49 protein-coding genes are annotated in these 51,298 nt (G+C 62.8%); 17 read left to right on the top strand and 32 right to left on the bottom strand.

All coding sequences use genetic code 11. The features are described 5' to 3' along the window. Positions 1-199: 199 nt before the first annotated feature. Positions 200-1,834, top strand: coding sequence for an NAD(P)/FAD-dependent oxidoreductase (locus AWB77_RS32585; RefSeq protein WP_061138572.1), 1,635 nt, complete (start codon positions 200-202; stop codon positions 1,832-1,834). 350 nt (positions 1,835-2,184) lie between these two features. On the opposite strand, the gene AWB77_RS32580 is transcribed toward AWB77_RS32585, so the two are convergent. The 3 genes from AWB77_RS32580 to AWB77_RS32570 all read right to left on the bottom strand — a co-directional run bounded on the left by AWB77_RS32580 (position 2,185) and on the right by AWB77_RS32570 (position 6,245). Next, positions 2,185-3,726, bottom strand: coding sequence for a D-arabinonate dehydratase (locus tag AWB77_RS32580; RefSeq protein ID WP_061138571.1), 1,542 nt, complete (start codon positions 3,724-3,726; stop codon positions 2,185-2,187). A gap of 10 nt (positions 3,727-3,736) precedes the next feature. Next, a complete protein-coding gene (locus AWB77_RS32575; protein ID WP_061138570.1) occupies positions 3,737-5,026 on the bottom strand; it encodes an MFS transporter in 1,290 nt (429 codons plus the stop codon). A gap of 94 nt (positions 5,027-5,120) precedes the next feature. Then, the gene (locus tag AWB77_RS32570) at positions 5,121-6,245 is read right to left on the bottom strand and encodes a mannitol dehydrogenase family protein (protein WP_061138569.1); all 1,125 of its coding nucleotides are present in this window, start codon (positions 6,243-6,245) and stop codon (positions 5,121-5,123) included. Positions 6,246-6,467: 222 nt separating this feature from the next. Between AWB77_RS32570 and AWB77_RS32565 the strand changes: the two genes are divergently transcribed. Then, positions 6,468-7,166 (top strand): FadR/GntR family transcriptional regulator, encoded by a 699-nt coding sequence (locus tag AWB77_RS32565; protein WP_061138568.1) that lies wholly within the window; start codon positions 6,468-6,470, stop codon positions 7,164-7,166. 48 nt (positions 7,167-7,214) lie between these two features. On the opposite strand, the gene AWB77_RS32560 is transcribed toward AWB77_RS32565, so the two are convergent. Further along, entirely contained in the window at positions 7,215-7,535 is a 321-nt protein-coding gene (locus AWB77_RS32560) for a hypothetical protein (RefSeq protein WP_061125643.1), read from the bottom strand. A gap of 377 nt (positions 7,536-7,912) precedes the next feature. Here AWB77_RS32560 and AWB77_RS32555 point away from each other — a divergent pair, with 377 nt between their 5' ends. Further along, positions 7,913-8,788 (top strand): class I SAM-dependent methyltransferase, encoded by an 876-nt coding sequence (locus tag AWB77_RS32555; protein WP_061138567.1) that lies wholly within the window; start codon positions 7,913-7,915, stop codon positions 8,786-8,788. Here AWB77_RS32555 and AWB77_RS32550 read toward each other — a convergent pair whose 3' ends face one another. Continuing rightward, positions 8,789-9,346: a DUF1415 domain-containing protein gene (locus AWB77_RS32550; RefSeq protein WP_061138566.1), complete on the bottom strand. Its 558-nt coding sequence runs from the start codon at positions 9,344-9,346 to the stop codon at positions 8,789-8,791. It abuts the gene before it with no gap. Continuing rightward, positions 9,343-10,005: a TetR/AcrR family transcriptional regulator gene (locus AWB77_RS32545; RefSeq protein ID WP_061138565.1), complete on the bottom strand. Its 663-nt coding sequence runs from the start codon at positions 10,003-10,005 to the stop codon at positions 9,343-9,345. The genes AWB77_RS32550 and AWB77_RS32545 overlap by 4 nt, the downstream gene beginning before the upstream one ends. 107 nt (positions 10,006-10,112) lie before the next feature. Between AWB77_RS32545 and AWB77_RS32540 the strand changes: the two genes are divergently transcribed. Both AWB77_RS32540 and AWB77_RS32535 read left to right on the top strand, forming a co-directional pair. Next, entirely contained in the window at positions 10,113-11,396 is a 1,284-nt protein-coding gene (locus AWB77_RS32540; protein WP_061138564.1) for an MFS transporter, read from the top strand. Between the two features lie 109 nt (positions 11,397-11,505). Next, on the top strand, positions 11,506-12,102 hold the full coding sequence (locus AWB77_RS32535) for a nitroreductase family protein (protein WP_061138563.1): 597 nt from the start codon (positions 11,506-11,508) through the stop codon (positions 12,100-12,102). Positions 12,103-12,108: 6 nt separating this feature from the next. On the opposite strand, the gene AWB77_RS32530 is transcribed toward AWB77_RS32535, so the two are convergent. After that, positions 12,109-13,596 (bottom strand): MFS transporter, encoded by a 1,488-nt coding sequence (locus AWB77_RS32530; protein ID WP_061138562.1) that lies wholly within the window; start codon positions 13,594-13,596, stop codon positions 12,109-12,111. 199 nt (positions 13,597-13,795) lie between these two features. On the opposite strand from AWB77_RS32530, the gene AWB77_RS32525 reads away from it, so the two are divergent. Beyond that, positions 13,796-15,046 carry an Hsp70 family protein gene (locus AWB77_RS32525; RefSeq protein WP_061138575.1) on the top strand — a complete coding sequence of 417 codons (1,251 nt, stop codon included), beginning with the start codon at positions 13,796-13,798 and terminating at the stop codon, positions 15,044-15,046. An 85-nt stretch (positions 15,047-15,131) separates the two neighbouring features. Here the strand turns inward: AWB77_RS32525 and AWB77_RS32520 are convergent, their stop codons facing one another. Then, a complete protein-coding gene (locus tag AWB77_RS32520) occupies positions 15,132-15,335 on the bottom strand; it encodes a cold-shock protein (protein WP_007000074.1) in 204 nt (67 codons plus the stop codon). Positions 15,336-15,788: 453 nt separating this feature from the next. Here AWB77_RS32520 and AWB77_RS32515 point away from each other — a divergent pair, with 453 nt between their 5' ends. Next, the gene (locus tag AWB77_RS32515) at positions 15,789-17,381 is read left to right on the top strand and encodes an APC family permease (protein WP_096031221.1); all 1,593 of its coding nucleotides are present in this window, start codon (positions 15,789-15,791) and stop codon (positions 17,379-17,381) included. A gap of 57 nt (positions 17,382-17,438) precedes the next feature. On the opposite strand, the gene AWB77_RS32510 is transcribed toward AWB77_RS32515, so the two are convergent. From AWB77_RS32510 to AWB77_RS32480, 7 genes are all read right to left on the bottom strand, one after another. Then, a complete protein-coding gene (locus AWB77_RS32510) occupies positions 17,439-18,224 on the bottom strand; it encodes a DODA-type extradiol aromatic ring-opening family dioxygenase (protein ID WP_061138560.1) in 786 nt (261 codons plus the stop codon). Positions 18,225-18,319: 95 nt separating this feature from the next. Then, positions 18,320-18,919: a UbiX family flavin prenyltransferase gene (locus tag AWB77_RS32505; protein ID WP_061138559.1), complete on the bottom strand. Its 600-nt coding sequence runs from the start codon at positions 18,917-18,919 to the stop codon at positions 18,320-18,322. An 11-nt stretch (positions 18,920-18,930) separates the two neighbouring features. Next, positions 18,931-19,242 (bottom strand): Grx4 family monothiol glutaredoxin, encoded by a 312-nt coding sequence (grxD, locus tag AWB77_RS32500; RefSeq protein ID WP_014192384.1) that lies wholly within the window; start codon positions 19,240-19,242, stop codon positions 18,931-18,933. 56 nt (positions 19,243-19,298) lie between these two features. After that, positions 19,299-20,141, bottom strand: coding sequence for a peptide chain release factor N(5)-glutamine methyltransferase (gene prmC, locus AWB77_RS32495; RefSeq protein WP_061138558.1), 843 nt, complete (start codon positions 20,139-20,141; stop codon positions 19,299-19,301). Continuing rightward, on the bottom strand, positions 20,138-21,220 hold the full coding sequence (gene prfA / locus AWB77_RS32490) for a peptide chain release factor 1 (RefSeq protein ID WP_061138557.1): 1,083 nt from the start codon (positions 21,218-21,220) through the stop codon (positions 20,138-20,140). Before prfA ends, prmC begins: the two co-directional genes overlap by 4 nt. A gap of 99 nt (positions 21,221-21,319) precedes the next feature. Continuing rightward, positions 21,320-22,624, bottom strand: a complete 1,305-nt coding sequence (gene hemA, locus AWB77_RS32485; RefSeq protein WP_061138556.1) for a glutamyl-tRNA reductase — start codon at positions 22,622-22,624, stop codon at positions 21,320-21,322. 186 nt (positions 22,625-22,810) lie between these two features. Continuing rightward, entirely contained in the window at positions 22,811-23,524 is a 714-nt protein-coding gene (locus AWB77_RS32480; protein ID WP_244158727.1) for a galactosyltransferase-related protein, read from the bottom strand. A gap of 462 nt (positions 23,525-23,986) precedes the next feature. On the opposite strand from AWB77_RS32480, the gene AWB77_RS32475 reads away from it, so the two are divergent. The 3 genes from AWB77_RS32475 (at position 23,987) to AWB77_RS32465 (ending at position 26,813) form a co-directional block, all read left to right on the top strand. Continuing rightward, positions 23,987-24,259, top strand: a complete 273-nt coding sequence (locus AWB77_RS32475; protein ID WP_061138554.1) for a hypothetical protein — start codon at positions 23,987-23,989, stop codon at positions 24,257-24,259. A 124-nt stretch (positions 24,260-24,383) separates the two neighbouring features. Further along, positions 24,384-26,171 carry an aminopeptidase P family protein gene (locus AWB77_RS32470; RefSeq protein WP_244158729.1) on the top strand — a complete coding sequence of 596 codons (1,788 nt, stop codon included), beginning with the start codon at positions 24,384-24,386 and terminating at the stop codon, positions 26,169-26,171. A gap of 18 nt (positions 26,172-26,189) precedes the next feature. After that, complete coding sequence (locus AWB77_RS32465) at positions 26,190-26,813, top strand: HAD family hydrolase (protein ID WP_061138552.1); 624 nt, start codon at positions 26,190-26,192, stop codon at positions 26,811-26,813. 24 nt (positions 26,814-26,837) lie between these two features. Here the strand turns inward: AWB77_RS32465 and AWB77_RS32460 are convergent, their stop codons facing one another. From AWB77_RS32460 to ychF, 4 genes are all read right to left on the bottom strand, one after another. Then, positions 26,838-27,962: a DUF748 domain-containing protein gene (locus AWB77_RS32460; RefSeq protein ID WP_061138551.1), complete on the bottom strand. Its 1,125-nt coding sequence runs from the start codon at positions 27,960-27,962 to the stop codon at positions 26,838-26,840. A gap of 132 nt (positions 27,963-28,094) precedes the next feature. Then, positions 28,095-29,762, bottom strand: coding sequence for an energy-dependent translational throttle protein EttA (ettA, locus tag AWB77_RS32455; RefSeq protein WP_061138550.1), 1,668 nt, complete (start codon positions 29,760-29,762; stop codon positions 28,095-28,097). Between the two features lie 138 nt (positions 29,763-29,900). Further along, entirely contained in the window at positions 29,901-30,209 is a 309-nt protein-coding gene (locus AWB77_RS32450) for a DUF3761 domain-containing protein (protein WP_061138549.1), read from the bottom strand. 136 nt (positions 30,210-30,345) lie between these two features. Beyond that, positions 30,346-31,440: a redox-regulated ATPase YchF gene (gene ychF / locus AWB77_RS32445; RefSeq protein WP_061138548.1), complete on the bottom strand. Its 1,095-nt coding sequence runs from the start codon at positions 31,438-31,440 to the stop codon at positions 30,346-30,348. A 200-nt stretch (positions 31,441-31,640) separates the two neighbouring features. Here ychF and AWB77_RS32440 point away from each other — a divergent pair, with 200 nt between their 5' ends. The 4 genes from AWB77_RS32440 (at position 31,641) to AWB77_RS32425 (ending at position 36,305) form a co-directional block, all read left to right on the top strand. Continuing rightward, complete coding sequence (locus tag AWB77_RS32440; RefSeq protein WP_061138547.1) at positions 31,641-32,813, top strand: UbiH/UbiF family hydroxylase; 1,173 nt, start codon at positions 31,641-31,643, stop codon at positions 32,811-32,813. Positions 32,814-32,862: 49 nt separating this feature from the next. Continuing rightward, on the top strand, positions 32,863-33,594 hold the full coding sequence (locus tag AWB77_RS32435; RefSeq protein WP_061138546.1) for a DsbC family protein: 732 nt from the start codon (positions 32,863-32,865) through the stop codon (positions 33,592-33,594). Positions 33,595-33,765: 171 nt separating this feature from the next. Then, entirely contained in the window at positions 33,766-35,565 is a 1,800-nt protein-coding gene (locus AWB77_RS32430; RefSeq protein WP_061138574.1) for a M61 family metallopeptidase, read from the top strand. Between the two features lie 143 nt (positions 35,566-35,708). Beyond that, positions 35,709-36,305: an FMN-dependent NADH-azoreductase gene (locus AWB77_RS32425; protein WP_061138545.1), complete on the top strand. Its 597-nt coding sequence runs from the start codon at positions 35,709-35,711 to the stop codon at positions 36,303-36,305. A gap of 50 nt (positions 36,306-36,355) precedes the next feature. On the opposite strand, the gene AWB77_RS32420 is transcribed toward AWB77_RS32425, so the two are convergent. The 8 genes from AWB77_RS32420 to rpe all read right to left on the bottom strand — a co-directional run bounded on the left by AWB77_RS32420 (position 36,356) and on the right by rpe (position 43,529). Then, on the bottom strand, positions 36,356-37,138 hold the full coding sequence (locus AWB77_RS32420) for a uracil-DNA glycosylase (protein WP_061138544.1): 783 nt from the start codon (positions 37,136-37,138) through the stop codon (positions 36,356-36,358). Further along, positions 37,135-37,782, bottom strand: a complete 648-nt coding sequence (locus AWB77_RS32415) for a CYTH domain-containing protein (protein WP_061138543.1) — start codon at positions 37,780-37,782, stop codon at positions 37,135-37,137. The genes AWB77_RS32420 and AWB77_RS32415 overlap by 4 nt, the downstream gene beginning before the upstream one ends. 19 nt (positions 37,783-37,801) lie before the next feature. Then, entirely contained in the window at positions 37,802-38,587 is a 786-nt protein-coding gene (gene trpC / locus AWB77_RS32410) for an indole-3-glycerol phosphate synthase TrpC (protein WP_061138542.1), read from the bottom strand. A 12-nt stretch (positions 38,588-38,599) separates the two neighbouring features. Then, positions 38,600-39,634: an anthranilate phosphoribosyltransferase gene (trpD, locus tag AWB77_RS32405; RefSeq protein WP_061138541.1), complete on the bottom strand. Its 1,035-nt coding sequence runs from the start codon at positions 39,632-39,634 to the stop codon at positions 38,600-38,602. A gap of 4 nt (positions 39,635-39,638) precedes the next feature. Beyond that, a complete protein-coding gene (locus tag AWB77_RS32400; RefSeq protein WP_061138540.1) occupies positions 39,639-40,223 on the bottom strand; it encodes an aminodeoxychorismate/anthranilate synthase component II in 585 nt (194 codons plus the stop codon). 12 nt (positions 40,224-40,235) lie between these two features. After that, entirely contained in the window at positions 40,236-41,732 is a 1,497-nt protein-coding gene (trpE, locus tag AWB77_RS32395) for an anthranilate synthase component I (protein WP_061138573.1), read from the bottom strand. 364 nt (positions 41,733-42,096) lie between these two features. After that, positions 42,097-42,837 (bottom strand): phosphoglycolate phosphatase, encoded by a 741-nt coding sequence (locus AWB77_RS32390; RefSeq protein ID WP_061138539.1) that lies wholly within the window; start codon positions 42,835-42,837, stop codon positions 42,097-42,099. Then, positions 42,834-43,529 (bottom strand): ribulose-phosphate 3-epimerase, encoded by a 696-nt coding sequence (rpe, locus tag AWB77_RS32385; protein ID WP_061138538.1) that lies wholly within the window; start codon positions 43,527-43,529, stop codon positions 42,834-42,836. The genes AWB77_RS32390 and rpe overlap by 4 nt, the downstream gene beginning before the upstream one ends. 220 nt (positions 43,530-43,749) lie before the next feature. On the opposite strand from rpe, the gene apaG reads away from it, so the two are divergent. After that, positions 43,750-44,124, top strand: a complete 375-nt coding sequence (gene apaG, locus AWB77_RS32380; protein WP_061138537.1) for a Co2+/Mg2+ efflux facilitator ApaG/CorD — start codon at positions 43,750-43,752, stop codon at positions 44,122-44,124. 27 nt (positions 44,125-44,151) lie between these two features. Here apaG and AWB77_RS37610 read toward each other — a convergent pair whose 3' ends face one another. After that, positions 44,152-44,301, bottom strand: a complete 150-nt coding sequence (locus AWB77_RS37610) for a hypothetical protein (RefSeq protein WP_167354195.1) — start codon at positions 44,299-44,301, stop codon at positions 44,152-44,154. On the opposite strand from AWB77_RS37610, the gene mltA reads away from it, so the two are divergent. Continuing rightward, positions 44,300-45,463: an MltA domain-containing protein gene (mltA, locus tag AWB77_RS32375; protein ID WP_061138536.1), complete on the top strand. Its 1,164-nt coding sequence runs from the start codon at positions 44,300-44,302 to the stop codon at positions 45,461-45,463. The two genes, AWB77_RS37610 and mltA, sit on opposite strands and share 2 nt — an antisense overlap. A 66-nt stretch (positions 45,464-45,529) precedes the next feature. Here the strand turns inward: mltA and paaK are convergent, their stop codons facing one another. The 4 genes from paaK to paaN form a co-directional block, all read right to left on the bottom strand. Beyond that, positions 45,530-46,834, bottom strand: coding sequence for a phenylacetate--CoA ligase PaaK (gene paaK, locus AWB77_RS32370; RefSeq protein ID WP_061138535.1), 1,305 nt, complete (start codon positions 46,832-46,834; stop codon positions 45,530-45,532). Positions 46,835-46,902: 68 nt separating this feature from the next. Beyond that, entirely contained in the window at positions 46,903-47,289 is a 387-nt protein-coding gene (gene paaI / locus AWB77_RS32365; protein WP_244158728.1) for a hydroxyphenylacetyl-CoA thioesterase PaaI, read from the bottom strand. 61 nt (positions 47,290-47,350) lie between these two features. After that, positions 47,351-48,142, bottom strand: coding sequence for a 2-(1,2-epoxy-1,2-dihydrophenyl)acetyl-CoA isomerase PaaG (gene paaG / locus AWB77_RS32360; protein WP_061138533.1), 792 nt, complete (start codon positions 48,140-48,142; stop codon positions 47,351-47,353). Between the two features lie 158 nt (positions 48,143-48,300). Continuing rightward, entirely contained in the window at positions 48,301-50,010 is a 1,710-nt protein-coding gene (gene paaN / locus AWB77_RS32355; protein WP_061138532.1) for a phenylacetic acid degradation protein PaaN, read from the bottom strand. 135 nt (positions 50,011-50,145) lie between these two features. On the opposite strand from paaN, the gene AWB77_RS32350 reads away from it, so the two are divergent. Beyond that, positions 50,146-50,922, top strand: a complete 777-nt coding sequence (locus AWB77_RS32350; RefSeq protein ID WP_061138531.1) for an enoyl-CoA hydratase — start codon at positions 50,146-50,148, stop codon at positions 50,920-50,922. Positions 50,923-51,298: the final 376 nt, after the last annotated feature.

Here is a 51,298-nt window from a genome sequence, read left to right as displayed (position 1 = left end):
GCCGATGATAGTGCGGATTCCCGTGTGAAAGTAGGTAATCGTCAGGCTCCTCATGCTCCAAACAAAAACCCCACCCCGCAAAGGTGGGGTTTTTGCGTTGGAGCGGCGCAGTAGCGATGCAGCGAAGCATCCGCCGCTCAAGCGTTAGAATCCTCTCTACGTATTTTAAAAAAACGCGGCCCGCGCCGTCGATGTCCTCATGCTACGTCTAAGCGAACTCAAGCTCTCGCTCGATCATCCCGAATCGGCCATTGAAATTGCAGTGCTCGCGCGTCTTGCGGAAATTGGCGTTGCCGCGAACGAACTCGTGAGTTTCCACGTCTTTCGTCGCGCACACGATGCCCGCAAGCGCGCCGACATCAAACTCACATACATCATCGATGTCGAGTTGCAAGACGAAGCGTCGGTACTGAAGCGCCTCGAAGCACGTCCACATCCGCATTGCGGCGTGACGCCGGACATGGCGTATCGTTTTGTCGCGAAAGCACCAGCGTCGTCGACGATGCTGCGTCCGGTCGTCATCGGCATGGGACCGTGCGGGCTTTTTGCCGGCTTGATCCTCGCGCAAATGGGCTTTCGGCCGATCATCCTCGAGCGCGGCAAAGCCGTGCGCGAGCGGACGAAAGACACGTGGGGCCTCTGGCGACGCAACGAGCTCAATCCGGAGTCGAACGTGCAGTTCGGCGAAGGCGGCGCCGGCACGTTCTCCGACGGCAAGCTCTACAGTCAGATCAAGGATCCGAAACACTACGGCCGCAAAGTGCTCGACGAGTTCGTCAAGGCCGGCGCGCCGGAAGACATTCTCTATCTGAGCCGCCCGCATATCGGTACGTTCCGGCTCGTGAGCATGGTCGAAAAGATGCGCGCGCAGATCCATCAGCTCGGCGGCGAAGTGCGGTTTCAGCAGCGCGTCGAAGATATCGACATCGATAACGGCAAGGTGCGCGGGCTCAAACTCTCGACCGGCGAAACGCTGCGCTGCGATCACGTCGTGCTGGCCGTCGGTCACAGCGCGCGCGATACGTTCGAGATGCTGCACGACCGTGGCGTCTATATGGAAGCCAAGCCGTTCTCGCTCGGCTTTCGCATCGAGCATCCACAAGGGGTGATCGACAGAAGCCGCTTCGGTAAATTCGCGGGACACGAAAAGCTCGGCGCGGCCGACTACAAAGTGGTCCATCACTGCAGCAACGGGCGCGCGGTCTATAGCTTCTGCATGTGCCCGGGCGGCACGGTCGTCGCGGCGACATCGGAGCCGGGACGCGTCGTGACGAACGGCATGAGCCAGTATTCCCGCGCCGAGCGCAATGCGAATGCAGGCATCGTCGTCGGCATTACGCCCGAAGACTATCCGGGCGGTCCGCTGGCCGGCATCGCGTTTCAGCGAAAGTGGGAAGAGCGCGCGTTCGAACTGGGCGGCGGCGACTACTCCGCGCCGGGGCAGCTCGTCGGGGATTTCATCGCGGGTCGCGCGTCGACATCGCTTGGTTCCGTGACGCCGTCGTACAAACCGGGCGTGAAGCCGACCGATCTGAGCACCGCACTGCCCGATTACGTGATCGAAGCGATCCGCGAGGCGTTGCCCGAGCTCGACAAGAAGATCAAGGGATTCGCGATGCACGACGCCGTGCTGACCGGCGTCGAGACGCGCACGTCGTCACCGATTCGCGTGCGTCGCAAGGACGACTATCAGAGCATGAACGTTGAAGGCCTGTACCCGGCAGGCGAGGGCGCGGGCTACGCTGGCGGAATCTATTCCGCGGCGATCGACGGCATCGAAGTGGCGGAAGCCGTCGCGATGCAGATGATGGCGCAGCACGCCGCCACGGTCTGATCCACCGCATTAACGACGAAGTCGCGCATAAGTCATCCGATGCGCTGCTGATCGCAATCGAGTTATTGCCGTCGTACTGCCGAAGCAGCCGTTCGTCGGCTGGATCAATCGCGCCGATCCTGTTCGGAGACGCAGCATTCGATTGTTTTCGATGACGCGCGACGACGCCAGCAAGTTTGCCGCGAAAGCAATCGCTCAAGCCATTTTGCGAATGATGCAAAGTGCGGGTTCATGGCACGGTGTTCGACTGTCCCGAAAAGTCGATCGAAATCGACCTCGGACCTGCCTGACGCAAAAAAGGCGCATCGGCAAAACCGGTGCGCCTTTCGAAGACCACTCGAACAACAAACTCAAGTCACAACACCCACCTGCCACGGCACGAACTCACTCTGCCCGTATCCATGCAGTTCGCTCTTCGACGCCACGCCTGACGCGCAGTCGAGCATCATCTGGAAGATCGCATCGCCGAGCTGTTCGATGGTCGCGGAGCCGTCGATCACGCCGCCGCAATTGATATCCATGTCCTCTTCCTGCCGCTCCCACAGCGCGGTGTTCGTCGCGAGCTTGAGGGACGGCGACGGCGCGCAGCCATAAGCGGAGCCGCGGCCGGTCGTGAAGCAGATCAGGTTCGCGCCCGACGCAACCTGGCCCGTCGCCGACATCGGATCGTAGCCGGGCGAATCCATGAACACGAAGCCCTTCGCATCGATGTGCTGCGCGTACTCGTACACTTCGACGAGATTCGTCGTCCCACCCTTGGCGACCGCGCCGAGCGATTTTTCGAGGATCGTCGTCAATCCGCCGACCTTGTTGCCCGCCGACGGATTGTTGTCCATCGCCGCGCCATTGCGCGCACAGTACTCTTCCCACCACTTGATGCGCGCGAGCAACTTTTCGCCGACTTCGCGGCTCACGGCGCGGCGCGTCAGCAAATGCTCCGCGCCATAGACCTCCGGCGTCTCGGAAAGAATCGCCGTGCCGCCATGCGCGACGAGCTTGTCGACAGCGGCGCCGAGCGCGGGATTTGCCGAAATGCCCGAGTAGCCGTCCGATCCGCCGCACTGCAGTCCGACGATCAGATGCGACGCCGGTAACGGTTCGCGCTGCACACGATTCGCATCGGCGAGCATTTCCTTCACCGTTGCGATGCCCCGCTCGATCGTCTTGCGTGTGCCGCCGCTGTCCTGAATCGTGAAGCTCTTGAGATGCGAGCCGTCCTTCAGTCCGCTCGATTCGAGCACGCCCGAAATCTGATTCGTCTCGCATCCCAGGCCGACGAACAGCACCGAATGAAAGTTTGGATGCACCGCGTAACCCGATAGCGTGCGCCGCAAGATGCCGAGCCCTTCGCCTTGCATGTCGATGCCGCATCCGAGACCGTGTGTCAGCGCGATCACGCCATCGACGTTCGGATAGTCCGCAAGCGCCTCCGGATGCACGTCGCGCCGGAAATGATCGGCGATCGCGCGCGCGACCGTCGCCGAGCAATTCACGCTCGTCAGCACGCCGACGAAGTTGCGCGTCGCCACGCGGCCGTCCTCGCGGCGAATGCCCATGAACGTCGCGGGTTCGTCGACGAACGGCGTCGGATGCTGATCGACACCGAATTCGTGCTCGCGTGCGAAATCGGCCATCGACAGATTGTGCGTGTGCACGTGCTGTCCGCGCGCGATCGCGTCCTTCGCCACGCCGATGATCTGGTTGTAGCGCTTCACGGGCGCGCCCGCGGCGATATCGCGCGTGGCGATCTTGTGCCCCGGCGGAATCAGCCCCGCGACGACGAGATCCTCCGACGCGATCCGCGCGCCGGAGAGCAACTGACGCGTCGCGATCACGACATCGTCGTTGGGATGCAGACGGATGACCGCATGGTCGGTGGATGTGGTGGACATGGTTTTAGTCTCAGACCGTGGAAGGTGCGCGGCTGTCGTCGCGCCGGGCTCGCTCTTCTTCGGCGCGATTGAGCGGTTCGATCTTGCCGACAATAACAAGATAGCTGAACGCGCCGAGGAAGCAGAAGCCGCCCGCGACGCACAGCGGAATCACGAACGAGCCCTTGGTGATCGCGAGCATCACGCCGGTGAACGTCGTGATGACGATGCCCGCCAGATTCGATGCAAAGTTCTGAATGCCGCCGATCGACGCGACGTGATCCGGCGTCGGCGCGACGTCGCTCGGCAGCGACCAGATCGACGCAGCCGCGAACGCGAGGCTCGCGTAAGCGATGCCGAAGAACGCGAGCATCAGATAGATGTTTTCGACGAACGCGCACAGCGTGATGACCGACGACATCAACATGCCGCCGACCATGCAGGTCTTGCGCGCGGCGGTGAGGCTCCAGCCGCGCTTGAAGAGCGAATCGGAGATGAAGCCGCCGAGCCAGCCGCCCGGAATCGACATCAGGGCGGGAATCGTGCCGAGCGTGCCGAGCGATTTGAGCGAGAAGCCGTGCGCCTGGACGAGATAACTCGGGAACCACGTGATGAAGAAATAGATAACGAAGTTCAGGCAGAAGAAGCCGAGCATCATGCCCCACAGCGTGCGGTACTTGAACAGCGACGCCCACGACACCTTGTTCTTCGGCGCGACCGGTTGGACCGGCGCGGCGTCGGCTTCACCCGTCAGATCGCCCTTCGACTTGTTACGGTAGATCAGGAACCAGCCGAGAATCCACACGAAGCCGATCACGCCCGTGATGATGAACGACGCTTCCCAGCCGAACGAGCTGATGATGAACGCGACGACCGGAATCGACAGCGCGGAACCCACGCGCGAGCCCGAATCGAAAATGCTGGTGGCGAATGCGCGCTGCGCTTTCGTGAACCATTGCGACACGAGCTTCGCGCAAGACGGATAAGCGCCCGCTTCGCCGATACCCAGCATCAGGCGGCAGCCGAACATGCCGCCGACGCTCGTCGCGACCGCCGTGAGCGCGGTGAATACCGACCACCAGCCGACCGCGAGCGGCAACGCGATGCGCGCGCCGACGCGATCGACGAACCAGCCGAACGGCATCTGCATGAGCGCGTAGCTCCAGAAGAAGCCGCTCAGGATAAAGCCCATTTCAGCCGGGCCGATGTTGAGCGCCTTTTCGATTTGCGGCGCGGCGACCGCTAGATTCGCGCGATCGATGTAATTGATCGCGATAGCCAGAAAAGCCAGAAAAATCACTACCCAACGCATTTTGCGCATCGTTTTGTCTCCTCAATGGGGCGGCACTTCATCTTTATGGACGTCGCCGCGATGCCGGCGCGGCGCGTCGTGATTCGAAATTGGTGCTGCTCTTTCAGGCGGCTGCGAGTGCGTCGGAGAGACGCTTCTGTTCGATATCGAGGTGCAGTTCGCGCGCGAGATCGATGACGGGCTGAAAGCGTCGGACTTTCTTCTCGTCGTGATTGCGCGCGATGTCCGCGAGCCGATGCACGAGAAACGGATTCTCGAAGCGGTCGCGCACGTTCGCGAGATATTCGGTTGCGACGTCGCCCTTGCCGAGCGCCGCGAACACCGGCAGCACTTCGTCGCGCCACGTCGCTTCGAGCGGCTCGCGGTAGGCCGGATCGCGCATCGCGTCGAGCACGGTCATCTCGGGCGCGCCGCCGCGCGTGCGCCAGATCTGCGCGAGCATTGTGTGGCCAAGATTCAGCAGCAAGAGCTTGAGGCGCTCGTAATGGGCGAGATCGTCGGTGACGACGATGTCCTCGTGCTCGCACGGCAGCACCATGCCTTCCTGACGCTCGATCGCCCAGAGCGCGTAAGGCTCGGCAATGGCGCCAACGGGCTGGATCGGCTCCGACACGATGCGGTCGACGAGCGAATTCACCCACACGCAGCCATTATTCAGATAGTCGATGAAGGCTTCGTCGACGTTCCAGCCGCGCGCCACGCCGATCACCAGATCGCGCAGCGTGTCGCCATTGCGCGAAACGAGCTCGCAAGGCAATAGCGTGATCGGCTGCGCGCCGGCCTGAAACCGCGCGTGCAGCAGCACGGCGAGCTTCGCCGCGAAACCGCGCGGCGTGCGCGCACCGTCGAGCAGACCGGCGGTGTCTTCATCGAAAAGCGCGTAGCCGGCGTCCGCCGTATTCGACACGATCACTTTCACGTCACGCTTCACGCGTTCGATCAGCAGCGGCCAATCCTCGTTCGCATGCAGCGCTTCGGTGATGGAGTCGCACTCGACGGTGGTATCGATGGTTTCGTCGCGCTGACGGCCGCGAATACGCACCGGATAGTGTCCGGCCGCGCGCAGGGCGTCGACGCGCGCGCGACTGTCGGCGCTCGACGTCGTCTGAACGACGGTAATCTTGCCGAGCGCTTTCGCCGGATCGTGGCGCGCCGCGACGGTCACGAAAAAATCGACGTGCGCCTGCAGGAAACGGCTCGTGCCGAATTGAAGAATCGGATTGCTCATCGTCGGGCGCGCTTGTGAAGAAGATCGTGGGAACGGTTCCAGATCGCCGCAAAAAAAATTGGCCCACCTGGCCTTACCGGATTGCATACTAGTGTCTCGAAATGGAATTGGTCAAGCCACTTGTAAGCAGTCTGGGAACGGCAAATACCCGTCGCACGGCGCGTCAACCCTTCCACTGATTACAATCCACGTTTTCCCCGAGACGAAAGCAGGAGCCAGCACGTGAACGTGAAACCAGCCGAAACGCGCCGCCTCTATCTACAGATCGCCGACAAGCTGCGCGGGCTGATCGAACAACAGGGTTTCGCGCCGAACGGACGGTTGCCGTCGGAGCGCGAACTGGCCCAGACGCTCGGTGTATCGCGGCCGTCGGTGCGCGAGGCATTGGTTGCGCTGGAACTGGAAGGGCGCGTCGAAATCCGCATGGGTTCGGGCGTGTATATCGTCGCGGCGCCGGCCGCCAAGCCGCCCGCGACGGAAGCGGAACTGGGCGAAAGTCCGATCGAGATCATGAACGCGCGCAGCGTGATCGAAGGCGCGATCGCGGCGAGCGTCGCGCCTTTCGCGAAACCGAAAGAGTTGAAGGCGCTGCGCGCAGTGTACGAGACGATGGCGCGCGAAGTAGAAAACGGCCAGGTGCCGATGGCCGCCGATCGCGCGTTTCACATCGCAATCGCGCAAATGACAGGCAACGACGTGCTGGTGCGCACCGTCGGCAGCCTGTATGACGAGCGGCACAGTCCGCTGTCATCGACGCTGCGTGGGCACTTCGAAGGGGAAGAAACGTGGGCGGCCGCGCTAGGCGAGCATCGCGAGATTCTCGAGGCGCTGGAGGCGCGCGATGCGGTAAGAGCACACGCCGCAATGCAGCGGCACATGCGTCATTCCGCAGCGCGCCTCATGTCGAGACGCAAAAGCTGACGCCGGCGCGCGCTCGGAACGCGCACCGGCTTCGAGAACGTAGTCGTCTCAGCCCGGATAGGCTTCATCGACCTTCAGACCAGCCAGCTTGAAGATGACGCGCAGCGTTTGCGGCGCGATATCCCGGCGTGAGGCGAGCGTCGTCAGGACGAAATCCATCACCTTGGCGTACTTCAGCATCGTCAGGCATGTTTCGATATCGGTGGAGCCGTCGCGCATCGACTCGGCGAGGCGCAGCATCTCCACGGAAATCTCTCGGGCCATCTCCAGTTCCAGCTGCTGCTTCTCACTCCACGCGGGCATCGCGGTCAGTGCCGCGAGCATCTCCTGAAATTGTTTCTCTGCTTTCTTGTCCGGGATCGCATCCATCGCCGTCCTCTCATGTTCATGGCGCCGGCGAGTCGCATTCGCCGCGCTGTGCGTTAGGTGTTACGTAACAAGGTTAGGCGCGGGTGACGACGCTCTACGTGTCGAGGCGCGGCTTGCTACTGCGTGTTGCTCCTGCTTGCTGCATCGGTACGCGGCCGCGAGGCCACGCTGTGTCGTCTTTTCAAAGGCCTCATTGTCCGACGATGCACAATCTGTTCCATGCGTGCCGCTGCCACGCATCGGCCGATCAGCCAGTACTGGAACAAGAGCGTCTTCGCGCTTTTGGGTAAACTTCCCCTTTTGAGACGGCAGAACCAGCGGTTAGCGCACATTCGGCGCGAACATGCTCCGCTTTTTTTATTCGATACACCTTCAAGATGACCAGGAAGTCTTCCGCGCCGGCTCCGGGCACACCCGACCCCTTCACCAAACACGAGATTCGTCCCGGGCAGTCGATCGAACTGCTGAAGGAACTTCACATACTGACGCGCGACGGCAAGATGAACCAGGACAGCCGCCGCAAACTGAAACAGGTCTATCACCTCTATCAGTTCATCGAACCGCTGCTCGCCGACGTGCATTCGCGCCAAGGGGCCGTATCACTCGTTGACCACGGCGCGGGAAAATCCTATCTCGGGTTTATTCTCTACGATCTCTTCTTCAAGTCTCTGCGCGATCGGTCACACATCTTTGGAATCGAGACGCGCGAAGAGCTTGTCAGCAAATCCGAGGAATTGGCGGAGCGCCTCGGGTTTACGGGGATGTCGTTTCTGAATCTGTCGGTGGCCGAATCGATTGATTCAGATCGTCTACCTGATTCGATCGATATCGTCACTGCACTCCATGCGTGCAACACCGCCACCGACGACGCCATCCAGTTCGCTCTGCAAAAGAAAGCGAAGTACATCGTCGTAGTGCCGTGCTGTCAGGCCGAAGTGGCTTCGGTGCTGCGCAAGAATAAGGGACACGCGCTTTCGAAGAACGTGCTGACGGAAATCTGGCGGCATCCGCTGCACACGCGGGAGTTCGGCAGCCAGATCACGAACGTGCTGCGCTGCCTGCAACTCGAATCGCATGGGTATCAGGTCAGCGTGACGGAACTCGTCGGCTGGGAGCATTCGATGAAAAACGAGCTCATCGTCGCGCAGTTCAAGGACTTGCCACGCGGCCGCCCCGCGCAACGGCTGTCTGACGTACTCGAAACGCTCGGACTGGATGAATTGCGTGAGCGTTTCTTCGCGTCCGCGCCTTGATCAGGATTTGTCCATCATCCACGCATCGAAGCCGTCGTGTCCGAGTCGGCGCAAGGTTTCGATGTTGCGCTCATAAATCTCCGATGCTTCGGGGAACGCAGCAACTGCGCGATCGATGCTCGCTTCGCGCAGAAGATGAAAGATCGGATACGGGGCGCGATTCGTGTAGTTGTCGATATCGTCAGGCGCGGTGCCTTCGAACCGATAGTGCGGATGAAAACTTGCGATCTGGAGTTCGCCCGCGAGCCCGAGCTGATCGACGAGGCGCTCGGCGAAGAACAGCGCGTCGTTGTAATCGGTGAAATCGGCGAATGCGTGCGGCGTGATGAAAAGCGTGGTGTCGACGCTTTCAGGGTCTGTATCGCGCAACAGGCGAAGTTCATCGGTCAATTCCACGATCAGATCGTCGACGTCGCGCGCCTCGCTCACCACGTAACGAATCTGTTTTTTTACGTGCACGCTCTTCGCGAACGGGCACAGATTGAGTCCGATCACCGCGCGGGTGAGCCAGTGCCGGGTGGCCGCGATCACGTCGTCGCGGGTGCTGCTGTCAGTCATGAACCTTCCTGTTTGCGATGCGCGGAACACGCCGCGCCGATCAACGTGCGCGCGATGCGCGGCGCGGCGAGCAGCGGGCCCGAGCCGGGGCCGTATGTCTGGCTCGTCGCGTAGATGCCATCGACCAGCAACGCGAGTGATTCCGCCAGTTCCACCGGATTATCCGCGCCGGCCGACGCCGAAATCTCGACAAGACGCGTCATCAGGTAACTTTTATTGCGTTCGACCGACTGCCGCGCCGGATGCGCCGGATCGCCAAATTCACATGCGATGTTGACGAACGGGCAGCCGCGATAGTCCGGCGACGACGCCCGCTTCACCAGATCTTCCAGCGCCTGCAGGAGCTGCTTCGCCGGCTCGCCCGGATGTTTCGCGACGCTCGCCTCGAAGCGCTGCCGGAATCGGTCGTCCATGCGCTCCAGATACGCGACGACGAGTTCGTCCTTTGATGCAAATTGCCGATACAAGCTCATCTTGTTGACGCCCGCGCGCTCGACGACGGCATCGACACCGATCGCGCGGATGCCGTCGCGATAGAAAAGCGCCTGCGCGGCGTCGAGCAATTGCTCCTGCGCGGTCGCGCCGTCGGTGCGCACGCTTCGGCGCGCGTGATTTCTGGGCGGGTCGGAAAGGGATCGTGTCAAAGCCGGCTCCTTCATGATTTCTGCGGCATGCTTGACATGTTACCGATCGGTAACTAAGCTCGCAACTCTAATGTGACAGAGCGGTAACGTCGCAAGACACAATCCAACCTGACGGAGCAGCGATGAATTGGGTAGCGAGACGGCTGAACGGCCGGATACATTACGGCTGGATTGCGGTGGGCATCGTGTTTTTCGTGCTGCTCGCGGCAGCCGGCACGCGCGCGACGCCGAGCGTCATGATGTTGCCGCTCGAAAAGCAGTTCGGCTGGTCGCGTGGCACGATTTCGCTTGCGATCTCGATCAACCTCGCGCTCTACGGTCTCGCTGGCCCGTTCGCCGCGGCCGCGATGCAGCGCTTCGGCGTGCGTCCGACCGTGCTGGCCGCAATCGCGACGCTGGCCGCGGGCGTCGGCATCTCGTCGATGATGACCGAGCCGTGGCAGATGGTGCTCGTCTGGGGCGTGATGGTCGGCAGCGCGACGGGCGTCGCGGCGCTGACCTTGTCGGCGACGATCGTGAATCGCTGGTTTACGACGCATCGCGGTCTCGCGATGGGCATTCTCACCGCGAGCTCCGCGACCGGACAGCTCGTGTTCCTGCCGTTCCTCGCGTCGATTTCCGAGCATTACGGCTGGCGCCCGGTCGTGTTCGTTGTCGCGGCGGCGGCGGCGATCGTGCTGCCGCTCGTCGCCTGGCTGCTGCCCGAGCGTCCGGCCGATCTTTCGCTGCGTCCCGTCGGCGAGAAGGCCGATTTGCCGCCCGGCGCGCTTCCGCCGCCGAAAAACCCGATCAAGGTCGCGTTCGGCACGCTCGCATCGGCGAGCAAGACGCGCGATTTCTGGCTCCTGTTCTTCAGCTTCTTCGTCTGCGGCGCGAGCACGAACGGTTACGTCGGCACGCATCTGATCGCGATGTGCTCCGACTACGGCATGACACAAGTGCAGGGCGCGACGCTGCTCGCCGCGATGGGCATCTTCGATCTTTTCGGCACGACGCTTTCCGGCTGGCTTTCCGATCGCTTCAACGCGCGCGTGCTGCTGTTCTGGTACTACGGGCTGCGTGGGCTGTCGCTGATTTATCTGCCGTATGCGTTCGGCATCGATTTCTTCGGTCTGCCGCTGTTCGCGGTGTTCTACGGCCTCGACTGGATCGCGACCGTGCCGCCGACCGTGCGCCTCGCGACCGATGTCTATGGCAAGGAATCGGCGCCGATCGTGTTCGGCTGGATCGTCGCGGGCCATCAACTCGGCGCGGCGTTCGCGGCGCTCGGTGGCGGCATGCTGCGCTCGAGCCTCGGTAGCTACACCGTCGCGACGATGATCTCCGGCGGCCTGTGTCTCGTCGCCGCCGTGATGGTCTTGCGCATCAATCGCGCGGGCCGGTCGATGGGCGTCGCCACGACCTGAATCTCCGAACGCGCTGCACGCGCGCGCTTGCTATCCTTGTCGCCTCGAACGGCGCCCATCGTTGCCGATGCGCGCCGTTTGTCTCTCATCAAGTCAACGAGGACCGAACATGAGCATGAAACCCGCTCCGACCGATGTCGACATCCACGAGCTGATCGCCGGCCGCTGGAGCCCGCGCGCTTTCTCCGATGCGCCGATCGAGCGCGCCACGTTGCATCGGCTGCTGGAAGCGGCGCGCTGGGCGCCGTCGTCGAACAATCTGCAGCCGTGGCGCTTCATCGCGTTCGATCGTCAGCGCGACGAAGCCGCGTTCAGGCGCGCGTTCGACACGCTCGCGCCGTCGAATCAGAAGTGGAACGTGAGCGTGCCGCTGCTCGTCTGCGTGACGGCCTCGACGCTCACGCCGAAGGGCGAGCTCAACCGCACCGCGACCTACGACACCGGTGCGGCCGCGATGGCGCTCGTGCTCGAAGCGCACGCGCTCGGTCTTGCGACGCATCAGATGGGCGGGTTCGATCGCGACGCGTTCCGTCAGGCGTTCTCGATTCCGGCGGATGTCGAGATCATCGCGATGATCGCGATCGGACATCATGGCGACGCGAGCCTGCTCGACGAAGCCCTGCGCGAACGCGAAGCCGCGCCGCGCGCGCGTAAGACGCTCGCCGAAACCGCCTTCGAAGGCGCGTGGGACAAGGCGTTCAACTAATAGGGCTCAATGCTCGTCCGCCGCCGACAGCGGGCGAGCAACGTCCTCCAGCGATTTGCGCTCCGCCGCGACGCCCCAGATTCCGGCAACGACCGCCGCGGCGATCATCAGCAACGAGCCGATCAGATAGCCGACGAACACGGCGCCGCGCTCGTGCGTGTCAATCAAATGCCCGAAGAGCGTCGGCCCGATGATGCCGCCGAGCGCGGTGCCGAACGCGTAAAAGACCGCGATCGCGAGGGCGCGGATTTCGAGCGGGAACGTTTCGCTCACCGTCAGATACGCCGAACTCGCCGCCGCCGACGCGAAGAAGAAAATCACCATCCACGCGATGGTTTGCGTCGTCACCGTGAGCATGCCGTGCATGAACATCCAGCCGCTCACGGTCAGCAGCACGCCCGAGATCGCATACGTGAACGCGATCATCCGGCGACGCCCGAGCACATCGAAAAGCTTGCCCAGCAGCACCGGACCGAGGAAATTCCCGGCGGCGAACGGCAGCACGTACCAGCCGATGTGATCGCCCGGCACCTGATAGAAATCGGTCAGCACGAGCGCGTAAGTGAAGAAGATCGCGTTGTAGAAGAACGCCTGCGCGGTCATCAGCGTCAATCCGACGAGCGAGCGGCTGCGATGCGCCTTGAACAGCGTGTGCACGACTTCGCGGATCGGCGTTTCTTCGCGCGCGTGCAGGCGTAGCAGCTTCACGGGCGTGTCGGGAACCTCGACGCCATGCTGCCGGAAATGCGCCTCGATGTCCTCGACGACCCGCTTCGCTTCATCCGCGCGATTGTGCGTGATGAGCCAGCGCGGACTTTCCGGCACCCACATCCGCATGAAGAGAATCGTGAGTCCGAGCGCCGCGCCGATCAGAAAGCATGCGCGCCAGCCCCAGTCGGGCGGCAGCAGGCCGGGATCGAGCAGCACGATGGAACCCGCCGCGCCGATGCCCGCGCCGATCCAGAACGTGCCGTTGATCGCGAGATCGGTCCAGCCGCGCAGGCGCGCGGGCGTGAACTCCTGAATCGTCGAATTGATCGCGGTGTACTCGCCGCCGATGCCCGCGCCCGTCAGGAAGCGGAAGAGCACGAAGCTCGCGAGATTCCACGAGAACGCGGTCGCGGCGGTCGCAGCCGCGTAGAGAAAGAGCGTGATGAAAAAGAGCTTGCGCCGTCCGAGCCGGTCCGTGAGCCAGCCAAAACCGAGCGCGCCGAGCACCGCGCCCGCGATATACGCGCTGCCCGCAATGCCCACATCGGCGTTGGAAAACTGCAGCGCCGGACTCGATTTCAGCGCGCTCGCGACCGCGCCCGCGAGCGTCACTTCGAGGCCGTCGAGCAGCCAGGTGATGCCCAGCGCGGATACGATCAGCGTATGAAAGCGGCCCCACGGCAGACGATCGAGTCGCCCGGGTAGGTCGGTCCCAATGATGTCCGGACGATCGCTGACGGAATCGTCCGGGCGCTTCTCCTGTTTCGCGGCGGTTTCGTTCATGCGTCGAATGTGTGAATTCGCTGCGTTTCCACACGCGGAAGAGTGAACAAATTGCCGCATGGCCAGCAAATCGCATTCCGCATTTATCGAATAAACTCAATGGTTTAAAAATAGCGGAAACGCGGTTGATGCGCCTTGCGGAACGTGTTAAAAACGCCGTCCATGTTTGAATCTGGCGCTTTCCGCGCCGCCGATGCCCATGACTTATTGCGCGATCGATTTCGGCACGTCGAATTCTGCGGTGGCTGTGCCGGACGGCTCGTCGATCCGGCTGGCGCCCGTCGAAGGTGAGGCGACCACGCTGCCCACCGCCGTTTTCTTCAATACCGACGAGAATAACCAGTCCTATGGCCGCGCGGCGCTCGAAGCGTACATCGACGGCTTCGACGGCCGCCTGATGCGCTCGATGAAGAGCATTCTCGGCTCGCCGCTCGCGGAAAACAGCACCGACCTCGGCGACGGCTCCGCCATCAAGTACACCGACGTCATCACGCTCTTCCTGCAGCATCTGAAGCAGAAGGCGCAGGCGCTCGCTGCAGAGCCGCTCACGCGCGCGGTGCTCGGACGCCCGGTTTTTTTCGTCGATGACGATCCGCGCGCCGATCTTCTCGCGCAAAAGCAGCTCGAAGCGTGCGCGCACGCGGTCGGCTTGCGCGAGATCCATTTCCAGTACGAGCCGATCGCCGCGGCCTTCGACTACGAAGCCGGACTGTCGCAGGAAGGTCTCGTGCTCGTCGCGGATATCGGCGGCGGTACGTCGGACTTTTCGCTCGTGCGCGTCGGTCCGCAGCGCGCTCGCAATCTAGAGCGCAAGGACGACGTGCTCGCGCATCATGGCGTGCACGTCGCCGGGACGGATTTCGACCGGCGCGTCGAACTCGCGACCGTGCTGCGCGAACTCGGCTACCAGTCGCTCGATCCGAAGGGCCGCGAAGTGCCGAGCCCCGTGTACTTCGATCTGGCGACGTGGCATCTGATCAACACGGTGTACACGCCCAAGCGCGTGAGCGAACTGCAACTGATGCGTCATCTCTACACCGACGCGCGCCATCACGATCGTCTGATGCGCGTGGTGTATCGCCGGCTCGGCCACGCGCTGACCGCACACGCCGAAGAAGCGAAGATCGAGGTCGCTGCGGGCGGCACGACCGAAATCGACATGGAAGAGGTGGAAGAAGCGCTGCGCGTCGCGTTCGACGAAGCGCAACTGATCGCTTCGGGCGCGGACGAAACACGGCGGATCGTCGAGGCGGCGCAGGAGACGCTCAAGCGCGCGGGCGTGGCTCCGGCGGATGTCGGCGCCATCTATTTCACCGGCGGCACGACGGGGCTGCGATTTTTGTCGGAAGCGCTGTCGGCGGCGTTTCCCGCCGCGAAGCCGGTCTTCGGCGATCGCCTGGCGAGCGTGGCGAAGGGACTCGGCATCTACGCGCAGCGCGTCTTCGTGTGACACACGCAGCGAAGCGAACGCAGAAAACAAAAAACCCCGCCGAAGCGGGGTTTTTCGTTACGAATTCTCGCGGGTGCTAAGGAGCTTAGACCGGCTTGATGTTCGCGGCTTGCTTGCCCTTCGGGCCCGTCTTCACTTCGTAGGAAACCTTCTGGTTTTCCTGAAGCGTCTTGAAGCCTTCGATGCGGATTTCCGAGAAGTGCGCGAACAGATCTTCGCCGCCGCCATCCGGAGTGATGAAGCCAAAGCCCTTTGCGTCATTGAACCACTTGACGGTACCGGTTTCCATGTTACTTGTTCCAAAAAAAAGATGAATAAGGCCGAAGCCCAGGGGTGCGGAAAATCAAGGAAGGGGCAATGGGACCAACCGGAGTACCGTGATGGCGAACTCGAAAGAACCAATTCACTCGCCACTTGAAATCCTGCAAGAAGCTTTATACGGCGAAACCATTTCGCGGTCAATTAATATCCGACAACTCTGAAGGGATTTTTTTGGGATGCGTAACAAACGCTTACGAAACTTGCAATTTTGACCGCTAATGACGTGGAAAACACAACTTTGGGGCAATTTTTTTCTTTCCAGTATGCACTGAATTCGAAAGGTGCAACCGGTAAACTACGCGCCTTCGTAGGGTTGCACCGACATCGCCGGCGCGCCGGGAATGTTCCTCGCGTTCGCCGGCGATCGCGGCTCTGCCGGCCGCAAGCGATGCGCGCGCTGCGCGAGACACTGGAGAGAGAATTGAAGAGTTCGATACAAAGAAATATCGGCCCGATGGCGCTCATGTTGACCGGCCTCGGTTCCATCATAGGGTCCGGCTGGCTGTTCGGGGCGTGGAAGGCCGCCAAGATCGCCGGACCGGCGGCGATCGTCGCGTGGGTCATCGGCGCGGTGGTGATCCTTGCGATCGCGCTAACGTACGCCGAGCTCGGGGCGATGTTCCCCGAATCCGGCGGCATGGTGCGCTACGCGCGCTACTCGCACGGCGCGCTCGTCGGCTTCATCAGCGCGTGGGCGAACTGGATCGCGATCGTGTCGGTGATTCCGATCGAAGCGGAAGCATCGATCCAGTACATGAGCACGTGGCCGTATGACTGGGCGCACGCGCTGTTCGTCAACGAGTCGCTCACGCCGATGGGCCTCGGCCTGTCGGCGCTCCTCGTGATCGTGTACTTCATGCTGAACTATTGGGGCGTGAAGGTCTTCGCGCGCGCAAACTCCGCGATCACAGTCTTCAAGTTCCTCATTCCGGGCGCGACCATCGCCGGTCTGATCATCGCCGGGTTCCATTCGGAGAATCTCGGCACCGCGTCGAGCTTCGCGCCGTACGGCTGGCCGGCCGTGCTGACGGCGGTGGCGACGAGCGGCATCGTGTTCAGCTTCAACGGCTTCCAGAGCCCGGTGAACCTCGCCGGCGAAGCGCGCAATCCGGCGCGTAGCGTGCCGTTCGCCGTGATCGGATCGATCCTGCTCGCGCTCGTGATCTACGTGCTGCTGCAGATTGCGTACATCGGCGCGGTGAATCCGGCGGACGTGGCGAAGGGCTGGTCGCACTTCAACTTCGCGTCGCCGTTCGCGGAATTGGCACTCGCGCTGAACCTGAACTGGCTCGCGATCCTGCTTTACGTCGATGCTTTCGTGAGCCCGAGCGGCACTGGCACGACTTACATGGCGACGACCACGCGCATGATCTACGCGATGGAGCGCAACAACACGATGCCGAAGATCTTCGGCGTCGTGCATCCGTTCTACGGCGTGCCGCGCCCCGCGATGTGGTTCAACCTGTTCGTCGCGTTCGTGTTCCTGTTCTTCTTCCGCGGCTGGAGTTCGCTCGCGGCGGTGATCTCGGTCGCGACGGTCATTTCATATCTCACCGGCCCCGTCAGTCTGATGGCGCTGCGCCGCTCGGCCACTGATCTCCATCGCCCGCTCAGACTGCCGATGATGGGCGTGATCGCGCCGTTTGCGTTCGTGTGCGCGTCGCTGGTGCTGTTCTGGGCAAAGTGGCCGCTGACCGGCGAAATCATCCTGCTGATGGTCGTCGCGTTGCCTGTGTACTTCTACTTCCAGAGCAAGGTCGGATTTGCGGGCTGGGGCCGCGATCTGAAGGCGGCGTGGTGGCTGGTGGCGTATCTGCCGTCGATGGCAGTCATGTCGCTGATCGGCAGCAAGGACTTCGGCGGAAACGGCTTGCTGCCTTACGGCTGGGACATGGCGGCGGTCGCCGTGCTCGCGTTGATCTTCTATTACTGGGGCGTGCACACGGGATATCGCACGAACTATCTCGACGAGCGCGAAAGCCGCGACGACATTCTTCACGAAGTGGGCGCCTAAGCGTTTCGCACCGGCAAGACAAAGCCCGCCTGAGCGATCAGGCGGGCTTTTTTGCGCTCAGTCGTCGGTGAAGATGTAGTTGGTCATCGCGAGCGCGCGCTGGAACGTGCCGAGCGATTGAATGCCCAGCCGATACTCGTCCGACGCCGCGCCGAGCGCGCTGAACACCGGCAGCAGATGTTCGTCGGTCGGATGCATCAGCGCGGCATGCGGCGCGCGGGCGCGATAGTCGAGCAGGGCGCCGATATCGCGTTCGGCCATGCGGCTTTCGAACCAGTCGGTGAACTCGGACACGCGTGGATCGGCATCTTCCGGGCGCGCGCCGAAATCCGCCATGCGCAGATTGTGCGTAATCTGCCCCGAACCGACGATCATCACGCCGTCATCGCGCAAATCTCGCAACGCGCGTCCGATGCGGAAATGATGCGCGGCATCGAGATTCGGCTGAATCGAAAGCTGCGCGATCGGCACGCCGGCGTCCGGATACATCAGGAGCATCGGCACCCAGGCGCCGTGATCGAGCCCGTGGTCCGCCGTCGCGGCAGGAATGCCTTGCGCGGCGAGCAACGCGACGGCGCGCTTCGCCAGTTCGGGCGCGCCCGGCGACGGATAGCGAATCTCATACAGCGCGCGCGGAAAGCCGTAGAAATCGTGGATGGTCTCCGGACGTTCAGCCGTGCTCGCCACCGGCTGCGCCGTGCCCCAGTGCGCGGAAAGCATCAAAATCGCGCGGGGACGCGGCAGCGTGTTACCGAGCGATGTGAATTCGGCGGACGGCATCGACGGATCGATCGGCAATGTCGGGGCGCCGTGGGAAACAAAGACGGAAGGCAGTCGGCTCATGGCGGCAAATTCCTTATGCGGTATGCCGTCAATGTAATGCCGTCAGTCGTGTTAATAAACGGCTGACGGAGCAACGAATTATGTCGCAGGTGTTGTCAATCGTCTTCGCCGCGCAAACCTTGCCACGACGAAGCGACCGGCTGCGCGATCCCGAAAAGATCGATGACGCGCGCGACCGTGTGATCGACCATTTCGTCGATGCTCGCGGGCTTTTGATAGAACGCAGGCAACGGCGGAAAGATCACGCCGCCCATTTCGGTGACGGCCGTCATGTTGCGCAGATGCGCGAGATTGAGCGGCGTTTCGCGCACGAGCAGCACGAGTCGGCGGCGTTCTTTCAGGACGACGTCGGCAGCGCGGGTGATGAGGTTGTCGGAGAGGCCGTGCGCGATGCTCGCGAGCGTGCGCATCGAGCAGGGCGCGACGACCATGCCGTCGGTCGAAAACGAACCCGACGCAATGGTCGCGCCGACATCGCGAACGCTATGGACGACATCCGCGAGCGCGTGGACGGCGGCCTTGTCGAGATCGAGTTCGTGCTGGATGTTGAGCCAGCCGGCGCTTGATACGAGCAGATGCGTCTCGACGCCGGAAAGCCGACGCAGCGTCTCGAGCAGACGCACGCCGTAGATGGCGCCCGTTGCGCCGGTAATCGCGACGATGAGCCGTCGTTTTGCGGCAGCGGGCGCGCTCACTTATTAAAAGCTCAGGCGGCTGCGAAAAGCTGCTGCAGTTCGCCCGACTGATACATCTCCATCATGATGTCCGAACCGCCAATGAACTCGCCGTTCACGTAAAGCTGCGGGATGGTCGGCCAGTTGGAAAATTCCTTGATGCCCTGGCGGATTTCGTCGTCTTCGAGAACGTTCACGGTCTTGATCTGATCGACGCCGCATGCCTTGAGCACTTGAATCGCGCGGCCGGAGAAGCCGCACATCGGAAATTGCGCCGTGCCCTTCATGAAGAGGACGACCGCGTTTTGATCGACGATTTGCTTGATGCGTTCTTGCGTATCCATGGCGTTCCTGCGCTTGAGATTTCGGTGAGAGTTCTTGAAATGATAGCGGATTTCGATTACTCGAGCCGCGCCGCTCTCGCGATGAACCGTCCTCCGGAGCAGCGTTCGATGCCGGCGAGATCGCGCACCGAGCGCACGTCGGTAAAGCCGCGCGCCGTGAGCAGCGCGCGAACGAAGGCCGCCTGGTCGTACCCGTGTTCGAGCCACAGCGTGCGGTTGCCCGCGAGCAGAAACGGCGCCGTTTCGATGATCGCGCGGATCGCGGACAGGCCGTCTGCGTCGTCGGTGAGCGCGCCGCGCGGTTCGAAGCGCAGATCGCCTTGTTGGAGATGCGGATCGTCGCTCGCGATATACGGCGGATTGCTGACGATCGTGTCGAATGCCAGCGACGGATCGATGTTCGCGGTCCAGTCGCTTTCAATGAACGTGACGGTGTTCTTGTCCAGCAGACGCGCGGCATTGGCTCGCGCGACTTGCAATGCAGCGCCCGATCGATCCACGGCCCACATGCGCGCATCGGCACGCGCATGCGCGATCGAAATCGCGATCGCGCCGGTTCCCGTGCCGAGATCGAGCACGCGCGGGTTCGGTGTATCGGCGATGGCTTCGAGCGCGAGTTCCACGAGCAATTCCGTTTCCGGGCGCGGAATCAGCACGTCCGGCGTGACATCGAAGTCGAGGCCGAAGAATTCGCGCTTGGCCGTAAGTTGCGCGATCGGCTCGCCGTTCAGACGTCTTGCCGCGAGCGCTTCGAAACGCGCGACGGCTTCTTGCGGCAGAATCTCGCGATCGCGCGTGATGAGTTCCGTGCGCCGCCAGCCGAGCACGTGCATCAACAGGATGCGCGCTTCGAGCTGCGGCAGCGCGCACGAACGCAGCAATGCGGCGGCATCGCTCACTCGGATTCTCCGAGCGCCGCGAGCAGTTCCGCCTGATGCTCGGACACGAGCGCGCCGATGAGTTCGTCGAGATCGCCGTCCATGATGTACTCGAGCTTGTAGAGCGTCAGGTTGATGCGGTGATCCGTCATACGGCCTTGCGGGAAGTTGTACGTACGGATGCGCTCCGAGCGGTCGCCCGAACCGATCAGGCTCTTGCGCGTCGCGGCTTCCTTCGCGTGCTGCTCGTGATACTGCTTGTCCTTGATGCGCGCGGCGAGCACCTTCAGCGCGCGATCCTTGTTCTTGTGCTGCGAACGGTCGTCCTGACATTCGACGACGATGCCCGTCGGCAAGTGCGTCACGCGCACCGCCGAATCCGTCTTGTTGATGTGCTGCCCGCCCGCGCCCGACGCGCGGAACGTATCGATGCGCAGATCGGCCGGATTGATGACGACCTCGCTGATTTCATCGGCTTCCGGCATCACCGCGACCGTGCACGCGGACGTATGAATGCGCCCCTGCGTTTCCGTCGCCGGAACGCGCTGCACGCGATGCCCGCCCGATTCGAACTTGAGCCGCGAATACGCGCCTTGTCCCGCGAGCCGCACGATCACTTCCTTGTAGCCACCGAGATCGGAGACGCTTTCCGACATCGTTTCTGCCGTCCAGCGATTGCGTTCCGCGTAACGCAGATACATGCGCAGCAGATCGCCCGCGAACAGCGCGGATTCGTCGCCGCCCGTGCCCGCGCGAATTTCGATGAAGATGTTGCGGTCATCGTTCGGATCTTTCGGGAGCAACATGGTTTGCAGATCGCTTTCGATCTTCGTCATGCGCTCGCGTGCCTCGCCGATTTCCTCTTCGGCGAAATCGCGCATCGACGGATCGGAGAGCAGTTCCTGCGCGGTGGCTTCGTCGGTCAGGGCCTGCCGCCAGAGCGCGTACTGATCGACGATCGGGCTGATTTCCGCGTGTTCGCGTGTGAGCCGCCGATATTGATCCATATCGGAAGTCACGTCTTCACGGCTCAATAGTTCGTTGAGATCGACCTGCCGTTTTGCAAGCTGGTCGAGCTTGCTTTGCATGCTCGTTTTCATCGGACGGAGATGACGCGCTGGGCGTCAGAGATTACTGCGATCGGGGAAAGCCGCCGCGCGCGCCGCGGGCAGCCTTTGAGAATAGCAAAGAGGTGGCCGCTAACGGTCCGACGAATTCGACGGATCGGACGGCGAGCCGTGACGGTAGAAGCCGCTCATCAGATCGATGAGCTGGCTGCGCTCCTCGCTGCTCGCGCGGTTGAGCGCGTGCGTCGGGCCGTGAATGAGCTTGTTCGTGAGCGACTGCGAGAGCGCTTCGAGCACGGCGGCGGGATCGTCGCCGCGCGCGAGCATCTTGCGCGCGCGTTCGAGTTCGGCGCGGCGCAGCGCGTCCGCCTGCGTGTGCATGTGGCGGATGACCGGCACGATGCTGCGCGCATCGAGCCATTGCATGAAATTCGCGACACGCGTCTCGATGATCGATTCGGCCTGCGCGACCGCCGCCTGGCGCGACGCATTGCCTTCGCGCACGATCGCGCCGAGATCGTCGACGGTGTAGAGGAACACGTCCTGAAGATTGCCGACTTCCGGCTCGATGTCGCGCGGCACGGCGAGATCGACCATGAAGATCGGCCGATGGCGGCGCGCGCGCACCGCACGCTCGACCGCGCCCAGCCCGATGATCGGCAGCGTCGACGCCGTGCAGGACACGATGATGTCGAAGTCGGCCATGCGCGTGGGCAGTTCGGAAAGCGGAATCGCGCGGCCGTTGAAGCGGCTGGCGAGCTTCTCGCCGCGCTCGGCCGTGCGGTTCGCGACGACCAGCTCACGCGGATTCTGCGCGGCGAAGTGCGTGGCGCAGAGCTCGATCATTTCGCCCGCGCCGATGAACAGCACGCGCTGGCTCGAAATGTTCTCGAAGATGCGCTGCGCGAGACGCACGGCGGCGGCGGCCATCGACACGGACTGCGCGCCGATTTCGGTCGTCGTGCGCACTTCTTTCGCCACGGCGAAGGTGCGCTGGAACAACTGGTTGAGATACGTGCCGAGCGCGCCGGCTTCCGATGCGGTGCGTACCGCGTCTTTCATCTGCCCGACGATCTGCGTTTCGCCGAGCACCATCGAGTCGAGTCCGGACGCGACGCGAAACGCGTGACGCACGGCTTCGGACTGCGGCAGCGCGTAGACGTGCGGCGCGAGTTCGGGAACGGGAATGTTGTGGTACTGCGAGAGCCACTGGATCGCGGCTTCGCGGGCGGCGGCGTCGTCGGTGGCGCAGTACAGTTCGGTGCGATTGCAGGTCGAAAGAATCGCCGCTTCCGGCGACGCCTTCGCGAGCGGCCCCAGCCAGATGTCCTTCAGCGCGCCCAGCGCGGGCTTCAGTTGTTCGAGCGGAAACGCCACGCGTTCGCGCAGGGCGACAGGCGCAGTGTGGTGATTGATTCCGATCGTGAGGAGCTGCATTGTTTTGGGCTGATGCTTTGGGCCTAAGCCGATGGCCTTTCAGATAGCCCAATATTATAGCGTTTTGCGCATTTGTTCATTTATAGGTGGCATTTGGGGCGCGAGCGGCCCGGGGAAGGCGCAAAAGCTTACGCAGCTTGACGATGGCGTCGTTCGCCCGCCGAAGTGGGACGGAACGCCGCGGCGTCAGCCGAAGTACTTCGACAGTTCGGCGGCGCGCGCCTGCAGATCTTCGATGGGCATCTCACTGGTCTGACGCGCCATCTCGCGGTTTTTCGCGCTCTTATCGTCCGCGACGATGTCAAAGCGATGAGCAGAGTCGTGATTCAGGTGAAATAGCGAAGAGGCCGGGCCGGTGAGCGAATGCCAGCGCAAACCGAGCCGCGCGGCGCGCACGAACAGATCGTCGTCCTCACCGCCCCAGCCCGTGAACTGCGGATCGAGACCGCCGATACGAATGAAATCCGGGCGCTTGAAGAGATTGATCGCGCCCGGCGTGTTCGCGTACAGCACGTTGATATCCTCGGGCAAGTCGCCATCCATGAATGGCGCGAATTCGTCGAAATTGCCTGATTCGATGAAAGATTGGCGGCGATCGCCTGAAACATTCAATACGCGGGAAAAAGGACAGAGGACGTCGCTGCTATCGCCGTCCATCAATGAATCCACACATCCTCTCATCATATGCGGATTGGCGATCATATCAGCGTCGTGCATGCAGATAATCGGGCTTCTAGCGACGAGCGCCCCGAGATTGACCAGCCTTGCCTTCGGAAATGGCCCAGTGTCGTGCACGAATATATGCCGGATGCGTGAATCGCCGAGTTCGCTCCAGTTGAACGTAGGCGCAGCGTCAGCCTCGATCAGCCAGATCCGATAATCCGAATAGGTGCGCCCCAAGTGACGCAGCACGCCGCGCAGGTTATCGCGCCTTTCCTGTCCTGAACCGCGATATGTCATGATTATTTCGAGGCCGCGCAGGGAAATCGGATTAATTTCGATCATAGGAAAAATAATGCTTTCATCGCTGCTTCGTTAAACCGGTTGGTGAGCAATAGGTTCAGCGAATCAAAGAGGATGTTAATTTCGCTTTTTGCATGTTTTATCTGTCCAATAAATAAAAGCGAAACCGGAATAAACATTTTATCATTCGGTCGATCCGTTGAAATTCAGAAAACTCGCATATCGGCTCAAGGATTCGCTTATTTCTGTTTTTCAAACTTGCGCACCGGAGTGTTGCGCTCCCTTTATCCGGCCCCTAAACTCAACCGCTACGTCCCGTCGAGAGCCGCGCAAAGCCATGCCCATCAACCGAAACGCTCCGCTTCCCCGAGAACCGGCTTCAACCAAGCGACGCTGCTGATGGGCTGGATCGGGCTGATTTTTCTCGGCGCGGTGATCGGCGCGGCGGGCTGGTGGCTGCATCCCCTGCGGCGCGCGGGACGCGTCGTGCACGCTCCGGCGGGGCGCATCTGGACGGCCATCGCGGCTGGCATACTGGCGACGATCGTCGCGCGCATGCTCGGCAACATCGTCGACGTGTACCACGACGGCGACACGCTCGAATGGCTCGCGTGCGCGGTTTTCGCGCTCGTCGTCGTGACGACGACGGTCGCGCTGGCGGCACGCCGCTGACTCTTTTTCTGGCGCGCGGCGGGCGATCCTCGCCGCGCCCGAGCTTCTGGTGCCCCACGCGGGCTTTCAAGCAGGTGAATTCATGAACGATCGCATTGCAGATTCAGCCATTCCCGAGCCGGCCATGTTTGCGCGGCGCATCGAGTCGTTGCGCGGCCAGATGGCGCTCGAAAAGCTCGCCGCCGTGCTGATTCCATCGGCGGATCCGCATCTTTCCGAATATCTGCCGGAGCGCTGGCAAGGCCGCCAGTGGCTTTCGGGCTTCACCGGCTCGGTCGGCACGCTGGTCGTGACGGCGGATTTCGCGGGCGTCTGGGTCGACAGCCGCTACTGGACGCAGGCCGAAGCGCAACTCGCGGGCACCGGCGTCGTGCTGATGAAGATGATGGGCGGCCAGCAGACTGCGCCGCACGTCGAATGGCTCGCGGAGAACGTGCCGTCCGGCGCGACCGTCGCGGTCGACGGCACCGTGCTCGGCGTTGCGGCAGCGCGTGCATTGTCCGATGCGCTGAGCGCGCGCGGCATCGCGCTGCGCACCGATCTCGATCTGCTCGATTCCGTATGGCCCGCGCGTCCCGGCTTGCCGGAAGCGACCGTCTACGAACACGCCGCACCGCATGCGAGCGTCGCACGCGCCGACAAGCTCGCGCAGGTTCGCGAGGCGATGCGCGCGAAAGGGGCGCAATGGCACTTCGTTTCCACGCTCGACGATCTCGCGTGGATCTTCAACCTGCGCGGGGGCGACGTAAGCTATAACCCGGTGTTCGTCGCGCACGCGCTGATCGGGCTGAACGACGCGACGATCTTCGTCGCCGACGGCAAGGTTCCGGCCGCGCTCGTCGAATCGCTCGCGCGCGATGGCGTGCGGGTCGCGCCGTATGCATCGGCGCCCGCATCGCTCGCGTCGCTGCCGGCGGGATCGACGTTGCTGATCGACCCGCGCCGCATCACGCACGGCTTGCTGGAACGCGTTCCGTCGACGGTGAAGACGGTCGAGGCGGTGAATCCGTCGACTTTCGCGAAGTCGCGCAAGACCGCGGCCGAAGCGGCGCACATCCGCGCGACGATGGAGCAGGACGGCGCCGCGCTCGCCGAATTCTTCGCGTGGTTCGAAGGCGCGCTCGGCCGCGAGCGCATCACGGAACTGACCATCGACGAAAAACTGACTGCCGCGCGTGCGCGCCGTCCGGGCTTCGTTACGCTTAGCTTCGGCACGATCGCGGGCTTCAACGCGAACGGCGCGATGCCGCATTACCGCGCGACGGCGGCGTCGCACGCGGTGATCCAAGGCAACGGCTTGCTGCTGATCGACTCCGGAGGCCAGTATCTGAGCGGCACGACGGACATCACGCGCGTCGTGCCGATCGGCGATATCACGGCGGAACACAAGCGCGATTTCACGACGGTCCTGAAGGGCACGATCGCGCTGTCGCGGGCGAAATTCCCGCGCGGCATCCGCTCGCCGATGCTCGATTCGATCGCGCGCGCGCCGATCTGGGAAGCAGGCGCGGATTACGGGCACGGCACGGGCCACGGCGTCGGCTACTTCCTGAACGTGCACGAAGGCCCGCAGGTGATTTCGCACTACGCGCCCGCCGAATCGTGGACGGCGATGGAAGAGGGCATGATCACGTCGATCGAGCCGGGCATTTATCGGCCGGGCAAGTGGGGCATCCGCATCGAGAATCTCGTGCTGAATCAGGCGGCGGGCAAGACCGAGTTCGGCGATTTCCTCGAATTCGAAACGCTGACGCTGTGCCCGATCGACACGCGCTGCATCGACCTGGCGCTGTTGCGCGAGGACGAGCGCGCGTGGCTCAACGCGTATCACGAAACCGTGCGCCGCCGCGTGTCGCCGCATGTGTCGGGCGACGCGCTGGCGTGGCTCGGAACGCGGACGCAGGCGATCTGACCGGCGGAGCGGCGAACAATGACAATCAAGGCAGTCGTATTCGATTTCGGCGGCGTGCTGATCGACTGGAATCGCGAGTATCTTTACAAGCAACTGATTGCCGACGAAACCGAGCGCCGCTGGTTTCTCGACAACGTCTGCAAGATGGAATGGGTCGTGCAGCAGGACGGCGGCCAGACGATCGAAGACGGCACCGCCGAACTGATCGCGATGTATCCCGAGCACGAAGCGCTGATCCGCGCCTTCTACGCGCGCTGGCCGGAGATGGTGTCGGGCGTGCTGGAAGAGGGCGTCGCGCTCGTCGACCGGCTCGAAGCGGCGGGCGTGCCGCTCTTCGGTCTCACGAACTGGTCGGCGGAGACGTTTCCCTACGCGTGGGAGCGCTTCGACGTGCTGCGGAAGTTTCGCGAGATCGTCGTGTCGGGGCGCGTGGGGCTCGTCAAGCCCGATCCGCGGATTTTCGGTTTGATGCGCGCGGAAATCGAACGGCATCTGCCGGGCATTCAACCGGACGAACTCGTGTTCATCGACGATAACCTCATGAACGCGCAAGCCGCGACTGCGCTCGGCTGGCGCGGCGTTCACTACACCGGCGGGCTGGCAACGGAAACGAAGCTGCGCGCGCTGAATCTGCCCATCTGAAAGCAGAAGCCTGTCGGCAACGCGCTACTGCCCCAGCAGATTCTTCAGCGCGTTGCCGATCCCACGCACCGTATCGCCCGCGCCGCGCGCGACGCCTTCCGCGCTCACGCCGAGCGCCTTTGCAAACCCTGCCGCGAGCTTCTTCGAAAGACTTTCGCTGAGCGAAAATTTCGGATCGCGCAGATCGCCGTCGAGCACGAAATCCAGCTTGATCTGCTCCTTGCGATCCTTCAGCGCGGCGATCGCGGCCTTCGTCGGAATCGAGAGGAAAGTGTCGAGCGCATTGCCGTTGTTGCTGATCTGCAAGTGATTCAGCACCAGCGTGCCGGGCGCGTGGATGCGGTAATTCTTCACGTTGGCATCGATCGTCAAGTCGATGGTGCCACCCGTCACCGCCGCCTTCGCGCCGGCCTTCTTCAGCAGATACGGATCGAGCGTGGCGACATCCACGTTGCGCAGCGTCGCGCGCGTCTGCGAATCCTTGTTGGCGATGACCATCCAGCCGCCCCACGTGACATTGCCCGTGTGCGACGGACCTTTGATGGAACCGGTCATCGACAGCTCCGTGCGATCGGCGAGCGCGGGCAGATGAATGTGATCGACGGTGGCGCGCGCATCGCTGATCAGCACACGATACGGCGGGTTCTGCGCGGTGCTGTCGAAGAATTCCATCGAGCCGCGCTCGAACGACACGCGATCGATGAGCTTTTCTTCCTGCGCGTGCTCGCGCGCGTTGTCGTCGGCTTTGGCGTCGGCATCGCGCGCGGTTTCCCTGAGTCCCGGCAGGATCAGGACGCGGCCATCGGCGGTGCGCACGATCGACAGATAGTAGTTGTCGACGCTCACGCTGCGCAGATGAAGCGGCTTCGACACGAGCGAGTGCATGTCGACGTCGAGCACGATGCGCTCGGCGCGCATCGCGTCGCTGGCGGGCCAGCCTTTCGGACCGCGCAGGCGCACGCGCGAGAGCGTGACCTGGCCGAAGCCGACGTCGATTTCCTCGACCGTGCCATTCAGTCCGAGCGTTTCGAGGATGCGCTCCTTCATCTGATGCACGACGAAAAGCCATCCGCCGACCATCACGACGACCAGCGCCACGATGATGCCGATTGCCCAAAGCGCTCCCCGCCGCGCGCTCGATCCCGCCATCTGCGTGTGTCTCCGGTGCCGGCTTATCTAAAAACGCCGCTCGAAAAAGAAAGTGGCGACTGCGCCGTACACAGTCGCCACTTTTACGCCTGATGTCGGTGCGCGCGCCCGCATAGGCCGTTTCGTCAGACGTTAGCGCGTGATCGGCTTGTAGCGCAGACGCTTCGGCTTCGCGGCTTCTTCGCCGAGACGCTTACGCTTGTCGGCTTCATATTCCTGATAGTTGCCGTCGAAGAACTCGACGTGCGAATCGCCTTCGAACGCAAGGATGTGCGTCGCGATGCGGTCGAGGAACCAGCGATCGTGCGAGATCACCATCACCGAGCCGGCAAATTCGAGCAGCGCGTCTTCGAGTGCGCGCAGCGTTTCGACGTCGAGATCGTTCGACGGTTCGTCGAGCAGCAAAACGTTGCCGCCCGCGATGAGCGTCTTCGCCAGATGCAGACGCCCGCGCTCGCCGCCCGACAGATTGCCGACGAGCTTTTGCTGATCGCTGCCCTTGAAGTTGAATCGGCCGATGTACGCGCGCGACGGCGTTTCGTACTTGCCGACCGTCAGCACGTCCGCACCGCCGGAGATTTCCTCGAACACGGTTTTGTCGGCGCCGAGCGCGTCGCGGCTTTGATCGACGTAGGCGAGCTTGACCGTCGGTCCCTTGATGATTTCACCTGAATCCGGTTGTTCCTTACCGGTCAGCATGCGGAACAGCGTGGACTTGCCCGCGCCGTTCGGCCCGATGATGCCGACGATCGCGCCCGCCGGAATCTTCATGTTCAGATTGTCGATGAGCAGGCGATCGCCGTATGCCTTGCTGACGCTCTTGAACTCGATGACTTCGTTGCCAAGGCGATCGCCGACCGGAATGAAGATTTCCTGCGTTTCGTTGCGCTTCTGATATTCCTGGCTGTTGAGTTCCTCGAAACGCGCGATACGCGCTTTCGATTTCGCCTGACGGCCCTTCGGGTTCTGGCGCACCCATTCGAGTTCTTTCTTGATGGCCTTCTGACGCGCGGATTCGCTCGCTTCTTCCTGCTTCAGGCGATCTTCCTTCTGATCGAGCCAGCTCGAATAGTTGCCCTTCCACGGAATGCCGTGGCCGCGGTCGAGTTCGAGAATCCATTCGGCGGCGTTATCGAGGAAGTAGCGATCGTGCGTCACCGCGACGACCGTGCCCGGATAGCGCGTGAGGAATTGTTCGAGCCATTCGACGGATTCGGCGTCGAGGTGGTTGGTCGGTTCGTCGAGCAGGAGCATGTCGGGCTTTTGCAGGAGCAGCTTGCACAGCGCGACGCGACGCTTTTCGCCGCCCGAAAGGTGTTCGATTTTCGCGTCCCACGCGGGCAGGCGCAGCGCGTCGGCGGCGACTTCGAGCTGCTGCTCGGGGCTGCCGCCGTCGCTCGTCGAAAGGATGGCTTCGTACTTGGCTTGCTCGGCGGCGAGGGCGTCGAAGTCGGCGTCGGGTTCGGCGTAGGCGGCGTAGATTTCGTCGAGCTTCTTTTGCGCCTGGAAGACATCGCCGAGACCTTCTTCGACGGCCTGACGCACGGTCTGCTGCGGATCGAGCTGCGGCTCCTGCGGCAGATAGCCGATGTTCAGGTTGGGCATCGGCGTGGCATCGCCTTCGATGTCCTTGTCGACGCCGGCCATGATGCGGATGAGCGTGGACTTGCCGGAACCGTTCAGGCCGAGCAGACCGATTTTCGCGCCGGGGAAGAACGAGAGGGAGATGTCTTTCAGGATCTGACGCTTCGGCGGGACGATCTTGCCGACGCGGTTCATGGTGAAGACGTATTGGGCCATGTTGTCCTAGCTGGATGGATGAATGCGGGGCGCCCGGATTCGGCGCGCGAGGATGTTCAGTGGCGCGTTTTGCGCGTTCCCGCCGGCGCGGATTGCGTGGGCGGGATTACATGGCATTGTACTTCGCGGCGCAAACGCTCACTGCCAGCTCGCGACCCCGCCGTGCCGCGAGCACGTGCCGCTGTGATGCTGGCTGAAACTGTAGGAACCGTCGCGGCATTGGGCCGTCGCGCCTGCCGGGACATTGCCGGAACGTGAGTGCGCCGGCGAGTGGACGACGTTGCCGTCGTGGTTGATGTAGTGCCCGTGGTTGGAGAGGTCTGACTCGTCGGGTTGCGGTTGATTTTCGTATTGGTTGCCGCGATAGGCGAAGGCGTCGGGTGTACTGAAGATGCTCGCCGCGATGAGTGTGGTGATCGCGAATGCGCGCAGTGCATGTCTCTGCATATTTTGATTTTGTCTCTTTGTTCTAATCGGATGCGCGTCGCCGCGCTGCCTCGTCCGCGCAATAAAAAAGCGGAGTGCCTATGAAAAGACACTCCGCTCTACGACACAAGCAGCTTGACGGTTCTTTACGATCGCGTCAGACGTTGAACAAGAAGTTCATGACATCCCCGTCATGCACGACATATTCCTTCCCTTCGGCCCGCATCTTTCCGGCTTCCTTCGCCCCTTGCTCGCCCTTGTACTGAACGTAGTCATCGAACGAAATGGTCTGAGCGCGAATGAACCCACGCTCGAAATCGGTGTGAATGGCGCCGGCCGCCTGAGGCGCCGTATCGCCGATATGAATCGTCCACGCGCGCACTTCTTTCACACCCGCCGTGAAATACGTCTGCAAGCCGAGCAGCTTGAAACCCGCACGAATCACGCGATTCAGCCCCGGCTCGTCCATGCCCATATCCGCGAGGAATTCCTGCTTGTCGGCATCGTCGAGATCGGCGATTTCCGCTTCGATCGCCGCGCACACCGCGACCACCGGCGCGTTCTCCGCTTCCGCGTGCTTGCGCACCATGTCGAGATACGGGTTGTTCTCGAAGCCGTCGTCCTTCACGTTCGCGACGTACATCGTCGGTTTCGACGTAATCAGGCAGAACGGCTTGATGAGCAGCAGTTCTTCCTCCGAAAGCGAAAGGCCGCGCACCGGCTTCGCCTGGTCGAGCTGCGCGCGCACCTTTTCCAGCACGGCGACGAGCTTGATCGCTTCCTTGTCGTTGCCTGACTTCGCCGCCTTCGAATAACGCGCTTGCGCCTTCTCGACCGTCGCGAGATCGGCCAGCGCGAGTTCCGTGTTGATGACTTCGATATCCGCGATCGGATCGATCTTGCCCGCGACGTGAATCACGTTGTCGTCTTCGAAGCAGCGCACGACGTGGGTGATCGCGTCCGTTTCGCGGATGTTCGCGAGGAACTGGTTGCCCAGACCTTCGCCCTTCGACGCGCCCGCAACGAGTCCCGCGATATCGACGAATTCGACCACCGCCGGCAGGATGCGCTCGGGCTTCACGATCTCGGCGAGCGCGGTCAGGCGCGCATCCGGCACTTCTACCACGCCGACGTTCGGCTCGATCGTGCAGAACGGATAGTTTTCCGCGGCGATACCCGCCTTGGTCAAAGCATTGAATAGTGTGGACTTGCCGACGTTAGGCAAGCCGACGATGCCGCATTGGAGGCTCATGGAATCCTTCGAACTGGTAAGACGGCGCGGGCCGCGCAGGTTTCGTCAAAATTGGTGCGCAATGCGCGGGCGAGGACCGCCCGCCACGCCGCGGCCGCGTCCGGCGGCCAGGCAAACCGCTATTGTACCGCCGCGCCGCCGTGCCGAAACGCCGCCCGCGGCCCCGAAACCCCATGGAACCCCGCGGCTATAATGCCCGGATGACTTCGCATCCCCTCAAATTTCACGCGGTCGTCGTCGGTGGCGGGCTCGTCGGCAAGACCGCCGCGCTTGCGCTCGCGCAATCCGGGCTGCGCACGGCGCTCGTCGCGCCGCAGGCCGCCGGGCTGCCGCCGGGCGCGGCGTTCGATTCGCGCATCTACGCGCTGTCGTCGAGTTCGCAGGCGCTGCTGGAACGGCTGCGCGTCTGGCAGGCGCTCGATCGCGCGCGGCTCGGTCCCGTCTTCGACATGCGCGTTTTCGGCGATGCCCACGCGGAACTGCATTTTTCCGCCTTTCAGGCGTCGGTGCCGCAGCTCGCGTGGATCGTGGAATCGTCGCTGATCGAACAATCGCTCGATGCCGCGTTGCGCTTTTCGCCGAGTCTGTCGTGGTTCGAATCGCGCGCGCACGGCATGACGGTCGAATCCGGCGCCGCGCACGTCGCGCTCGCGAGCGGCGACATGCTGGAGACGGACCTGATCGTCGGCGCGGATGGCGCGCATTCGTGGGTCCGCGCGCAGATGGGCGCGAAGATGAACCGGCGGGATTATCGGCAAACGGGCGTCGTCGCCAATTTCAAGGCCGAAAAGCCGCACGGCGAAACGGCGTATCAATGGTTCCGCGATACCGAAATCATCGCGCTGCTGCCGCTGCCGGGCGATCACGTTTCGCTCGTCTGGTCCGCGCGCACCGAGCACGCCGACGAACTGCTCGCGCTCGATCCCGCGCAACTCGCGGCGCACGTCGAACAGGCCACTCAGAACACGCTCGGCACGCTCGATTGCGTGACGCCCGCGCAGGGTTTTCCGCTCGGCCTGCAGACCGTCGACAAGCTCATCGCGCCGCGCGTCGCGCTCGTCGGCGATGCCGCGCATCTGATTCATCCGCTCGCGGGGCAAGGCATGAACCTCGGCCTTCGCGACGTGGCCGCGCTCGCGGATGTCATCGCGAACAAGGAGTCGTTCCGCGATCTGGGCGATCCGATCCTGTTGCGCCGCTACGAACGCGCGCGCCGCGAAGACATCCAGAAGCTGATGTTCGCGACCGACGGCCTGCAGCGGCTCTTCGCCGTGCCGGGCACGCTCGCGCGCGCGGTCCGCAACACCGGCATGGCGTTCGTCGGCGCGCAGCCGCTCATCAAGCGCTGGCTGGTGTCTGCGGCGCTCGGCTGAAACAATCTCACTCCATGAGCGCGATGCCGCGCGACATACAGGAAACCGCATGAAAACCACCTTTCGATTCGCCCTCGCGACGGCCGCGGCGCTCGCCGTGACGTTCGGCATCGGCTGCTCCGCGCAGGCCGATCAGACCATCGACAAGATCAAGTCGACCCTCGAAGCGCGCATGGGTGACGCGACCATCAAGAGCATCGAAAAGACGCCGATCGCCGGTCTCTACGAAGTCAATCTCGGCTCGCAGATCGTCTACAGCGATGCAAGCGGCAACTACGTGCTGATCGGCGATCTCGTCGATACGCGCAGCAGCAGGAATCTCACCGAGGCGCGGCTTTCGGAAACCAACAAGATCGATTTCGCGAAACTGCCGTTCGAAAACGCGGTGAAAGTCGTGAAGGGCAACGGCAGCCGCAAGATCGCCGTGTTCTCCGACCCGAACTGCCCGTACTGCAAGCAGCTCGAATCGACGTTGAAGTCCATCGATAACGTGACCGTGTACACGTTCCTCTATCCGGTGCTTTCGCCGGATTCGACGGCCAAGTCGAAGTCGATCTGGTGCGCGAAGGATCGCGGCGTGTCGTGGGAAAGCTGGATGCTCGATCACAAGGCGCCGAGCGCGTCGGCATCGTGCGATACGACCGCCATCGACAAGAATCTGAAGCTCGGCCGCTCGATGAACGTCACCGGCACGCCGACCGTATTTCTCGCGGATGGGCATCGTCTGCCGGGTGCCGTGCCCGCCGACCGGCTCGAGAAGGAACTGTCCGCGGTGCGCTGAGCGCGAAGTCGAAACGAGAAAGGAGGCGCGTCATGCGCCTCCTGCGTTTTTACGGCCCCGCTTTCGCGAAAGCGCGGCGTAAAGAAGGCAGACCCGGGCGCGCGCATTCACGATCGGAGCGCGCCCAGAACAAGAAGAAAGGACATCGAGATGACTACGCTCATGCAAACGGTGCAGCCCGTGCGCTACCGCATCGTTCCTAAAAATCCCGCCGCGCATCTATTCGAAGTGACGCTCACCGTCGCCGTTCCCGATCCGGCCGGCCAGCGTTTCATGCTGCCGGTGTGGATTCCCGGCAGCTACATGATCCGCGAGTTCGCGCGCAACATCGTGACGTTGCAGGCGTTCAGCGCGGCGGGCCGCAAGATCGCCATCGAAAAAATCGACAAGCACGCGTGGCAGGCCGCGCCCGCCGAAGGCCCGCTCACGCTGCGCTACGAGGTCTATGCGTGGGACATGTCGGTGCGCGCCGCGCATCTCGACGACACCGTCGGTTTCTTCAACGGCACGAGCACCTTTCTCGCGGTGGAAGGGCAGTCGGATGCGCCTTGCATCGTCGATATCGAACCGCCGCAGGGCGGCGCGTACCGCAACTGGCGCGTCGCGACGGCGCTTTCCGAAGCGCGCGGCACGAAGCGCTACGGCTTCGGCGCGTACGAGGCGGCGAACTACGACGAGCTCGTCGATTATCCCGTCACGCTCGGCGAATTTGCGCTCGGCAGCTTCATCGCGCATGGCGTGAAGCACGACATCGTCATTTCGGGCCGCGTCCTCAATCTCGACATGAACCGGCTCGCCGCGGATCTGAAGCGCGTCTGCGAAGCGCAGATCGCGCTGTTCGAACCGCGCACGAAGAAGGCGCCTGTGGATCGCTACGTGTTCATGACCGTTGCCGTCAGCGATGGATACGGCGGCCTCGAGCACCGCGCATCGACGGCGCTGATCTGCAATCGCACCGATCTGCCGGTGCAGGGACGCCCGGAAACGACCGAGGGTTATCGCACGTATCTCGGTTTGTGCAGCCACGAATACTTCCATACGTGGAACGTGAAGCGCATCAAGCCGGCGGCGTTCGCGCCGTACGACCTTTCGCAGGAAAACTACACGACGCTCCTGTGGCTCTTCGAAGGCTTCACGTCTTACTACGACGATCTGATGCTCGTGCGCAGCGGCCTCATTTCGGCGGGCGACTACTTCAACCTGCTCGGCAAGACGATCGGTGGCGTGCTGCGCGGCACGGGGCGTCTCAAGCAATCCGTCGCGCAAAGCTCGTTCGACGCCTGGGTCAAGTACTACCGCGCCGACGAGAACGCGCCGAACGCGATCGTCAGTTACTACCAGAAAGGCTCGCTCGTTGCGCTGGCGTTCGATCTGTCGATTCGCGCGCAGACCGGCAACCGCAAATCGCTCGACGACGTGATGCGTCTTTTGTGGCAGCGCTACGGCCGCGAGTTCTACAACGGCAAGGCGCGCGGCATCCGCGAGGACGACGTCGAAGCGCTTTTCGCCGAAGCGACCGGCGCGGATTTGCGCTCGCTGTTCCGCGACGGCGTGCGCGGCACCCGCGATCTGCCGCTCGATGCGCTCTTAGAGCCGTTCGGCATCGCGCTCGCGGCCGATGTGCCGGGCAACGGCGCGTCCGTGAAGCCGTCGCTCGGCGCGCGCGTGCGCGGCGGCGCGGATTGCACGCTGGCCGTGGTGCACGAAGGCAGCGCGGCGCAGAAAGCGGGCTTGTCGGCGGGCGACGTGCTCGTCGCGATCGACGGGCTGCGCGTCACCGGCTCGAATCTCGACGCGCTGCTGTCGCGTTATCTGCCGGGCGCGAAGGTCGAAGTACATGCGTTCCGCCGCGACGAGCTGCGCCGCGCCGAAGTGAAGCTCGACGGTCCGGAAGTCGCGCGCTACGTGCTGACGGCAATCGACGGCCGCGGCCCGTCGAAACAATGGCGCGAGCGCTGGCTGAGAGGTTGATCGACGCAAGACGTGGCGGATTGTTCTACCGATGCAACGATCCGTCACGACCGGACGGCTTTTTCTCGGACGTCGAAAAACGAAGAATGCTTCCAAGCCGGACGCCCCGAGCGCCCGAAACCTCACAGAGACTGGAAGCCATCATGACGACGATTCTGCAAATCAACTCCGCCGCCCGTTCGCAAGGCGCTCAATCGACGTTGCTCGCCGACGAACTGACCGCGAAGCTGCAACAAAGCAATCCGGGCGCGAACGTGGTCGTTCGCAATCTGCTGGGCGACGCGCTGCCGCATCTCGACGACGCGACGCTCGGCGCGTTCTTCACGCCCGCCGATCAGCGCACCGCGGAACAAGCCGCGATCAACGCAAAGAGCGAAGCGCTGATCGCTGAATTGCAGGCTGCGGACATCGTCGTGATCGCGGCGCCGCTGTACAACTTCGGCATTTCGTCGCAATTGAAGACCTATTTCGACTGGATCGCGCGAGCCGGCATCACGTTCAGCTACACGGCGAACGGCCCGGAAGGTCTCGTGAAGGGCAAGAAGGTGTACGTGGTGTCGGCGCGCGGCGGCAAGTACGCAGGCACGCCGAACGATTCGCAGACGCCGTTCCTCAAGACGTTCCTCGGCTTCCTCGGCATGACCGACGTGAGCTTTATCTACGCCGAAGGACTGAACATGGGACCGGAAGCGGCGGGCGCGGCGCTGGCGTCGGCGCGTGAGGCGATCGCCGCTGTGTAAGTGATCACGTTGCAAGCAAAAAACCCCGCAGACGCGGGGTTTTTTGCATTTCAGGCGAGCAATTCGGGCGTGGCGGGCAGACGCCAGTCGATCGGCTCGCGCCCATGCTTGGTCAGATAGTCGTTGGCGAGCGCGAAGTGTCCGCAGCCGAAGAATCCGCGATAAGCCGACAACGGCGACGGATGTGCCGCCTCCAGCACGCAATGCGCCTTCCCGGTGCCTTCGATCAAACCGCGTTTTGCCTGCGCATGCGAGCCCCACAGCATGAATACCAGCCCGTCGTGACGCTGCGCCATTTCGTGGATCAGCGTGTCCGTGCATTGCTCCCAGCCGCGTTTCGCGTGGCTTCCGGCTTTATCGCGCTCGACGGTCAGCGACGTGTTCAGCAGCAGCACGCCCTGCTTCGCCCAGGAATCGAGACAGCCGTGCGCAGGCGCGGGAAAACCGAGGCTCGCGTGAATCTCCTTGAAGATGTTGCGCAAGGACGGCGGCGGGCGCACGGGCGCGGGCACCGAAAACGCGAGGCCGTGGGCTTGCGGCGCGCCCTTGTCCTCGCCGTGATACGGGTCTTGTCCGAGGATCACGACTTTAACGTCGGCGGGGCTCGTCAGGCGCAGCGCACGGAAGACATCGGCGGGATAGACGGTCTTGCCGGCGGCGCGCTCGGCATCGACGAACGCGCACAGCGCCGCGTAGTGCTTGCTGTCGATGAACGGCTTCAGATGACGGCGCCAGTCGGCGGGCAGCGCGTCGAATTGACTTTCGAGCGTCGTGAACGCCGACAGCGCGTTCGCGGCTTCGCTATCGGCGAATAGAGACGGCTGCTGGTTCATGCGTTGCGGTTCTTGCCTTCGCGCGGCTCGCGCAGCAGATAGCCGCGCTGAGCCTTGCTTTGATCTTCTGGAACGATCTCGGGAAACGCGCCGCGCAATTCCGCCGCGAGCATCGAAAGCGCGCTCTCCTCGCCGGACTTCAGTTCCAGTTCCAACTCGCTGATGTCGGCGCGGCGCGTTTCACCGTCGACTTCGGCGGTGATCTTGCCGTGATCGAGCGCGACTTCGATATGCGATCCTTCGCGCTCGATGTCCCACACGATGCGCCTGAAGTCGGTCTTGAATAGCGCGATGAGGTCGGGCGCCGCGCGTTCCAGCGCGTCACGCGCGACGTCGTTGTCGCAGGCGGCGATGAGCGCGTCGATTTCGAGCGCATCGCCTTGCACAGGCAATTCCCACTCGTGCCGATTGCTCAAACCCGCGACCGACTTGCCGAGCGTCTTGAACGTCTGCAGCCATTGCTCAGGCGTGCGGCGCAGGCGCAGCGCGGCCTTCGCCTTCGCGAGCGCGCAGTCGGGCGTGTCGAAGTAGACGTTGGCAAGCGCGATCGGCTTGCCCGCGCCGGTGCGTTCGTCGAAAAAGCGCGCGACGTCGTCGTGCTGCGACGGCGCGAGCGAGAGTTTCAGTTCCCGTTCGATGCCCATGCGATTCCTGTCGATGAAATCAGAAAAACATGCGCGCGAGTTCCGCGCCCGGATCGTCGGCGCGCATGAACGCTTCGCCGACGAGGAACGTATGCACGCGCATCGCGCGCAGCCGGTCGACATCGACGCGCGACAGAATGCCGGATTCCGTCACGACGATACGGTCGTCCGGCACTTGTTCGAGCATGCCGATGGTCGTGTCGATCGTCGTCTCGAACGTGCGCAGATTGCGGTTGTTGATGCCGATGAGCGGCGTTTTCAGCGTGAGCGCGTCGCGCAGTTCGTCGGCATCGTGCACTTCGACCAGCACCGCGAGCCCGAGCGAATGCGCGTACGCTTCGAGATCCTGCATCTGCGAAAGTTCGAGCGCGGCGGCGATCAGCAGGATGCAGTCCGCGCCCATCGCGCGCGCTTCCATGATCTGATAAGGATCGACGATGAAGTCCTTGCGCAGAACCGGCAGGCTGCACGCGGCGCGCGCCTCCTCCAGATACGCGACGCTGCCTTTGAAGAACTGCACGTCGGTCAGCACGGAAAGGCACGCGGCGCCGCCTTTCTCGTACGAGCGTGCAATCTCGGCGGGCACGAAGTTCTCGCGCAACACGCCTTTGGACGGACTCGCCTTCTTCACTTCGGCAATCACGGCTGCCTTGCCCTCGGCGTGCTTCGCGCGCAACGCGCCGACAAAATCGCGCAAATCGCGCGCGCTCGCTTCGAGCTTCAACTCTTCGAGCGGCGCGCTTTGTTCGGCGGCGCGAACCTCTTCGCGCTTCACCGCGATGATGCGATCCAGAATGTCACTCATGATTGGCTTCCGTTATTTCTTCGCGAATTGCTGCGTGAACTTCACGAGCGTCTCGATCTTCTCGCGCGCCGCGCCGCTTTCGATCGCTTCGCGCGCGGCGGCCATGCCCGCGTCGATCGAATCGACGATATCCGCAGCATAGAGCGCCGTTCCCGCGTTCAATGTGACGATCTCGCGCGCGACGCCCGCCTTGTTGTTCAGCGCGCCGAGCAGCATCGCCTTCGATTCCTGCGCGTCCTGCACCTTCAGCGAGCGGTTCGACACCATCTGAAGGCCGAAGTCCTCCGGATGGATCTCGTACTCGGTCACTTCGCCGTTCTTCAGTTCGCCGACGCGCGTCGCCGCGCCGAGCGACACTTCGTCCATGCCGTCCTTGCCGTAGACGACGAGCACGTGCTTCGCGCCGAGACGCTGCATCACGCGCACCTGAATGCCGACGAGGTCTTCGTGAAATACACCCTGAAGCTGATTCGGCGCGCTCGCCGGATTGGTCAGCGGCCCGAGAATGTTGAAGATGGTCCGCACGCCGAGTTCGCGGCGCACGGGCGCGATGTTCTTCATCGCCGGATGATGGTTCGGCGCGAACATGAAGCCCATGCCCGTTTCGGCAATGGAAGCGGCCACTTGTTCCGGTGTCAGATCGATGTTCACGCCGAGCGCTTCGAGCACGTCCGCGCTGCCCGATTTGCTCGACACGCCGCGATTGCCGTGCTTCGCGACCTTCGCGCCCGCCGCCGCCGCGACGAACATCGACGCCGTGGAGATGTTGAACGTGTGCGAGCCGTCGCCGCCCGTGCCGACGATATCGACGAAATTCGAGTTGTCCGCCACTTCGACGTGATTCGCGAACTCGCGCATGACCGTCGCGGCCGCCGCGATTTCGCCGATGGTTTCCTTCTTCACGCGCAAGCCGGTGATGATCGCGGCAGCCATGACGGGCGACATCTCGCCGCGCATGATCTGGCGCATCAGATGCAGCATTTCGTCGTGAAAGATTTCGCGATGCTCGATCGTGCGTTGCAGCGCTTCTTGTGCCGTGATGGTCATATCGTCAGGCCCGCTTTCCGGTCGAAGAGTTTTTCACGAAGTTTTCGAGCAGCGCGTGGCCGTGCTCGGAAAGAATCGATTCCGGATGGAACTGCACGCCTTCCACTTCCAGTTCACGGTGACGAACACCCATGATTTCACCGTCAGGCGTCCATGCGGACACTTCGAGACAGTCGGGCAAAGACTCGCGTTCAATTGCCAGCGAGTGATAGCGCGTCACGTTGAAGTGTTTGGGGAGATCGGAGAACACGCCTTTGCAGTCTGTCTCGATCTGACTGACTTTGCCGTGCATGATGGTCTGCGCGCGCACGACACGTCCGCCGAAGGCTTCGCCAATCGCCTGATGGCCAAGACAGACGCCGAGAATCGGCAGCTTGCCGGAAAACTCGCGCAGCACGTCGAGCGTGATGCCTGCGTGTTGCGGATTGCTCGGTCCCGGCGAAAGACAGATGCGCTCGGGATTGAGCTTCGCGATTTCGTCGAGCGTGATTTCGTCGTTGCGATAGGTGCGCACGTCCTCGCCGAGTTCGCCGAAGTACTGGACCAGGTTGTAGGTGAAGGAATCGTAATTGTCGATCATCAGCAGCATGGTCTTGTCTCCTCAGAAGTCGCTGTCGAGGCCGTCTTGCACTTGCTCGGCGGCGCGCAACACGGCGCGCGCCTTGTTCTCCGTTTCCTGCCATTCGGATTCGGGCACGGAATCGGCGACGACGCCCGCAGCCGCCTGAACGTAGAGATTGCCTTTGTGAATCAGGCCGGTGCGGATCGCGATGGCCAGATCCATTTCGCCGCTGAACGACAGATAACCGACGGCGCCGCCGTACAGCCCGCGCTTGATCGGCTCCAGTTCGTCGATGAGTTCCATCGCGCGGACTTTCGGCGCGCCGGACAGCGTGCCGGCGGGGAACGTGGCGCGCAGCACGTCGAAGTTGTTCATGTCTTCCTTGAGCTTGCCTTCGACCGAACTGACGATGTGCTGCACGTGCGAATATTTTTCAATGATCAGCTTGTCCGTCACCGCGACCGAACCCGTCTTCGCGATGCGGCCCACGTCGTTGCGGGCGAGATCGATCAGCATCACGTGCTCGGCGACTTCTTTCGGATCGTTCAGCAGTTCGGTGGCGAGTTCGGCATCGCGCTCGGGCGTATTGCCGCGCGGACGCGTGCCGGCGAGCGGACGGATCGTCACGATGCGATCGTCGGCGCGCTTCTCCTGACGCACGAGAATTTCCGGCGACGCGCCGACCACATGCACGTCGCCGCCGAAGTTGTAGTAATACATGTACGGCGACGGATTCAGCGAACGCAGCGCGCGATACAGCGAGAGCGGGTTGTCGCGGAACGGCTTGACGAGCCGCTGGCCGACCTGCACCTGCATCAGCTCGCCCGCCGCGATGTATTCCTTCGCCTTGCGCACGGCGTTCAGATAGTCGTCCTTCTTGAACTCGCGGAATGTTTCGGTGCGCACGCTCGCCGACGTCACCGGCGGCTGAACCGTCACGCGCAGACGCGCGCGCAGTTCGCGCAGACGATGCTTCGCCTTTGCGTACGCTTCGGGCTTCGTCGGATCAGCGTAGACGATGAGGTAGAGCTTGCCCGCGAGGTTGTCGATGACCGCGACTTCTTCGGTCAGCAGCAGTTGAATATCGGGCAAATTGAGATCGTCGGGCGGCGCGCTGTGCGCGAGCTTCTTTTCGATGTAGCGCACCGCGTCATAGCCGAAGTAACCCGCGAGACCGCCGCAGAAACGCGGCAGGCCGGGGCGCGTCGCCACTTTGAAGCGCTTCTGATATCGCTCGATGAACGCAAGCGGATCGCCTTCGTCCGTTTCGACGACGTTGCCGTCGGTCACGACTTGCGTCTTGCCGTTCTGCACGCTGACGATCGTGCGCGCCGGCAGCCCGATGAACGAGTAACGCCCGAAGCGTTCGCCGCCGACGACGGATTCCAGCAGGAACGAGTTGGCGCCGTTGCGCTCGGTCTGCGCGAGCTTGAGATAGAGCGAGAGCGGAGTTTCGAGGTCGGCGAGGGCTTCGGCGATGAGCGGAATGCGGTTGAAGCCTTCGTTCGCCAGCGATTGGAATTCGAGTTCGGTCATGTTGCGATCCTTGAGCGACGCGCGCTTCGAAGGTTGGCGCGGCGTCGGGGAGTGCAGGGCGCTGCGGTCGGTCGAATCCCGTGATGATCGCATACGACGGCCCCGCCGCTTCGATCTGCAGAAGCGGACAGGACGACTCGCGGCACTACACGACGCGTGCGTGAGCGAGGCTCGATATACGGCGATTCAACAGGAACGGCGCGGGAACGGCAGCGAAACAAAAAACGGATGCTGAAGCGCGATCACACATGATGGCTTCAGCGCACCTCGGGCGAGGTTAGCGCGACCAGCGACGCCAGGGCCAGGCTCCCCGGTCGATGCTGCTCAGACTCCGTTTTCTGTTGAGAAACATGAATGGATGGGCTTATTCAGTCAGTGTGGTGTCCGGCGGCGCCAATGTGGCGGCAATCGCCGATGCTGCGGTGCGCAGCGAGGAAACTATACCATCCGATTTCACGGACCGTACAGGCTTCCCATGGTTGTAACCGTACGGAACGGTCAAGGTTGCGAGGCCTGCCGCACGCCCCGCGAGCGCATCGTTTTCCGAGTCGCCGACCGCCACGGTCTCGCGCGGCAGGACGTCCAGCCGTTCGCACGCGGTGAGCATCGGCAGCGGGTCGGGCTTCTTCGCGGGCAGCGAGTCGCCGCCGAGAATCACCTTGAAGTAGTCTGCGATGCCGAAGTGCGTGAGTAGCTCCACGGCGAACCGATGCGGCTTGTTCGTCACGCACGCGAGCGCGACGCCGCTTTCGCGCATCGCTTCGAGGCCTTCCTTCACGTCCGGAAAGAGCGTGGAATGCTTGCCGTTGACCTTCGCGTATTCGCTCTGGTAGATCGCCAGCGCGTCGTCGAATTGCGCGGCCGCTTGCGACGGCGACAGCCGCACGGCGAGTACGCTGCGAATCAGATTTTCCGAACCCTTGCCAACGTAACCCGTGACTTCTTCGCGCGTGACCGGTGGCTCGAGCGGAATGCGCGCGAGCATGGCGTTCAGTGCGGCGACGAAATCGTCGGCGGTGTCGACCATCGTGCCGTCGAGATCGATGATCGCCGCGCGGATCGGACGATTCACGAAAGGCGCCGGCGTCGCTGCGATCTCGCTCATGCTTGCGCTCCCGATTCGACTTTCGCCAGTTCGGCGCGCATCGCGTCGATCACTGCCTTGTAGTCGTGCTTGCCGAAGATCGCCGATCCCGCGACGAACGAATCCGCGCCGGCCGCCGCGATTTCCGCGATGTTATCGACCTTGACGCCGCCATCGACCTCGAGATGAATCTCGCGGCCCGTGCGATCGCGGTACGCGTCGATGCGCGCGCGCGCCTCGCGCAGCTTGTTGAGCGCCTCGGGAATGAACGACTGTCCACCGAACCCGGGATTCACCGACATGATGAGCACGAGATCGACCTTGTCCATCACGTGATCGAGATAATTAAGCGATGTCGCGGGATTGAACACGAGTCCCGCCTTGCAGCCGTGATCGCGGATGAGCGACAACGTGCGATCGATATGATCCGAACCTTCCGGATGAAAACTGATCGTATTGGCGCCGGCCTTCGCGAAATCGGGCACGATGCGGTCGACGGGACGCACCATCAGATGCACGTCGATGGGAACGTCCACGTGCGGGCGGATGGCTTCGCACACCAACGGCCCGATCGTCAGATTCGGAACGTAGTGGTTGTCCATGACGTCGAAGTGGATCCAGTCGGCGCCGGCGGCGACGACGTTGCGGACTTCCTCGCCGAGGCGGGAAAAGTCGGCGGACAGGATGCTGGGAGCGATGTGGAATTGCGCCATGGACGTGTGCGGGTAGCGACGTAAAGGCATGATTTTAACCCGCGTTTTCCTTCGAGTCCTTCGTCCGAACGGCTAACGGAACGCGCGCCGATGTGGTCGCCGGGCGCCAATCGTATTGCGGGCGCCGCGCGCATCAAGCAGAATGCCAGACCAATAGCGGCGCGCCCGCGCGCGTCTGTCTGGCGGCGCAGCGGCCAATCGAATGGAAATTGGAACAACGATGAGCCAGTACGAATTCAGCGTTTCCGTGGAGACGCGCTATTTGCCGGATCAGTCCGACCCGGATAGCAAGCAGTACGCATTCGCCTACACGCTGACGATTCGCAACACAGGCCAGGTCGCGGCGCAATTGATTTCGCGGCACTGGATCATCACCGACAGCAACGATCACGTGCAGGAAGTGAAGGGGCTCGGCGTGGTCGGGCACCAACCGCTTCTGCCGCCGGGCGAACAGTTTGAGTACACGAGCTGGGCTGTGATCGCGACGCCGGTCGGCACGATGCGCGGCGAGTATTTCTGCGTGGCGGAGGACGGCGAGCGCTTCGAGGCGCCCGTAGCGGAATTCGCACTGCATATGCCGCGCACGCTCCACTGAGCCAGAAGCGGCGGCGCTCTGCGCGAATCAGCGGCGTTTAACCGGATCGTTCGTGCGATTCTGGTTTTTCTTCTTGCCCGATGCCGTCCATACGACGATGAAGATCAGCAAGGCGAGCGCCACGATCGACTCGAGCGCAAAAATAAGCATTGGATATTCGTCGAACAGATCAGACATGGCGGTTCCCATCAAGAACGAGCATTGTATGCGTTTCGCGCGGCCCATCGCGCGAGCAGCGGCTTGGGCCGCATCGATTTCAGCCGCTGTCCTGCTCGCCTCGTGCGGCGGCAGTAACTATGTGAAGCCGGGGCCGGCCACGGCGACCGGCACGCCGATCGTGCCGGGCCAGCGCGCTGCCTCGCGCCTCACGGCGGTGAGCTGGCAGCAGGTGCCCGGCTGGCAGGACGATTCGCTGATCGGCGCGACCGCCGCGCTGCGGCAGAATTGCAGCCGGCTCGCGCGGCAGGCCAACTGGCAGAAGGCGTGTGCGGCGGCGGTGCGTCTGGACGACCTCGATATGTCGGCGGCGCGCAGCTTCTTCGAAACCTATTTCACGCCGTTCCAGCTTTCGAACACCGACGGCACCCTCGACGGTCTCGTCACCGGTTATTACGAGCCGCTTCTGCGCGGATCGCGCACGCGTCACGGCGTGTATCAGTACGCGCTGTATCGCTGGCCGTATCGGTACAAGCCCGGCTCCGCGTTGCCCGCGCGCGCGCAGCTCGAACGTTCGGGCGCCTTGAACGGCAATGAACTCGTGTGGGTCGACGACCCGATCGAGGCCTTCTTTCTGCAGGTGCAAGGTTCGGGGCGCGTCGTCATGGAAGACGGCGGCGTGATGCGGGTCGGTTTCGGCGGCACGAACAATCAGCCGTATCGGTCGATCGGCAAGGAACTGCTCGATCGCGGCGAACTCACGCCCGCGCAGGCGACGATGCAAGGCATCAAGGCGTGGGCCAAGGCGAATCCGGCGCGCGTCGATGCATTGCTGGACGTGAATCCGCGATTCGTCTTTTTCCGCGAGATGCCCGCGAACGAAACGATGCCGGCGAGCCTCGGCGATGGCCCAGTCGGCGCGCTGGGCGTACCGTTGACGCCCGAACGTTCGATCGCCGTCGATCCCGCCGCGATTCCGCTCGGAACGCCGGTGTTCTTGCAGACGACGCGTCCGCTCAGCAACCAGCCGATGAATCGCCTCGTGTTCGCGCAGGACACCGGCACGGCGATCAAGGGCGGCGTGCGCGCAGATTATTTCTGGGGTCTCGGCGACGATGCCGGCGATCTCGCCGGACGCATGAAACAGGGCGGCCGTATGTGGCTGCTGCTGCCGAACTCCTGATTCCCGCGCGCCTTCAATCGCGTTATCGAAAGCTCGCGGCCGTCATGGCTCGCGAGCTTTTTCACATCACGACGCGATGTTGCGCCGATCGATCACGCGGCGCGCCTTGCCGACCGAACGTTCAATGCCGTTCACCGCGAGCACGTTCACCACTGCGCTGACGCCGATCAGCGCCTTGATGTCGTAGGCCAGCGCGGACTTCGCGCTCTCGAGCGCTGCGATATCCGGCGCAGATTCCGGGCATGGTTCGACGTTCAGCGTGAGAACGTCGAGCGGGCCTTCCTTGGTGAGCACGATCTGATAGTGCGGCGCGAGTACCGGGCGTTTGAGCAGCAGCTCTTCGATCTGCGTCGGGAAGACGTTGACGCCGCGCACGATCATCATGTCGTCCGAGCGGCCGGTGATTTTTTCCATGCGGCGCATCGTGCGAGCGGTGCCGGGCAGGAGGCGCGTCAGATCACGCGTTCGATAGCGGATGATCGGCAGCGCTTCCTTCGTGAGCGAGGTGAACACGAGTTCGCCAAATTCGCCGTCGGGCAGCACTTCGCCGGTGTCCGGATCGATGATCTCGGGATAGAAGTGATCCTCCCAGATCGTCGGGCCGTCCTTGGTCTCCGCGCATTCGGATGCCACGCCCGGCCCCATCACTTCCGATAGCCCGTAAATGTCGACGGCGTCGATACCCATGCGCGTTTCGATCGCGCGACGCATGTCGTTGGTCCACGGCTCCGCGCCGAAGATGCCGATGCGCAGCGAGCAACCTGCCGGATCGATGCCTTGACGCTCCAGTTCATCGGCGATCGAGAGCATATAGCTCGGCGTGACCATGATGATGTCCGGCCGGAAGTCCTGAATCAGTTGCACCTGCTTCTCGGTCTGGCCGCCGCCGAAAGGAATGACGGTCAGTCCCGCTCGTTCGGCGCCGTAGTGCGCGCCGAGTCCGCCAGTGAAGAGACCGTAGCCGTAACTCACGTGTACCTTGTCGCCGCGTCGCGCGCCAGCCGCCCGGATCGAGCGCGCGACGAGGTTCGCCCAGTTGTCGATATCCTGCGCCGTATATCCGACGACGGTCGGCTTGCCAGTCGTGCCGGACGACGCGTGAATACGCGAGACGCGATCCTGTGGAACGGCGAACATGCCGAAGGGGTAGCTGTCGCGCAGATCCTTCTTGGTCGTGAACGGAAAGCGCGCGAGATCGGAAAGCGACGTGACGTCATCCGGATGGACACCCGCTTCGTCGAACTTGCGCCGATAGACTGGCGAATTCTCATAAGCGTGTCTGAGCGACCATTTGAGGCGCTCGAGCTGCAGCGACGTGAGTTCGTCGCGGCTCGCCTTCTCGATCGGATCGAGCGGCAGCGGTGTGGTCATTGCTGTCTCCTTGATGCTGACTAAGCGGCGCGGCTTTTCATGCCGCGTCCGCCACTGAATCTGTCCCGTCATGCGGGGATCACGGTGCCTCGGATCTGAGCCGACTTGCCGCGGAACATCGCGACCGGTTCGCCTTCCCGATTCGTCACGCGGATATCGTAGATGCCCGTGCGTCCGCTCAAGGTTTGCTCGATCGCCTCGGCGGTCAAGCGATCGCCGCCTTGCACCGGACGCAGAAACTCGATCGAGCAGCCCGCCGCGACCGTGCTGATGTTGTACGAATTGCAGGCGAACGCGAATGCGGAATCCGCGAGCGTGAACATCAGGCCGCCGTGGCAAATCGCATGGCCGTTGAGGAAGTCGGGGCGTACGTCCATTTGCAGCCGCGCGTAGCCGGGCCTGACTTCGATCAGTTCGATGCCGAGCGCGCGCGTGCATGCGTCCGATTCGTACATGGCCTTCGCTGTGGCTTCCGCGAGTTGTTGTGGCGTCACAGATGTCTCCAGTTTTCCGTTGTCACAGACCTTCGAAGCGCGGCGCGCGTTTTTCCTTGAACGCCGCGACGCCTCCGATGTAATCGGGCGACGCGCCCAGTTCGCGTTGCAGATCGCGCTCGAGATCGAGTTGCTCGTCGAACGTCTTGTTCGCGCTCGCGCGGATCGCCTGCTTGATCGCGACGATCGCGCGTGCCGGTTGCTGCGCCAGTTGGGCCGCTAGTTGCGCCGCTGAGGGCTGCAGTTCGGCGTCATCGACGACGCGCCAGACGATGCCCCACGCCTCCGCCTTTTCAGCGCCAAGCTTTTCGCCCGTCAGCGCGAGGCCGAGCGCGCGTGCCTCGCCGACGCGGCGCGGAAGGAGCCATGTCCCGCCCGAATCGGGCACGAGGCCGATCTTCACGAACGCCTGGATGAAGCTGGCCGAGCGCGCCGCAACGATGAGGTCGCACGCCATCGCGAGATTCGCGCCCGCGCCGGCAGCCGTGCCGTTCACGGCGGCGATGATCGGCAGCCGCATGGCCTGAAGCCGACGCACGAGAGGATTGAAGTACTCATCGATGAGATCGCCGAGATCCGACATCGAACCCGGCGTGAAATCCAGATCCGCGAGATCCTGCCCCGCGCAAAATCCGCGACCCGCGCCCGTGATGACGAGCGCGCGAGTGTGACTCGCTTCGATCTCGGTGAGCGCCTGATTCAACTCGCGATGCATTTCGCGCGTGAAGCTGTTGAGCTTGTCTGGACGGTTGAGCGTCAATGTCGCGACGCGCGTCTCGCCATCGACATGGAACAACACGGACTTCTCTGTCATTGCATCTCCTCATTCCCGATTCTGGTCGCGGCGGCGCGTGCTTGCCGGCATTCCATACATGCCGATACTAGCCGCGCGGCCGCCGCGTTTCCATTAGGCCGAATGGCATAAGCCGTTTGCACGGCCATCCGGGCTCCCGACCTTTTGTGTCGATCGGCTTATGCCGTTTGGCCGACTTCCGCCGATGCGGCCTTCGGTGCAACATGGACCCGGCTTTGCACCACGCGGAAGCGGTTGGCAACGAAAGCCGCGTCCGAAAGCGCGGCATTCGCCGCCGGGTTCGCGCCGGTGCCGTGAAAGTCCGAGAACGCGGCCGTCTGGTTGACGAAAACACCGCCGGTAAGGTTGATCGAGAGCGCGACGCCGCCTTCGATCGCCGCTTCGTGCGCGGCTTCGATCACCTTGTCGTCGGTGCTGTACACCGAGAATGTCAATGCGCCGTGCGTGCGCGCGATCGAACCGGCGCGCTCCAGCGATTGCGCGGTCGAATCGGTTGCGACGACGAACGAAATCGGGCCGAACCATTCCTTCGTGAATTTGGTTTCGTCGGTGCGCGCGTCGAGTTTGAGCATGAGCGGCGTTTGAATGCAGGCATTGGGAAATGCCGGGTGCGCGAGCGATTGGCTGTCGAGCAGCACATTGCCGAGCTTGCGCGCTTCGGCGACACGCTCGACGACGCCCTCGTTCTGGATCGCACCCGTGAATTCGACAGCACGAGCAGGATCGGATACCAGCTTTTCGACAGCGTTCGCGAGTGCTTTCGCGACGTCGTCGAAGCTCAGTTGGCCTTCGGCAGTGCGGATGCCATCGCGCGGCACGTAGATGTTTTGCGGCGCCGTGCACATCTGGCCGGAGTAGAGCGCGAGCGAGAAGGCGATGTTGCGCGCAACGGCTTTCATGTCATCCACGGAATCGATGACGATCTGATTGACGCCCGCCTTTTCGGTGTACACCTGCGCCTGATGCGCGTTGCGCTCGAGCCAGTTGCCGTTCTGCGTGCTGCCGGTGAAGTCGATCACCTTGATTTCAGGACGCACCGCGAGTTCCTGAACGAGCGCGCCGTCGTTCGGATCGGTAGCCAGCAAAGTGACGACGTTCGGATCGAATCCCGCTTCGCGAAGCACGTCACGCGCGATACGCACGGTGATTGCAAGCGGCAGGATGGCGCCGGGGTGCGGCTTGACGATGACGGTGTTGCCCGTCGCGAGATCGGCGAACATGCCCGGATAACCGTTCCAGGTCGGGAACGTGCAGCAGCCGAGCACGAGCCCGGTGCCGCGTGGGACGACGGAGAAACGCTTCTGCATCGCGAGGGGCGGATTCTTGCCTTGCGGTTTTTCCCAATGGGCTTCGGCGGGAATGCGGCGCAACTGGTCCCACGCATAAACGACTGCTTCCAGCGCGCGGTCTTGTGCGTGCGGGCCGCCCGCCTGAAACGCCATCATGAATGCCTGGCCAGTCGTGTGCATGACGCTGTAGGCGATCTCGAAACTGGCGCGGTTCAAACGCGACAAAATTTCGAGGCTCACGCCTATCCAGGCCTGCGGGCCGGCGGCGCGCCAGCCGGATTGCGCTTTGGCTGCGGCCTGGATCAGCGCGTCGGGATCGGCTTTCGGATACCGGATGCCAAGCGCGACGCCGAACGGCGACCGCTCTTCTCCGACCGTTTCGCCCGTCGAAGGCTGATCGAGTTCGAATGTCTTGCCGATGTGCGCCTTGAACGCGGCCTCCCCGTCGGCGCTGGCCGTTTCCCCGTACACTTTGGGGCTCGGCATTTCGGCGAACGGGCTCCAGTAGCCGCGCGTTTCGATGGCTGCGAGCGCTTTGTCGAGCGTCGCTTCATGCTTCGTGAATAGCGGATGTGTCATGGTCGCGAGAAGAGTACGAGGAAAGGTGTCGGGTCGAATAATTAACCGACCGGTTGGTTGGTGATGTTAGCATTATCGAGATGCTGTGACGACGTCTTTTCATTAGGGCTTACCTGAGGATCCAAGGAGGAGCGAATGGCTTACGAGAATCTGCTGATCGAGACGCGCGGTCGGGTCGGGCTGATCACGCTGAACCGTCCGAAAGCGCTGAATGCGCTCAACGACGCGCTGATGGACGAGCTGGGCGCGGCGCTCAAGGCGTTCGACGCCGACGACGACATCGGCGCGATCGTGCTGACGGGCAGCGAGAAGGCGTTCGCGGCCGGCGCGGATATCGGCATGATGGCCAGCTATTCCTATATGGATGTCTACAAGGGCGACTACATCACGCGCAATTGGGAGACGATTCGCACGATTCGCAAGCCGATCATCGCCGCGGTCGCCGGATTCGCGCTGGGCGGCGGATGCGAACTCGCGATGATGTGCGACATCGTCATCGCCGCCGACACCGCCAAGTTCGGTCAGCCCGAAATCAAGCTCGGCGTGATTCCCGGCGCGGGCGGCACGCAGCGCCTGCCGCGCGCGGTGTCCAAGGCCAAGGCAATGGACATGTGCCTGACAGCGCGCATGATGGACGCGAGCGAGGCGGAGCGTGCGGGGCTGGTGTCGCGAGTCGTGGAAGCGCAACGTCTACTCGACGAGGCCATCGAGGCCGCGACGGTCATCGCCGGTTTCTCTCTGCCCGCGGTGATGATGGCCAAGGAGGCGGTCAATCGCGCATACGAGACGACGCTCGCGGAAGGCGTTCATTTCGAGAGACGGCTGTTCCATTCGCTGTTCGCCACGGAAGACCAGAAAGAGGGGATGGCGGCGTTCGTCGAGAAGCGTAAGCCGGTTTTCAAGCACCGGTAAATTGGGTTCGAGAAAGCGCTTGCGCTTAGCGACATCACTCACTAAAATTCCGTTCCTTCGCGATTCGATGAACGCGAAGGAAGCGGGAGTTGGGGTGGTCGGCAAGAAAGCGAAGCGGTAAATTCTTGTTGACACGAACCGAAGCGGTGTTCATAATCTCGTTTCTCTGCTGCTGATGCAGCGACGCAAGACGGTGGTTGGGTTTGACGGTCTTGCGATGTGCTCTTTAAAAACTAACAGCCGATAAGTGTGGGCGCTTGATGGCGAGTGCGGTTGCAGTGCTTAGGTGCTGCGGCAATAGCAAAAGTATCAAGAGTCTCACACGAAGTATCAGAGGAAGGTTTTTGTCTTAGGACAATAATCATCGTCAGTACGT

This window comes from Caballeronia fortuita (assembly GCF_001544835.2).
In the GTDB taxonomy this organism is placed as follows: domain Bacteria; phylum Pseudomonadota; class Gammaproteobacteria; order Burkholderiales; family Burkholderiaceae; genus Caballeronia; species Caballeronia fortuita.
The sequence above is the reverse complement of the archived record's forward strand: the minus strand, read 5'-3'. Positions and strand labels throughout refer to the sequence as shown.

Excerpts from the sequence above, each read along its gene's own strand:
- AWB77_RS32585 (WP_061138572.1), top strand. The coding sequence starts at position 200 with ATGCTACGTCTAAGCGAACTCAAGCTCTCGCTCGATCATCCCGAATCG.
- AWB77_RS32580 (WP_061138571.1), bottom strand. The coding sequence starts at position 3,726 with ATGTCCACCACATCCACCGACCATGCGGTCATCCGTCTGCATCCCAAC.
- AWB77_RS32575 (WP_061138570.1), bottom strand. The coding sequence starts at position 5,026 with ATGCGCAAAATGCGTTGGGTAGTGATTTTTCTGGCTTTTCTGGCTATC.
- AWB77_RS32570 (WP_061138569.1), bottom strand. The coding sequence starts at position 6,245 with ATGAGCAATCCGATTCTTCAATTCGGCACGAGCCGTTTCCTGCAGGCG.
- AWB77_RS32560 (WP_061125643.1), bottom strand. The coding sequence starts at position 7,535 with ATGGATGCGATCCCGGACAAGAAAGCAGAGAAACAATTTCAGGAGATG.
- AWB77_RS32555 (WP_061138567.1), top strand. The coding sequence starts at position 7,913 with ATGACCAGGAAGTCTTCCGCGCCGGCTCCGGGCACACCCGACCCCTTC.
- AWB77_RS32550 (WP_061138566.1), bottom strand. The coding sequence starts at position 9,346 with ATGACTGACAGCAGCACCCGCGACGACGTGATCGCGGCCACCCGGCAC.
- AWB77_RS32545 (WP_061138565.1), bottom strand. The coding sequence starts at position 10,005 with ATGAAGGAGCCGGCTTTGACACGATCCCTTTCCGACCCGCCCAGAAAT.
- AWB77_RS32540 (WP_061138564.1), top strand. The coding sequence starts at position 10,113 with ATGAATTGGGTAGCGAGACGGCTGAACGGCCGGATACATTACGGCTGG.
- AWB77_RS32535 (WP_061138563.1), top strand. The coding sequence starts at position 11,506 with ATGAGCATGAAACCCGCTCCGACCGATGTCGACATCCACGAGCTGATC.
- AWB77_RS32530 (WP_061138562.1), bottom strand. The coding sequence starts at position 13,596 with ATGAACGAAACCGCCGCGAAACAGGAGAAGCGCCCGGACGATTCCGTC.
- AWB77_RS32525 (WP_061138575.1), top strand. The coding sequence starts at position 13,796 with ATGACTTATTGCGCGATCGATTTCGGCACGTCGAATTCTGCGGTGGCT.
- AWB77_RS32520 (WP_007000074.1), bottom strand. The coding sequence starts at position 15,335 with ATGGAAACCGGTACCGTCAAGTGGTTCAATGACGCAAAGGGCTTTGGC.
- AWB77_RS32510 (WP_061138560.1), bottom strand. The coding sequence starts at position 18,224 with ATGAGCCGACTGCCTTCCGTCTTTGTTTCCCACGGCGCCCCGACATTG.
- grxD (WP_014192384.1), bottom strand. The coding sequence starts at position 19,242 with ATGGATACGCAAGAACGCATCAAGCAAATCGTCGATCAAAACGCGGTC.
- prfA (WP_061138557.1), bottom strand. The coding sequence starts at position 21,220 with ATGAAAACGAGCATGCAAAGCAAGCTCGACCAGCTTGCAAAACGGCAG.
- hemA (WP_061138556.1), bottom strand. The coding sequence starts at position 22,624 with ATGCAGCTCCTCACGATCGGAATCAATCACCACACTGCGCCTGTCGCC.
- AWB77_RS32475 (WP_061138554.1), top strand. The coding sequence starts at position 23,987 with ATGGGCTGGATCGGGCTGATTTTTCTCGGCGCGGTGATCGGCGCGGCG.
- AWB77_RS32470 (WP_244158729.1), top strand. The coding sequence starts at position 24,384 with ATGTTTGCGCGGCGCATCGAGTCGTTGCGCGGCCAGATGGCGCTCGAA.
- AWB77_RS32465 (WP_061138552.1), top strand. The coding sequence starts at position 26,190 with ATGACAATCAAGGCAGTCGTATTCGATTTCGGCGGCGTGCTGATCGAC.
- AWB77_RS32460 (WP_061138551.1), bottom strand. The coding sequence starts at position 27,962 with ATGGCGGGATCGAGCGCGCGGCGGGGAGCGCTTTGGGCAATCGGCATC.
- ettA (WP_061138550.1), bottom strand. The coding sequence starts at position 29,762 with ATGGCCCAATACGTCTTCACCATGAACCGCGTCGGCAAGATCGTCCCG.
- AWB77_RS32450 (WP_061138549.1), bottom strand. The coding sequence starts at position 30,209 with ATGCAGAGACATGCACTGCGCGCATTCGCGATCACCACACTCATCGCG.
- ychF (WP_061138548.1), bottom strand. The coding sequence starts at position 31,440 with ATGAGCCTCCAATGCGGCATCGTCGGCTTGCCTAACGTCGGCAAGTCC.
- AWB77_RS32440 (WP_061138547.1), top strand. The coding sequence starts at position 31,641 with ATGACTTCGCATCCCCTCAAATTTCACGCGGTCGTCGTCGGTGGCGGG.
- AWB77_RS32435 (WP_061138546.1), top strand. The coding sequence starts at position 32,863 with ATGAAAACCACCTTTCGATTCGCCCTCGCGACGGCCGCGGCGCTCGCC.
- AWB77_RS32425 (WP_061138545.1), top strand. The coding sequence starts at position 35,709 with ATGACGACGATTCTGCAAATCAACTCCGCCGCCCGTTCGCAAGGCGCT.
- AWB77_RS32420 (WP_061138544.1), bottom strand. The coding sequence starts at position 37,138 with ATGAACCAGCAGCCGTCTCTATTCGCCGATAGCGAAGCCGCGAACGCG.
- AWB77_RS32415 (WP_061138543.1), bottom strand. The coding sequence starts at position 37,782 with ATGGGCATCGAACGGGAACTGAAACTCTCGCTCGCGCCGTCGCAGCAC.
- trpC (WP_061138542.1), bottom strand. The coding sequence starts at position 38,587 with ATGAGTGACATTCTGGATCGCATCATCGCGGTGAAGCGCGAAGAGGTT.
- trpD (WP_061138541.1), bottom strand. The coding sequence starts at position 39,634 with ATGACCATCACGGCACAAGAAGCGCTGCAACGCACGATCGAGCATCGC.
- AWB77_RS32400 (WP_061138540.1), bottom strand. The coding sequence starts at position 40,223 with ATGCTGCTGATGATCGACAATTACGATTCCTTCACCTACAACCTGGTC.
- trpE (WP_061138573.1), bottom strand. The coding sequence starts at position 41,732 with ATGACCGAACTCGAATTCCAATCGCTGGCGAACGAAGGCTTCAACCGC.
- AWB77_RS32390 (WP_061138539.1), bottom strand. The coding sequence starts at position 42,837 with ATGAGCGAGATCGCAGCGACGCCGGCGCCTTTCGTGAATCGTCCGATC.
- rpe (WP_061138538.1), bottom strand. The coding sequence starts at position 43,529 with ATGGCGCAATTCCACATCGCTCCCAGCATCCTGTCCGCCGACTTTTCC.
- apaG (WP_061138537.1), top strand. The coding sequence starts at position 43,750 with ATGAGCCAGTACGAATTCAGCGTTTCCGTGGAGACGCGCTATTTGCCG.
- mltA (WP_061138536.1), top strand. The coding sequence starts at position 44,300 with ATGGCGGTTCCCATCAAGAACGAGCATTGTATGCGTTTCGCGCGGCCC.
- AWB77_RS37610 (WP_167354195.1), bottom strand. The coding sequence starts at position 44,301 with ATGTCTGATCTGTTCGACGAATATCCAATGCTTATTTTTGCGCTCGAG.
- paaK (WP_061138535.1), bottom strand. The coding sequence starts at position 46,834 with ATGACCACACCGCTGCCGCTCGATCCGATCGAGAAGGCGAGCCGCGAC.
- paaI (WP_244158728.1), bottom strand. The coding sequence starts at position 47,289 with ATGTACGAATCGGACGCATGCACGCGCGCGCTCGGCATCGAACTGATC.
- paaG (WP_061138533.1), bottom strand. The coding sequence starts at position 48,142 with ATGACAGAGAAGTCCGTGTTGTTCCATGTCGATGGCGAGACGCGCGTC.
- paaN (WP_061138532.1), bottom strand. The coding sequence starts at position 50,010 with ATGACACATCCGCTATTCACGAAGCATGAAGCGACGCTCGACAAAGCG.
- AWB77_RS32350 (WP_061138531.1), top strand. The coding sequence starts at position 50,146 with ATGGCTTACGAGAATCTGCTGATCGAGACGCGCGGTCGGGTCGGGCTG.